The 57,671-nt window shown below is 70.7% G+C and carries 49 protein-coding genes and 1 tRNA gene (2 of these 50 running past the window's edge); 32 read left to right on the forward strand and 18 right to left on the reverse strand.

What is annotated here, in order from left to right; genetic code table 11:
- The 4 genes from G472_RS30930 to G472_RS0102975 all read left to right on the forward strand — a co-directional run.
- On the forward strand, positions 1-166 hold the final stretch of the coding sequence (locus tag G472_RS30930) for a TerB family tellurite resistance protein (RefSeq protein WP_084536396.1). It extends 293 nt beyond the left edge of the window; 166 of the gene's 459 nt are visible here — the last part of the coding sequence; the start codon falls outside the window, past its left edge; the stop codon is at positions 164-166.
- Complete coding sequence (locus tag G472_RS36710; RefSeq protein WP_051340229.1) at positions 167-484, forward strand: ATPase inhibitor subunit zeta; 318 nt, start codon at positions 167-169, stop codon at positions 482-484.
- Positions 485-559: 75 nt separating this feature from the next.
- On the forward strand, positions 560-724 hold the full coding sequence (locus G472_RS0102970) for a hypothetical protein (protein WP_156926964.1): 165 nt from the start codon (positions 560-562) through the stop codon (positions 722-724).
- Positions 725-788: 64 nt separating this feature from the next.
- Positions 789-1,124 (forward strand): DUF6968 family protein, encoded by a 336-nt coding sequence (locus tag G472_RS0102975; protein WP_029007181.1) that lies wholly within the window; start codon positions 789-791, stop codon positions 1,122-1,124.
- A gap of 218 nt (positions 1,125-1,342) precedes the next feature.
- On the opposite strand, the gene G472_RS0102980 is transcribed toward G472_RS0102975, so the two are convergent.
- The 5 genes from G472_RS0102980 to G472_RS30945 form a co-directional block, all read right to left on the reverse strand.
- Positions 1,343-1,540, reverse strand: coding sequence for a hypothetical protein (locus tag G472_RS0102980; protein WP_029007182.1), 198 nt, complete (start codon positions 1,538-1,540; stop codon positions 1,343-1,345).
- Between the two features lie 125 nt (positions 1,541-1,665).
- Positions 1,666-1,741, reverse strand: a tRNA-Lys gene (locus G472_RS0102985).
- Positions 1,742-1,860: 119 nt separating this feature from the next.
- Positions 1,861-2,406 (reverse strand): pantetheine-phosphate adenylyltransferase, encoded by a 546-nt coding sequence (gene coaD / locus G472_RS0102990; RefSeq protein ID WP_029007183.1) that lies wholly within the window; start codon positions 2,404-2,406, stop codon positions 1,861-1,863.
- A gap of 22 nt (positions 2,407-2,428) precedes the next feature.
- Positions 2,429-5,233, reverse strand: a complete 2,805-nt coding sequence (gene gyrA, locus G472_RS30940; protein WP_051340231.1) for a DNA gyrase subunit A — start codon at positions 5,231-5,233, stop codon at positions 2,429-2,431.
- A gap of 253 nt (positions 5,234-5,486) precedes the next feature.
- A complete protein-coding gene (locus tag G472_RS30945; RefSeq protein ID WP_084536397.1) occupies positions 5,487-6,872 on the reverse strand; it encodes an MATE family efflux transporter in 1,386 nt (461 codons plus the stop codon).
- A gap of 197 nt (positions 6,873-7,069) precedes the next feature.
- On the opposite strand from G472_RS30945, the gene G472_RS37865 reads away from it, so the two are divergent.
- Entirely contained in the window at positions 7,070-7,222 is a 153-nt protein-coding gene (locus G472_RS37865; protein WP_084536398.1) for an entericidin A/B family lipoprotein, read from the forward strand.
- A 325-nt stretch (positions 7,223-7,547) separates the two neighbouring features.
- A complete protein-coding gene (locus G472_RS30950; RefSeq protein ID WP_051340233.1) occupies positions 7,548-9,566 on the forward strand; it encodes a tetratricopeptide repeat protein in 2,019 nt (672 codons plus the stop codon).
- Positions 9,567-9,588: 22 nt separating this feature from the next.
- Here the strand turns inward: G472_RS30950 and G472_RS0103020 are convergent, their stop codons facing one another.
- The 3 genes from G472_RS0103020 to G472_RS0103030 all read right to left on the reverse strand — a co-directional run bounded on the left by G472_RS0103020 (position 9,589) and on the right by G472_RS0103030 (position 13,448).
- Complete coding sequence (locus G472_RS0103020; protein ID WP_029007185.1) at positions 9,589-12,390, reverse strand: KGGVGR-motif variant AAA ATPase; 2,802 nt, start codon at positions 12,388-12,390, stop codon at positions 9,589-9,591.
- The gene (locus G472_RS0103025; RefSeq protein ID WP_156926965.1) at positions 12,387-12,803 is read right to left on the reverse strand and encodes a hypothetical protein; all 417 of its coding nucleotides are present in this window, start codon (positions 12,801-12,803) and stop codon (positions 12,387-12,389) included. Before G472_RS0103025 ends, G472_RS0103020 begins: the two co-directional genes overlap by 4 nt.
- Positions 12,804-12,968: 165 nt before the next feature.
- Entirely contained in the window at positions 12,969-13,448 is a 480-nt protein-coding gene (locus G472_RS0103030; protein ID WP_029007187.1) for a single-stranded DNA-binding protein, read from the reverse strand.
- Positions 13,449-13,782: 334 nt separating this feature from the next.
- On the opposite strand from G472_RS0103030, the gene uvrA reads away from it, so the two are divergent.
- Entirely contained in the window at positions 13,783-16,632 is a 2,850-nt protein-coding gene (gene uvrA / locus G472_RS0103035) for an excinuclease ABC subunit UvrA (protein WP_029007188.1), read from the forward strand.
- A 10-nt stretch (positions 16,633-16,642) separates the two neighbouring features.
- Here uvrA and G472_RS0103040 read toward each other — a convergent pair whose 3' ends face one another.
- Positions 16,643-17,593 (reverse strand): diacylglycerol/lipid kinase family protein, encoded by a 951-nt coding sequence (locus G472_RS0103040; RefSeq protein ID WP_051340235.1) that lies wholly within the window; start codon positions 17,591-17,593, stop codon positions 16,643-16,645.
- A gap of 207 nt (positions 17,594-17,800) precedes the next feature.
- Between G472_RS0103040 and G472_RS30955 the strand changes: the two genes are divergently transcribed.
- From G472_RS30955 to mlaD, 8 genes are all read left to right on the forward strand, one after another.
- Positions 17,801-18,592 carry a UDP-2,3-diacylglucosamine diphosphatase gene (locus G472_RS30955; RefSeq protein ID WP_035690731.1) on the forward strand — a complete coding sequence of 264 codons (792 nt, stop codon included), beginning with the start codon at positions 17,801-17,803 and terminating at the stop codon, positions 18,590-18,592.
- Complete coding sequence (locus tag G472_RS0103050; protein ID WP_029007190.1) at positions 18,589-19,602, forward strand: glycosyltransferase family 4 protein; 1,014 nt, start codon at positions 18,589-18,591, stop codon at positions 19,600-19,602. Before G472_RS30955 ends, G472_RS0103050 begins: the two co-directional genes overlap by 4 nt.
- Positions 19,603-19,714: 112 nt before the next feature.
- On the forward strand, positions 19,715-21,004 hold the full coding sequence (locus G472_RS0103055) for a 3-deoxy-D-manno-octulosonic acid transferase (protein ID WP_029007191.1): 1,290 nt from the start codon (positions 19,715-19,717) through the stop codon (positions 21,002-21,004).
- Complete coding sequence (lpxK, locus tag G472_RS0103060) at positions 21,001-21,987, forward strand: tetraacyldisaccharide 4'-kinase (protein ID WP_029007192.1); 987 nt, start codon at positions 21,001-21,003, stop codon at positions 21,985-21,987. The genes G472_RS0103055 and lpxK overlap by 4 nt, the downstream gene beginning before the upstream one ends.
- Positions 21,987-22,895 carry an LpxL/LpxP family acyltransferase gene (locus G472_RS0103065; RefSeq protein WP_029007193.1) on the forward strand — a complete coding sequence of 303 codons (909 nt, stop codon included), beginning with the start codon at positions 21,987-21,989 and terminating at the stop codon, positions 22,893-22,895. Before lpxK ends, G472_RS0103065 begins: the two co-directional genes overlap by 1 nt.
- A gap of 86 nt (positions 22,896-22,981) precedes the next feature.
- Positions 22,982-23,635, forward strand: coding sequence for a LysE family transporter (locus tag G472_RS0103070; RefSeq protein WP_029007194.1), 654 nt, complete (start codon positions 22,982-22,984; stop codon positions 23,633-23,635).
- 121 nt (positions 23,636-23,756) lie between these two features.
- Positions 23,757-24,149, forward strand: a complete 393-nt coding sequence (locus G472_RS0103075; protein WP_029007195.1) for an NADH:ubiquinone oxidoreductase subunit NDUFA12 — start codon at positions 23,757-23,759, stop codon at positions 24,147-24,149.
- Positions 24,150-24,173: 24 nt separating this feature from the next.
- Positions 24,174-24,662, forward strand: a complete 489-nt coding sequence (mlaD, locus tag G472_RS0103080) for an outer membrane lipid asymmetry maintenance protein MlaD (protein WP_029007196.1) — start codon at positions 24,174-24,176, stop codon at positions 24,660-24,662.
- An 80-nt stretch (positions 24,663-24,742) separates the two neighbouring features.
- Here the strand turns inward: mlaD and G472_RS0103085 are convergent, their stop codons facing one another.
- Positions 24,743-28,051 carry a DEAD/DEAH box helicase gene (locus G472_RS0103085; RefSeq protein WP_029007197.1) on the reverse strand — a complete coding sequence of 1,103 codons (3,309 nt, stop codon included), beginning with the start codon at positions 28,049-28,051 and terminating at the stop codon, positions 24,743-24,745.
- A 151-nt stretch (positions 28,052-28,202) separates the two neighbouring features.
- On the opposite strand from G472_RS0103085, the gene G472_RS0103090 reads away from it, so the two are divergent.
- Positions 28,203-30,356, forward strand: a complete 2,154-nt coding sequence (locus tag G472_RS0103090) for a DNA topoisomerase (protein ID WP_035690956.1) — start codon at positions 28,203-28,205, stop codon at positions 30,354-30,356.
- A gap of 657 nt (positions 30,357-31,013) precedes the next feature.
- On the opposite strand, the gene G472_RS0103095 is transcribed toward G472_RS0103090, so the two are convergent.
- Complete coding sequence (locus tag G472_RS0103095) at positions 31,014-31,769, reverse strand: SDR family NAD(P)-dependent oxidoreductase (RefSeq protein WP_029007199.1); 756 nt, start codon at positions 31,767-31,769, stop codon at positions 31,014-31,016.
- A gap of 181 nt (positions 31,770-31,950) precedes the next feature.
- On the opposite strand from G472_RS0103095, the gene G472_RS0103100 reads away from it, so the two are divergent.
- Complete coding sequence (locus G472_RS0103100; protein WP_245593371.1) at positions 31,951-32,538, forward strand: TetR/AcrR family transcriptional regulator; 588 nt, start codon at positions 31,951-31,953, stop codon at positions 32,536-32,538.
- 80 nt (positions 32,539-32,618) lie between these two features.
- Positions 32,619-33,320: a glutathione binding-like protein gene (locus tag G472_RS0103105; protein WP_029007201.1), complete on the forward strand. Its 702-nt coding sequence runs from the start codon at positions 32,619-32,621 to the stop codon at positions 33,318-33,320.
- A gap of 13 nt (positions 33,321-33,333) precedes the next feature.
- Here the strand turns inward: G472_RS0103105 and G472_RS0103110 are convergent, their stop codons facing one another.
- Both G472_RS0103110 and G472_RS0103115 read right to left on the reverse strand, forming a co-directional pair.
- Positions 33,334-34,245 carry a sugar kinase gene (locus G472_RS0103110; protein ID WP_035690735.1) on the reverse strand — a complete coding sequence of 304 codons (912 nt, stop codon included), beginning with the start codon at positions 34,243-34,245 and terminating at the stop codon, positions 33,334-33,336.
- Positions 34,246-34,255: 10 nt separating this feature from the next.
- Positions 34,256-36,058 (reverse strand): IlvD/Edd family dehydratase, encoded by a 1,803-nt coding sequence (locus tag G472_RS0103115; RefSeq protein ID WP_051340237.1) that lies wholly within the window; start codon positions 36,056-36,058, stop codon positions 34,256-34,258.
- Between the two features lie 96 nt (positions 36,059-36,154).
- Here G472_RS0103115 and G472_RS30960 point away from each other — a divergent pair, with 96 nt between their 5' ends.
- Both G472_RS30960 and G472_RS0103125 read left to right on the forward strand, forming a co-directional pair.
- Positions 36,155-36,643 (forward strand): methylglyoxal synthase, encoded by a 489-nt coding sequence (locus G472_RS30960; protein ID WP_051340240.1) that lies wholly within the window; start codon positions 36,155-36,157, stop codon positions 36,641-36,643.
- Between the two features lie 284 nt (positions 36,644-36,927).
- Positions 36,928-37,284 (forward strand): hypothetical protein, encoded by a 357-nt coding sequence (locus tag G472_RS0103125; protein ID WP_029007204.1) that lies wholly within the window; start codon positions 36,928-36,930, stop codon positions 37,282-37,284.
- Between the two features lie 164 nt (positions 37,285-37,448).
- Here the strand turns inward: G472_RS0103125 and G472_RS0103130 are convergent, their stop codons facing one another.
- Together G472_RS0103130 and G472_RS0103135 are read right to left on the reverse strand one after the other, a co-directional pair.
- On the reverse strand, positions 37,449-39,263 hold the full coding sequence (locus tag G472_RS0103130; protein WP_084536400.1) for a TRAP transporter permease: 1,815 nt from the start codon (positions 39,261-39,263) through the stop codon (positions 37,449-37,451).
- Positions 39,264-39,333: 70 nt separating this feature from the next.
- Positions 39,334-40,305: a TAXI family TRAP transporter solute-binding subunit gene (locus G472_RS0103135; RefSeq protein WP_029007206.1), complete on the reverse strand. Its 972-nt coding sequence runs from the start codon at positions 40,303-40,305 to the stop codon at positions 39,334-39,336.
- Positions 40,306-40,558: 253 nt separating this feature from the next.
- Between G472_RS0103135 and G472_RS0103140 the strand changes: the two genes are divergently transcribed.
- The 9 genes from G472_RS0103140 (at position 40,559) to G472_RS30975 (ending at position 52,283) form a co-directional block, all read left to right on the forward strand.
- Positions 40,559-42,475 carry a TOL_0244 family TonB-dependent receptor gene (locus tag G472_RS0103140; protein WP_051340242.1) on the forward strand — a complete coding sequence of 639 codons (1,917 nt, stop codon included), beginning with the start codon at positions 40,559-40,561 and terminating at the stop codon, positions 42,473-42,475.
- Between the two features lie 3 nt (positions 42,476-42,478).
- Positions 42,479-43,036 carry a TOL_0243 family YfiR-like periplasmic protein gene (locus G472_RS0103145; protein WP_029007208.1) on the forward strand — a complete coding sequence of 186 codons (558 nt, stop codon included), beginning with the start codon at positions 42,479-42,481 and terminating at the stop codon, positions 43,034-43,036.
- 7 nt (positions 43,037-43,043) lie between these two features.
- Positions 43,044-45,134 (forward strand): response regulator, encoded by a 2,091-nt coding sequence (locus tag G472_RS30965; RefSeq protein ID WP_084536401.1) that lies wholly within the window; start codon positions 43,044-43,046, stop codon positions 45,132-45,134.
- Between the two features lie 116 nt (positions 45,135-45,250).
- On the forward strand, positions 45,251-46,189 hold the full coding sequence (locus tag G472_RS0103155) for a LysR family transcriptional regulator (protein WP_029007209.1): 939 nt from the start codon (positions 45,251-45,253) through the stop codon (positions 46,187-46,189).
- Positions 46,190-46,351: 162 nt separating this feature from the next.
- Entirely contained in the window at positions 46,352-46,840 is a 489-nt protein-coding gene (locus G472_RS0103160) for a formate dehydrogenase subunit gamma (protein WP_035690736.1), read from the forward strand.
- Positions 46,837-48,399 (forward strand): formate dehydrogenase beta subunit, encoded by a 1,563-nt coding sequence (locus tag G472_RS0103165; protein ID WP_029007211.1) that lies wholly within the window; start codon positions 46,837-46,839, stop codon positions 48,397-48,399. Before G472_RS0103160 ends, G472_RS0103165 begins: the two co-directional genes overlap by 4 nt.
- Positions 48,400-48,416: 17 nt before the next feature.
- Positions 48,417-51,242 (forward strand): formate dehydrogenase subunit alpha, encoded by a 2,826-nt coding sequence (fdhF, locus tag G472_RS30970; RefSeq protein ID WP_035690737.1) that lies wholly within the window; start codon positions 48,417-48,419, stop codon positions 51,240-51,242.
- 12 nt (positions 51,243-51,254) lie between these two features.
- Positions 51,255-52,049, forward strand: coding sequence for a formate dehydrogenase accessory sulfurtransferase FdhD (gene fdhD, locus G472_RS0103175; RefSeq protein ID WP_051340246.1), 795 nt, complete (start codon positions 51,255-51,257; stop codon positions 52,047-52,049).
- A 15-nt stretch (positions 52,050-52,064) separates the two neighbouring features.
- Positions 52,065-52,283, forward strand: a complete 219-nt coding sequence (locus G472_RS30975; protein WP_211100128.1) for a formate dehydrogenase subunit delta — start codon at positions 52,065-52,067, stop codon at positions 52,281-52,283.
- Here G472_RS30975 and G472_RS0103185 read toward each other — a convergent pair.
- The 3 genes from G472_RS0103185 to G472_RS0103195 all read right to left on the reverse strand — a co-directional run bounded on the left by G472_RS0103185 (position 52,226) and on the right by G472_RS0103195 (position 53,641).
- Positions 52,226-52,621 (reverse strand): hypothetical protein, encoded by a 396-nt coding sequence (locus G472_RS0103185; RefSeq protein ID WP_029007213.1) that lies wholly within the window; start codon positions 52,619-52,621, stop codon positions 52,226-52,228. The genes G472_RS30975 and G472_RS0103185 overlap by 58 nt on opposite strands.
- A 69-nt stretch (positions 52,622-52,690) precedes the next feature.
- A complete protein-coding gene (locus tag G472_RS0103190) occupies positions 52,691-53,062 on the reverse strand; it encodes a hypothetical protein (RefSeq protein ID WP_029007214.1) in 372 nt (123 codons plus the stop codon).
- A 36-nt stretch (positions 53,063-53,098) separates the two neighbouring features.
- Positions 53,099-53,641, reverse strand: coding sequence for a hypothetical protein (locus G472_RS0103195; protein ID WP_029007215.1), 543 nt, complete (start codon positions 53,639-53,641; stop codon positions 53,099-53,101).
- A 145-nt stretch (positions 53,642-53,786) separates the two neighbouring features.
- On the opposite strand from G472_RS0103195, the gene G472_RS0103200 reads away from it, so the two are divergent.
- The 3 genes from G472_RS0103200 to G472_RS36715 form a co-directional block, all read left to right on the forward strand.
- The gene (locus tag G472_RS0103200; RefSeq protein WP_029007216.1) at positions 53,787-55,319 is read left to right on the forward strand and encodes a helicase HerA domain-containing protein; all 1,533 of its coding nucleotides are present in this window, start codon (positions 53,787-53,789) and stop codon (positions 55,317-55,319) included.
- Positions 55,294-56,049 (forward strand): trypsin-like serine peptidase, encoded by a 756-nt coding sequence (locus G472_RS30980; RefSeq protein ID WP_051340248.1) that lies wholly within the window; start codon positions 55,294-55,296, stop codon positions 56,047-56,049. The genes G472_RS0103200 and G472_RS30980 overlap by 26 nt, the downstream gene beginning before the upstream one ends.
- Positions 56,050-56,171: 122 nt before the next feature.
- Positions 56,172-57,671, forward strand: partial view of an EAL domain-containing protein gene (locus G472_RS36715; RefSeq protein WP_051340250.1) — the 5' portion only. 1,236 nt of this gene lie beyond the right edge of the window; 1,500 of the gene's 2,736 nt are visible here — the first part of the coding sequence; it begins with the start codon at positions 56,172-56,174; its stop codon lies beyond the right edge, outside the window.

A 57,671-nucleotide genomic window follows, 5' to 3' on the forward strand; every position in this document is an offset into this window, starting at 1 on the left:
CCGCCTACGGGACCAGCCCCGCGAGGCGGGGCTGCTGGTTGCCGCGTGCTGCGCGGTGGCCGCCGCCGACCGCCACGTCGATGGCGAGGAGCGCGCGCTCGTCCTGCGCCTCTGCGAACTGGCCGGTGTGGATCCGGCCCGGACCGACCTGATGGCGGAGGCCTGAATGACGTTGCCCGCCGAGATCATGCCCACCACGGCCGGCTGCCTGTTCGATGCCACCGAACACAACGTCGTCGCCCGGCGGAACCTGATCCTGGGGTTGTCCGTCGGTCGCCTCCTCGGCCACGGCTCGGACGAGATGGAGGGTTTCGCGGCAGAAGTCATCGCCGCGGATCATCGCGAACCGGGGCATGACGACGTGCTCGGTCTGCTGCGCGAGGCGCTCGCCCGGCGCGGCCTGTCCGTCGCCGAGCCCGAGTTGACCGCCGCCCTGGTGGAGGCGCAGCGCACCGCCCGCCTTCACTTCACCGCCACCGACTGACCGGGACGGAGAATCACTCCCATGACCACGCCTTCCCTTCCCGCGCCGCCCGCGGCCGTCGAAACGATCGACCCCGTGACGCGAACCTGTGCCGCGTCGTGGGATTCGCTGGCCGGCATCGGCGACCTTTTGGCCTCGGGCCGCCTGGCCGACGCCTGGACCACAGCCGCGAGTGCGGCCGGCACCTGCTGGGACTCGCTGGGCGCCCTCGTCACCAGCACCCTGCCCTTCCTGGCTTGATCGGGGCGCGCGCCGGGCCCGGTCGTCCGGTAGGATCACGTGTCCCGGAAATCCTGCACAGGAGATGCGCCATGGACGACGCGCCCTTCGTCGAGCGACGTTCGAACCGGGCGACGCCGAGGTCGTCGCCCGGTTCAGCCGGCCGGAGCCGGCCCCCGGTGGCGAGTACCGCTGCCGATGGACCCTCACCTGGCCGGACCGGGAGCAGAGCCGCGATGCACCCGGCATCGACGGCGTACTGGCGTTGATGCACGCCATGCGCAGCGTCCACACCGAACTGGCCGAGAGCGACGCCCACCGTTCCGGCCGGCTCACCTTCCTCCACCGGGCCGACCTGGACCTTCCGCCGACCTGGGGATTTGGACTGCTCTATACGATGAACGTGCCGCCGTCGGAATGAGGGGGCGGCAGACCCGTGGGCCGGACCGGAGCGGCGTGACTCGCGAGTGGCCGTGCACTGAACCAACCACGAGAGCCGGCGGGGCCCCCCTCAGCGGCCCGCGGCCGGCACTATTCCCACGCAAGGTTCGGGCATGGCAGACGAAACGACCCCGTCATGATCGAGGTACCGGAGGTGGAGCGGCCGGTGGCGGCATGAGGAAGGGTGAGGGGCCGGGGCTACTCCGCCGCCGGAGGCGGGACGGCCGCGATGCGGGACGGAATGAGCGCGGCAAGGATGCGGCCCTGGTCGTCAAGGCGCTTGTCCGGGCCGTCCAGGCGGGCGCGGACTTCCGCCCGGAACCGCGCGTTCTCCGACCGCTCCGCCTCGAACGCGGACACCAGCCGGCCCGGCATCGCCTTCAGCTCGTCATCCATGGTTCGCTCCATCGCCTCCCCCGAGTCTACATCACCCGCCGGCCGAGGGCGAATCGGGGTTGCGCCGCTGCGATGAACAGCGGCGGAGCACCAAGTCTAAACCGACTGACGCCCAGTCCAAAATGTGGTGAGCGCGCTGGGATTCGAACCCAGGACCTACTGATTAAAAGTCAGTTGCTCTACCGGCTGAGCTACGCGCTCCCGAGGGGTCGGGCGGGCGGCACCATAGGTCGGTGCGGCCCTCCGGTCAACCTTTGCCGTACGGCAAGTGGCGCGGCGGCGGCCCGGCGTCAACCGGCTGCCGGGCGCCCGTGCGGCGTCTACTCCTTCAGCGTCTGCACGCGCTTGCTGGTGTCGCCGTTGCCGGCCTCGATGGCAAAGCGTTCGCGCAGGTGAGCGGCGACGAGGGGGCTGACGAAATGGGTGATGTCGCCGCCCAGCCGCCCGATCTCCTTCACGAAGCGCGAGGAGATGAACTGGTGTTTCTCCGAGGCCATGAGGAACATGGTCTCCACCTTCGGGTTCAGGCGGGCGTTCATCCCCGCCATCTGGAATTCGTACTCGAAGTCGGACACCGCCCGCAGGCCGCGGATGATAACGCAGGCGTTCATCTCCACCGCGAAATGCATCAGCAGCGTGTCGAAGGCGCGAACCTCGATGCTGGCCCCGCTGTTGAGAGCCGCCACGTCCTCCCGGACCATGGACACCCGCTCGTCGGTGGAATAGAGCGGCCCCTTGCCGGCGTTGCGGGCAACGCCGACGATGAGATGGTCGACCAAGCGCGACGCACGCCGGATGATGTCCAGGTGGCCGTTGGTGATCGGGTCGAACGTGCCGGGGTAGACCCCGATTCGGCGCTTGGCCATGGGAGGTTCCTTCCGCCTCGTGTCACGCGTTGGGGGCTTCCGGAGCGTTGTCCTCGCCGGCCCCGTTGGGTTCGGTGCCGTTGTCGTTTCGGGCGTTCCCGTTTCCGTTTCCGTTTCCGTTTCCGTTCCCATTCCCGTCGCCGTCCTCGTCCTCGATCAGGGCGACGGACACCACCCGCTCGTCCGGGTCGACGCGGAACAGGGTCACGCCCAGCGTCTTGCGGCCGGCCAGGCGGACGTCGTGGATCGGCATCCGGATGACCTGGCCGCCGTTGGTGACCATCATCACCTGATGGGCGTCGGTCACCGGGAAGGAGGCGACGATGGCGCCGTTGCGCTCGCCCATCTCCATGTTCCAGATGCCCATGCCGCCGCGCCCGGCGGTGCGGTACTCATAGGACGAGGTGCGCTTGCCGTAGCCCCGTTCCGAGACGGTGAGGACGAACTGCTCCAGCCGCTCCAGCTCGTCATAGCGCTCGGGCGGCAGCGTCATCGCACCCGTCGCCTCGCCGTCGCCTTCCGGAGCCGATTCGCCGACGATGTCCAACCCCTTCTCGCGGCGCATGCGCAGATAGGCCGCGCGCTCGTCCGGCGTCGCCTCCACGTGGCGCAGCATGGACATAGCGATGACGTCGTCCCCCTCGCCCAGACGGATGCCGCGCACACCGGTCGATGTGCGGCCGGAGAAGACGCGGACGTCCGGCACGGGGAAGCGGATGCACTTGCCCTGGCGCGTCGCCAGCAGCACGTCGTCGTCGGATTCCGAACAGGTGCGCACGGCGATCAGCCGCTCCCCCTCCTCCTCCAGCTTCATGGCGATGAGGCCGTTGGAGCGGATGTTGGCGAAGTCCGACAGGCGGTTGCGCCGCACGTTGCCCTTCGAGGTGGCGAACATCACGTGCAGGTCGCCCCAGGTCGATTCGTCCTCGGGCAAGGCCAGCACGGTGGAGATGGTCTCCCCCTCCTCCAGCGGCAGCAGGTTGACGAACGCCTTGCCGCGGCTCTGCGGGTTGCCCAGCGGCAGGCGGTAGACCTTCAGGCGGTAGACCATGCCGCGGGTCGAGAAGACCAGCAGCGGGGTGTGGGTGGACGCCACGAACAGGTCGGAGACCGCGTCCTCCGCCTTCATGCTCATGCCCGACCGTCCCTTGCCGCCGCGGCGCTGGGCCCGGTAGGTGGACAGGGGCGTGCGCTTGACGTAGCCGGACTGGCTGACGGTGACGACCATGTCCTCGCGCTGGATCAGGTCCTCGATGTCGGCTTCGAACTCGACGTCCTGGATCTCGGTGCGGCGCGGCGTGCCGAACCGCACCTTCATCTCCACCAGCTCCTCGCGCAGGATGTGCAGCAGCTTGGGGCGGTTCGACAGGGTGTCCAGATAGTCGGCGATCTGGTCGGTGACGTCCTTCAGCTCACCGGCGATGCGCTCGCGCTCCAGCCCGGTCAGGCGGTGCAGGCGCAGATCCAGGATCGCCTTGGCCTGGTCTTCCGACAGGCGGTAGGTGCCGGCGGCGCTGACGCCGCGCCCGGGCTCGTCGATCAGTTCGATGAGCGGCGCCACGTCGAGGGCCGGCCACTCGCGGGCCACCATCTCCTCGCGCGCCCAGGTCGGATCGGGCGCCGAACGGATCAGGGCGATCATGTCGTCCAGGTTGGCCACGGCCACCGCAAGGCCCACCAGGGTGTGGGCCCGTTCGCGCGCCTTGCCCAGCAGGAACTCGGTGCGCCGGGTGATGACCCGCTCGCGGAACTCCACGAAGGCGGCGATGATCGCCTTCAGCGTCATCGTCTCCGGCCGGCCGCCGTTGAGCGCCAGCATGTTGACGCCGAAGGACGTCTGAAGCTGGGTGTGGCGGTAGAGCTGGTTCAGCACCACGTCGGGCACCGCGTCGCGCTTCAGCTCGATCACCACGCGCACGCCGTCGCGATCGGATTCGTCGCGCAGGTCGGCGATGCCTTCCACCACCTTGTCGTTCACGACCTCGCCGATGCGCTCCATCAGCTTGGCCTTGTTCACCTGGTAGGGCACCTCCGACACGATGATCGCCAGGCGGTCCTTGCGGACCTCCTCGATCTCCGTCTTCGCCCGGATCACGACCGAGCCGCGGCCGGTGTGATAGGCGGAGCGGATGCCCGACCGCCCGAGGATCAGGCCGCCGGTCGGGAAGTCCGGGCCCGGCACCAGCTCGATCAACTCGTCGTCGGTGATCGCGGTGTTGTCGATGTAGGCGCAGCAGGCGTCGATCACCTCACCCAGGTTGTGGGTGGGGATGTTGGTCGCCATGCCCACGGCGATGCCGCCGGCGCCGTTGACCAGCAGGTTGGGGAAGCGCGCCGGGACGACCAGCGGCTCGCGGCTGGAATCGTCGTAGTTCGGACCGAAATCGACGGTATCCTTGTCGATGTCGTCGAGCAGCGCCTCGGCCGCCTTGGCCAGCCGCGCCTCGGTGTAGCGCATGGCCGCCGGCGGGTCGCCGTCCATCGAACCGAAATTGCCCTGCCCGTCGATCAGCGGCAGGCGCATGGAGAAGTCCTGCGCCATGCGGACCATGGCGTCGTAGATCGCGCCGTCGCCGTGCGGATGGTATTTACCCATCACGTCACCGACGATGCGCGCCGACTTCTTGTAGGGCTTGGTCGAATCGTAGCCGCCATCCTTCATCGCGTAGAGGATGCGGCGGTGCACGGGTTTCAGCCCGTCGCGCACGTCCGGCAGGGCGCGGCTCACGATCACGCTCATGGCGTAATCGAGATACGAGCGCCGCATCTCGTCTTCGATGGTGACCGGCGCGATGTCGGAAGCGGGGGGCAGCGGTGTCGTGCTCAAGAAGCCAAACTCGTCTTACGGGATCGTCAAGGCTGCGGCGCCGGGGACCCGCCCCGGATGCAAGACCTGCCCGATAATATGGGGATTTTTACCAGCTTTCGCATATGCACACAACGCTTCGAAATGGAACGGGTCTTCGGGAACGACGGGGCTCCGGGGGGGAGCGGGCGGCTCCTGACCGCGGAGATCCTGACTACGGCACCACCACTCCCCCCGATCGAGCGTTTTCCCTGCGCAGCGCGCGCGCCGCCATTCACCGGCGGCACAGCAACGCGAAGCGGAGCGAAAGGACAGTCACCGATACCACACTCGCGATCAGAATTCCCTCGAAAAGTCCGCGCTCCCCGCGGTCCAGGCCGAAGGCCAGCCAGGCGGACAGGGGGATCATGACCACGGCGTAGGAGATGAAGTGCAGTAGCGTCGGCACCCAGGCGTCGTTGCGGCCGCGCAGGGCGTTGCCCATCACCGCCTGCCCGCCATCGGCCACCAGGACCCAGGCGCTGAAGGCGATCAGCGGGGCGACGCGCGCCGCCAGCGCGGGGTCGGTGGTGTAGACGGCCGCCGCCGCCTCGGGCACCAGGGCATAGACCACGCCGATGCCTGCCAGGAACACGCTGGTGACCCCCAGCCCGGTCCAGCCCGCCAGCGCCATGCCCCGCCGGTCGTCCCGTCCGAAGGACACGCCCACCCGCACCGCGGTGGCAGCGGCCAGCCCCACCGCCGCCATGAACGGCAGGGCGATCAGGTTCAGGCCGATGGTGTAGGCGCCCAGCGCCAGCGGCGAGATCATGCCGGCGAAGAACCCCAGGGAGGCGAACGCCAGGCTTTCCACCGACAGGCTGAGACCGGCCGCGTAGCCCAGCGTGCGCTGGCGCCGGGCGTCGCGCCACCAGCCCTTCAGGCTGCCGCGCACCCCCCGGGCCTCGGCGTCGCGCATCCCCCACAGCACATAGGCCACCAGCCCCAGCCCCATGGACCAGCGCACCGCCGTGGTCGCCCAGGCCGACCCCAGCGCCCCCAGGGCGGGCAGACCGAAGGCACCCCACACCAGCGTGTAGGCAAGTGCGGCGTTGAGCACGTTGCCCGCCAGCATGGTCAGCATCACCGGCACCGGCCGCTTCAGCCCCTCCAGAAAGAAGCCGGTGGTGACGTACAGCAGCATGCCCGGCATGCCCAGGCCGAGGACCGCCGTCACCGCGGCACCGCCGGCCGCCACGTCCGGCGCCTGCCCGGCAGCGCGATAGAGCGGCTCCACCAGGAAGGACAGCGCCGCCATGATCACACCGAGCAGCAGCGCGTAGGGCACGGAGCGCCGCCACACCGCCCCGCATTCGCGCGGGTTGCCGGCCCCAACCGCATGGGCGGTCATGGCGATGGTGCCCAGCAGCAGCCCGACGCCGCACTGGATCATCATGCTGGCCGGCAGGTGGGCCAGCCCGAAATAGGCCAGCTCCTGCGCGCCGTAGCGCCCGACGATGGCGGTGTCCACCGCCAGCATGACCATCAGCCCGGCCCGCGACACGATCACCGGCGCGGCCAGGCGCACCGTCTCCACCACGTGCGTGCGCAGCCCGGACGGAGCATCGGGCGGAACGGCGGGCCGGTCGGCGGGGGTGGTGGCGTGGACGTCGGCGGTCATCGAGTTGTACCCATTGAAAAGCCGCCCATCTTTACGCCGCGGGCCGCTGCGTCAAGCCGTCGCAGCTACCGGCCGGCGCATGCCACCCCCGCATCTGTTCCGACGGAGTACCACCTTCCCGTGCAGCGGGTGCGGAACACCGCCATCGCGGCAAGCGTTGACACGGCATTCTTCCCCATGATGAGGAGTTCATCTCCATGTCTCGCAGCGTTTGGGAAATGCTCCGTCCGGCGGTTCTGATCGGCGCCCTGCTGTCCGCCACCGCGCTGCTCGGCGCGTGCAACACCATGGAAGGCTTCGGCGAGGATATGCAGGCCGGCGGCCAGGCGATCGAAGAGGAAGCGCAGTGACGGACCCGATGACCTCCGGGCCCGGCGAGGTGCCGCCCCCGCCGGGGCCCACCACGCCGGAACCGGGGACGCCGCCTCCGGCGCCGGAACCCCGCGTGCCGCCCAACCCCGAGGTCCCGCCCGAGGTCCCGCCGCCGGCGACGGACCCGATGCCGGGCGAACCGCAGCCGACCCGCGCCTGAGCACGGCGCCGTGCCGGTCCGCCCGCCCGCCCCGTCCTCTTCGGGTGAGGGTGGGCGGGACGGGCGGGCGCGGGCGCAGCGGCCATTGCGCACGACGCCGTCGCGCCCTAGCGTCCCCGGACGCGCAGCGGCGGGACGGATCCATGACGACGGTTGGTGACGCACTTCTCCGGGCCTTCGATCTCCACCAGTCCGGCCGGCTGGAGGAGGCCGATGATCTCTATGCCCGTGTCCTGGAGGTCGCACCGGACCTGTCCGACGCCCTGCACCTGCGGGGCCTGCTGGCCGCCCAGCGGGGCCGGCTGGAGGAGGCGTGTAACCTGCTGGGCCGGGCGGTTGCCGCCAACGATTCCCACCCCGACTATCACGCCAACCTCGCCAGCGTGCTGCGGGCGCTGGGCCGGCCCGCCGACGCGGCCGTGCACCTGGCCCGCTCCCTGGATCTGCACCCGGCGTCGCCGGACCGCCGCGCGGCGCTGGCCGATGTGCTGGAATCCCTCGGTCGCCATGACGGCGCCCTGGAACAGTTCACCGCCGCGGCGGACCTGGAGCCGGCCGCCGCCGCCGCCGTCCTCAACAACTACGCCGTCCGCCGCCTGCGCGCCGGCGACGCGGAGCGCGCCGTCGCGGCCCTGCGGCACGCCGCCGCCGTCCTGCCCACAGCGGCGCAGGTGCGGCTGACCCTTGCCGAGGCATTGGCCGCCGCCGGACGCCCCGGCGACGCCGCCGGCGCGCTGCGCGCCGCGCTGTGCCTCACCCCCGACGAGGCCGGCGCCGCTCTCGCCCTGGGGCGGATGCTTTACGGGGCCGGCGATCCCGCCGCCGCCGGCCGCGCGCTGGCGGCGGCGCGCCGGCTAACCCCGGCGGATGCGGACGGCTGGAACCTCGCGGGCTGTGCCGCCAAGGACAGCGGTCGCCTGGACGCCGCGGAAGCGGCGTTCCGCCGCGCCCTCGCCCTTTCCCCCGCGTCGGCGGAGGCGATGAACAATCTGGGCAACGTGCTGAAGGGCACCGGCCGCTTCGCAGCGGCGGTTGCGGTGCAGACCCGTGCTGCCGTCCTTGCCCCGGACGAAGCCGCGGTGCTCAACAACCTGGCCGATGCCCGCCTGCGCAGCGGCGACCCCGACGGCGCGGTGACGGCGGCGCAGGCGGCGCTGACCCTCGCCCCCGCCCTGGCCGATGCCCGGGTGACCCGGGCGCTGGCCCTGCTGACCGCCGGCCGCCTGGCCGAGGGGTGGGCGGCCTGGGAGGCGCGGTGGGACGCCGACCCGCGGATGGCCGCCGCCCGCTGGCGCTTCCCGCAGCCGTTCTGGAGCGGCGGGCCGCTGCCGGAGGGGCGACGGCTGCTGGTGTGGTCCGAGCAGGGGGTGGGCGACGAGGTGCAGTTCGCGACGCTGCTGCCACTGCTGGACGACAGGGGCATCCGGTGCGCGCTGGAGTGCGATCCCCGGTTGGTGCCGCTGTTCGCCCGCTCCTTCCCCGGCGTGACGGTCGCGGCGCGCGTCCACCCGCCCGACCCGCGGCTGCTGGCCCCGGACATCGCGGCGCAGGTTCCGGCGGGCAGCCTGCCGCGCCGGCTGTTGCCGGACTCCGCCGCCTTCCGGCGACTGCGCCCGGCGCTGGTCGCCGATCCTGCCCGCACCGCCACCCTGCGAGCCCGGCGGGACCCCGGTCGGCTCCATGTCGGCATCGCCTGGAACACCACGAACCCCAAATATGGCCGCGATCGCAACCTGCCGCTGGATCGGCTGACCCGGGCGCTGGCCCTGCCGGGGGTGCGGCTGGTCAGCCTGCAGTACGGCGACTGGTCCGGCCCCATTGCCGCCCTGGCCGCGTCCGGCATCGACATCGTGGCGGAGCCCGATATCGATCCCTGGAGCGACCTGGACGGGCTGGCCGCCCTGATCGCCTCGCTGGATCTGGTGGTGTCCACCGCCAACATCACCATCCATCTGGCCGGCGCGCTGGGCCGCCCGGCGTGGGCTCTGCTGCCCCACGCCCCCGACTGGCGCTGGTTCCGCGACCGCGACGACAGCCCGTGGTACGCCAACACCCGCCTGTTCCGCCAGCCCGTCCCCGGCGACTGGGACACGCCGCTGCGCCGGGTGCGGGAGGCGCTGGAGGCGCCGGGAGCCGGTCCCGGTGAGGACCGGCCGGCCTGACTGCGCCGGCCCGGTCGCTCCGCTACAGTCCGGTGCCGAGGCGCTGCCGGGCACGGCGCCGCAGGTTCAGCACGCTGTGGCGGGCACCGGCGTGCCGGAGCCGGAGGCCCATGCGAAACAGTTCCGGCACTTCAAAGGGCGCAGCGTCGCCAAAGATGATGCCGTGACGACGCAACACGGCGATATCTCCGTCATTCAACCCAAGCGTCGCAAGCCCCGACTCTTCGATCGGCGCGACCACGCTCTCGGGCTGCGCCTTGAACTTCGCGAACACGGGGCGAAGCTCAAGAATCTCTTCTTCGGTTTCCGACACCTTTTTCTCGCTCGTTGGCCGTACCGCTGCTTTCAGGGCGGCCGGAACGAGAAGCCGGCTTCCATAGAGCCCGACATCGGCCGGCGCCGTGCTGCCCGCGGCATAATGGAGGAAGCGGACCAGATCCCGTGCAACGAACCGCCCCTGCAGATCGGAGAGGACGGCGATCACCCAGCTTGCCGTATAGGCCTCTTTGATGCGCTCACCCGGCCGTTCGGTTCGCCCCAGCTTTCGACCCCACAACGGTTCAAGCGCCTCCTCCTTCTTCGCGTCCGGCCATGTGCGGAAGTCGGGTGTCCAGACATCCAGGGCGCCGGCTTTGGTCGCCAGCCAAGCGGCCAGTTCCAGCACGTCGCCTTCCGTCCAGGTCAGGGCGAAATCGGCGTAGGATGCGCGAAACTGTTCCCGGTTCTGGACGACGCCGGCCTCGACGGTGTCGCGGCGGACCAACGCGATCAGACCCATCGGACGGCCGGGTTCCCCCCGCAGCCGGATCGGAAGGTCGATCAGCAGGGATCTCAGCATGGGAAGCAGGGCGGGAGAGGCCGCCACCTCGTACAACTCTTCAACACCTTCCACGAGCGCAACCAAACGGCGGTCCGACGCGCGCAGGACGTCCAGAAACCGGCCCCCCGCTCCCTCGGCCCCCACGTCGTAGCCGGCGCTCCAGGCGATGACGTCAAGCCAGATACGGGTCCAATCGGAGTCCGGCACACCGCGCTGCACGAAATCCCTGAGCAGTTCACGGGTCCGGCCAACCCCCGGCGGCGGTGGCAAGCGGAAGCTCCCGGCGACGGTCCCCCGTTGCCGGTCGATCTCCGACAGGAACATCTCGCTGGCCTGAACCGATCCGAGGACCGGCAGCACGAGAGCATCGACGCCCGCAGCGGCACCCTGGATCGATTCCACCACCGAGCGCCAGTTGGATTGCTTGACGACGAAGCGCGCGGTCAATGTCTTGCCCGCCCCTTTTGCGCCCTCCATCACGATGATGGGAACCCGGGCCGGGGACGCCGTGGCCATGGCACGCATGGCCCCGGTGAACAAAGGCCGCGCTATCGGTTGATCGGCCGTCTCGGCAGCGACGTGCTTGCCCGCAAACTCGTGCAGACGGGCGCGGCGTTCCGACAAGCTCCGGTCCCGCAGGTCCATATCCGGCGACGTCAGGGTGGATGCGTCCGACGCACGGAACATCTCGTTGTGCATCCAGGGCTCCACGGACTCCTTGATCCGTCTCAAAAAGCCCGCGGCGTCAATTTGATCGGCGTAGCCATCCCAGCGCGCGGAGGTAATCTGAAGATCCGCGATCTCGGGAATCCGGGCCAGATAGATCGGCTTGATCTCGATTTCGTCTTCCAGCACAGGCTGATCCGCCCCCACTTCCTCGCGATGGCCGAGGAGTATGGATTCGGTGATCTTGTCCAGAACAGGCGCCAGATACGTTTCGTCCTGGCCGACCTCGCGCATCACGGTGGGGACGCGATTGACCACAAGCAGCGGTGGAGACAGCCGTGTCTTCTGCCGGCGGAGTTCGCGAGCGACGAAGCGAACAAGCGCCGCCGTTGCTTCCAGCGACTGGCCGGAAAGCGTGGTCACGAAGATCCGGAACACGTCGGGATCGAGGATCAATTGCGCCGCCAGCGGCACAAGCCCTGCCCTGGCGTCCACGACGACACCGGCGCATCCGCATCGATCGGCAATCGATGACAGCAGATCGACAAAAGCGTGCGGATGCTGCGGCGACGCCAGATGTTCGGCACGAATGGAAGAGCTTGCAAGCTCGTCGAGATCCCGGCGAAGAGGCAAGATCTTCAGATCGCCGATCTGTTGACCAGCCAGCTTTCCGGCGGCCCAGGCAACCGTATCGCCCCGTGTCTCCGGAGAGTCGGCATGAGCAACGGCCACCACATCCTCGAGAGAAACCTCGATCTCTCTTCGATGATTTCGATACATGTAACTGATGCCCGGCGCCTCAAGGTCGGCATCGACCAGCAGTATCGGGCGTCTCGCCCGCGCCGTCCATGCCATCGCGGTCGCCACCGCGGTCATGGTGCGCCCCGTGCCGCCCTTGATGCTGTGACAGACGAGGACCGGCACCGGCCGATTCGTCGCCGGCGGTTCGGGCCGCTCAGCGAAATCCAGGGTGCTTTCGACGGCGCCGAGATTGACACGCGGCCATCGATCGGGACCATCGTCGACTTCGAACTCGATCACCAATCGCGCGCTGTGGGCGGGGCCGTCCAACATGATCGCCGGCGGTTCGCCGGCATCAATGCGGTGCGGTAACAGGCGTTCCAGCCATGTCATGACCGCTTCGCGGTCGCGTTCGAGGTTCCGGACGATGAACAGGGCACCGCGCCAGTCGATCCGCGCCCCCGACAGACCGGCCGGCCGGTCGAGCCAATCGGCGGTTGCCGGTTCAATGATCGAAAGGCGCCGCGCGATATCCACCCACGTGATCGGGCTCACACTTTCCGGCAGAGCGTCGATCAAGGAATCGTGAATGGTCATCTCAGTTCCTCTCTCACGAACGACGCGACCTGACGGAGCCATGCGACCGCGTCCGCATGAACGACGATCTTTTCTCCGTAGCGCCACGCCTCGTGCAGGTCCGAAACGTGAACAGACCCGCCGCCGCGCAGTTGCAGGTGCGGCGGACGGCTCGGTATCCGGTGCATCGGAATTCTCAGGGCTGCTATCAGGTCGTCGATACGATGCCCAAAGGACCTTGCCGGAACGGCCTGTGCATTTGCCGCCGATGCCCTGGCCAACTTGTGAAGATCCATATAGAGGGCCTTCAGCCCGCACTCTATCGCATAAAACAGCAACAGCCCGCGCGAATCGTCGTCGACTTCCGCGTCGGCCGCCTCAAACAGTTCCTTTGCGCGCCGCCGCAGCGTCCGATCACTCGGGTCGATCGCCATCCCTGCCGCCAAGCTGATATGCGCAATTTGACCGATTCAATTCTTCCGGAGTCCGCCCGTGGCACGCCGGACTTCCCGGCGAGCGGATATGCAAGCACAAGGCAAATGACAAAGATCTGCCTTGTGCTCAAAACCGTTTGACCATCGGTCCGGGTTCGTCCGCCCTTAGAACGGGATCTCGTCGTCCAGGTCGTTGTGCGCCGGCGGACGGCCGCCACCGCCGCCCTGGCCACCGCCACCACCGCCATAGCCGCCGCGGCCACCGCCACCGCCGCCGTAGCCACCGCCGCCCCCCTGCGACTCGTAGCCGCCGCCACCGCCGTGGCCGCCCTCGTCGCGGCCGCCGCCGGTGAAGTCGATCTCGGCGACGCGGACCGACAGGCCGGCGCCGCGGGTGCCGTCGCGCTTCTCGTACTCGCGGATCGTGACCTCGCCGGACACCACCACGGACTTGCCCTTGGTCAGGTGCGGCGACAGCGCCTCGGCGCGGCGGCCCCAGATGGAGCAGTCGACCCACTGGGTGGTCTTGCGCTCGCCGAAGCCCACGTCGTTGGCGACGCGGAAGCCCAGCACCTTCTCACCGCTCTGGACGGTGCGCAGTTCCGCATCCGCGCCGAGCCGCCCGGTAAAGGTCCACACGTTCATGGCAAAACAACTCCTCCTGCGAGTGTCCCGGCGCCCTCGCCGGCCCGTTCGCTCACCCGTCGCCGCAACGAAGCATGGCCGCGCCAGCGGGTCAACCCGACCGGTCAACCCGACAACCGGCACCGGTCCGGGATGCTCCGCCGGACAAGAACATTAAGAGAACGACTATAGCAGATCCCGGCCCGCCGCCAAGCGGTAATCTGCGCCCGCCGCAGGGCTCCCCCGCGCCGGTGGCAATCAGGGGCGGTCCCGTCCATATCCTTGCGGCCCGGCCCATGGCCGGGCGAGTTGCTCCGGTCTTCCCTTCGGCTCGATCTTGGGCTAAGAACACTCCATGAACAAGTTCATCAGCGTCCGCGGTGCGCGCGAGCACAACCTCAAGAACGTTGACGTCGATCTGCCGCGCGACCGGCTGATCGTGATCACGGGCCTGAGCGGTTCGGGCAAGTCCTCGCTCGCCTTCGACACCATCTACGCCGAGGGGCAGCGCCGCTACGTGGAGAGCCTGTCGGCCTACGCCCGCCAGTTCCTGGAACTGATGCAGAAGCCGGACGTAGAATCGATCGAAGGGCTGTCGCCGGCCATTTCGATTGAACAGAAGACCACATCGAAGAACCCGCGTTCGACCGTTGGCACGGTGACCGAGATCTACGACTACATGCGCCTGCTGTGGGCGCGGGTCGGCATCCCCTATTCCCCCGCCACCGGCCTGCCCATCGAGAGCCAGACCGTCAGCCAGATGGTCGATCGCATCCTGGAGATGCCGGAGGGCACGCGCCTGCTGCTGCTGGCCCCCTTCGTGCGCGGCCGCAAGGGCGAGTACCGCAAGGAGATCCAGGACCTGCGCAAGCGCGGCTTCCAGCGCGTGCGAATCGACGGCACCATGCACGAGATCGACGAGGTGCCGGCCCTCAACAAGAAGCTGAAGCACGACATCGAGGTGGTGGTCGACCGCCTGGTGGTGCGCGAGGGGCTGGGCAACCGCCTGGCCGATTCGCTGGAGACGGCGCTGGCCCTGGCCGACGGGATCGTGTTCGTGGAGAACGCCGATTCGGGCGAGCAGACGGTGTTCTCGCAGAAGTTCGCCTGCCCCGTCTCCGGCTTCACCATCCCCGAGATCGAGCCGCGGCTGTTCTCCTTCAACAACCCGTTCGGCGCCTGCCCCGCCTGCGACGGGCTGGGCTCCAAGATCTACTTCGACCCGCTGCTGGTGGTCCCGGACGAGCGGCTGTCCCTGGCCAAGGGAGCGGTGGCGCCGTGGGCCGGCTCCTCGTCCAAGTACTACGACCAGACGCTGGAGAGTATCTGCCGGCACTTCGGCGTGGCGATGACGACGCCGTGGTCCGACCTGCCGGAGGCGGTGCGGCGCACCATCCTGTTCGGCTCCGACGGCGCGCCGATCACCATGACCTATGACGACGGGCTGCGCAGCTACCAGACGAACAAGGCGTTCGAGGGCATCGTCAACAACCTGGAGCGCCGCTTCCGCGAGACCGACAGCGCCTGGAGCCGGGAGGAGATGTCGAAGTATCAGTCCTCCCAGCCCTGCGAAACCTGCAAGGGCGCGCGCCTGAAGCCCGAGGCGCTGGCGGTGAAGGTGCACGGGCTGCACATTTCCGAGGCGGCGGAGATGTCGATCGCCGGAGCCGGCGCCTGGTTCGCCGGCCTGAACGACCATCTGCGCCCCAAGGACCGCGAGATCGCCCACCGCATCCTGAAGGAGATCAACGAGCGCCTGGGCTTCCTCAACGCCGTCGGACTCGAATACCTGACGCTCGCCCGCGGCTCCGGCTCGCTGTCGGGAGGCGAGAGCCAGCGCATCCGCCTGGCCTCGCAGATCGGCTCGGGCCTCACCGGTGTGCTCTACGTGCTGGACGAACCGTCCATCGGCCTGCATCAGCGCGACAACGACCGCCTTCTGGCAACGCTGAAGCGCCTGCGCGACATCGGCAACACCGTGCTGGTGGTGGAGCACGACGAGGACGCCATCCGCTCGGCCGACTACCTCGTCGACATGGGGCCGGGGGCGGGGGCCCACGGCGGCACCGTGGTGGCCCGCGGCACCCCGGCCGAGGTGCAGCAGAACCCCGCCAGCCTGACCGCCCAGTACCTCAACGGCACCCGCGCCATCGCCGTGCCGGCGGTGCGCCGCCCCGGTCATCCGGGGCAGTTCCTGGAGGTGACGGGCGCGCGCGCCAACAACCTGAAGGACGTCACGGCGCGCATCCCGCTGGGCACCTTCACCTGCGTCACCGGCGTGTCCGGCGGTGGCAAGTCGACGCTGGTGGTGGAAACCCTCTACAAGGCGGTGGCGCGTAAGCTGATGGGCGCGCGCGAACACCCGGCCGAGCACGACGATCTGCGCGGGCTGGAGCATCTGGACAAGGTCATCGACATCGACCAGTCCCCCATCGGCCGCACGCCCCGTTCCAACCCCGCCACCTACACCGGCGCCTTCACGCCGATCCGCGACTGGTTCGCCGGCCTGCCGGAATCGAAGGCGCGCGGCTACGGCCCCGGCCGCTTCTCGTTCAACGTCAAGGGCGGGCGCTGCGAGGCGTGCCAGGGCGACGGCGTCATCAAGATCGAGATGCACTTCCTGCCCGACGTCTACGTCACCTGCGACGTCTGCCACGGCAAGCGTTACAACCGCGAGACGCTGGAGGTCCTCTACCGCGACAAGACCATCGCCGACGTCCTCGACATGACCGTCGAGGAGGGCAAAGAGTTCTTCCGGGCCGTGCCCTCCATCCGCGACAAGCTGGAGACGCTGGAACGGGTCGGCCTCGGCTACATCCACGTGGGCCAGCCGGCCACCACCCTGTCGGGCGGCGAGGCGCAGCGCGTCAAGCTGTCGAAGGAGCTGAGCCGGCGCGCGACCGGTCGCACCCTCTACATCCTCGACGAGCCGACCACCGGCCTGCACTTCGCCGACGTGGAAAAGCTGCTGGAGGTTCTCCACGCCCTGGTGGACCAGGGCAACACGGTGCTGGTGATCGAGCACAATCTGGAGGTCATCAAGACCGCCGACTGGATTCTCGACCTCGGTCCCGAGGGCGGCACCGGCGGCGGCGAGATCGTCGCGCAGGGCACGCCCGAGGACGTGGCGCGGGTGGAGCGCAGCTACACCGGCCGCTATCTGGCGCCCTATCTGCAAACGCAGCGCAAGACCAAGAGGGCGTAGGGCGGGCCGCTCAGCCCGCCAGCACCGGCAGCGTCCGGGGCGACACGGCGATCTCCGCGGGCACGCGGGCGATGACGTCGCCGTCGCCCTGGATCGCCTCGCCCGGCTCCCCCTCGATGATCACCCGCTCGGCCGGGACGATGCTGTAGTCGCGGAAGTGTTTGAGCCGGCCGGCCGTGACGCCCCACACGTAGCGCACGGCGTTCCATCGCCCCATGCCGGGGAACAGGCAGACGTGCAGCCGCGGGTCGGTCAGGCACGCGTCGGGGGCGCAGACGAAGGTGCCGCCGTAGAAATGGCCGTTGGCGACGATGACCGACGCCACATCCCGCGATCGGCCGTCCACGGAGACCCGGAACCGCCGGCCGCGGGCCGACACCAGTTGGCGCACCGTCTCCAGCACGTAGGCGCCCTTGCCGATCAGGCGCTTGATGCCGGGATCGACGCGCTCCACCACCTGCGCGTCCAGCCCGGCCCCGGCCATCATGACGAAGCAGCGGCCGTTGGCGACGCCGGGGTGGATCAGCCGCTCCGCCCCCATGGCCAGCACCCCGGCGGTTCCGGCGGGATCCAGGGGCAGGCCCAGCTCGTGGGCCAGCACGTTGGCGGTACCCAGCGGCACCACGCCCAGCGGGATTACCGCCTCCTCCGGGCTGCGGGCGGCCAGGCCGTTGACCGCCTCGTTGATGGTGCCGTCGCCGCCGGCCACCGCGACCGCGTCGTAGGCGCCGGGAATGAGGCTGCGCGCCAGCGATTCGGCGTCGCCGCGGCCCGTGGTGGCCTGCACCGTCACCGAGGCGCCATAGCGCTGGGCCAGCACGTCCAGCGTGGTGCGCAGGTAACGGCCCCGCCGGGCACCGGCCACGGGATTGTGAATCACCAGAAAGCGACGGCGCGGCAGAACGGCCGGCGCCCCGGACACGGACGGCCCGGCGGCCGGGTCGGTAAGGAATGCCTTCACGCGCGAGATCCTCAGCGGCGAAACGTTGCGGTATTTGTTACAGGGCGATGACAAACAAAACAAATAATTTTGACAGTGCCACACCAGTCTCCCAAGAACCTTCGCAGGTTAAGTCGTCGATGACAGGAGTATTGTCAAGGACCACAGTTAGCGGTATAGGGAGCTTCGATTGACAATCCCTTGTCGCACCAGGGACGGAGTGCGGGTATGGACGGGACCTCCGGCGTGAAACGATACCGCAGCATCTGGATCTCCGACGTCCACCTGGGAACGCGGGGATGCAAGGCCGACATGCTTCTGGATTTCCTGAAGCACAACGAGTCGGAATACCTCTACCTCGTCGGCGACATCGTCGACGGGTGGCGGCTGCGCAAGAGCTGGTACTGGCCGCAGGCGCACAACGACGTGGTCCAGAAGATCCTTCGGCGGGCCCGCAAGGGCGCCAAGGTCTACTACGTCCCCGGCAACCACGACGAGGCGGCCCGCGAATATGTCGGCCTGCAGTTCGGCGGCGTCCATGTGGTGGAGGAGGTGATCCACACCGGGGCCGACGGCCGCCGCTTCCTCGTTACCCACGGCGACCAGTTCGACGCCGTGGTCAAATACGCCAAGTGGCTCGCGCTGATCGGCGACCATGCCTATGTGTTCCTGTTGAATGTGAACACGGCGTTCAACTGGCTGCGCCGAAAAATGGGCTTTACGTACTGGTCCGTATCCGCCTATCTCAAGCACAAGGCCAAGAGCGCGGTCGAGTACATCGGGAAGTACGAAGAGGCACTGGCCGAGGAAGCGCGGCGGCGCGACGTTGACGGCATCATCTGCGGACACATTCACAACGCAGAGATGCGGGACATGGAAGGCGTACTCTATTGCAACGACGGCGACTGGGTCGAATCCTGCACCGCCTTGGTAGAGCACGAAACCGGCGAGCTGGAAATCATCAACTGGGCGGAAGTCTTGCGGCTCCGGGAGTCGATCAGGGTCAAGGCGGCCGCGTGAACATCCTCATCATCACCGACGCCTGGCACCCCCAGGTGAACGGCGTGGTGCGGACCATCGCGACCGTGCGCGCCGAGCTGGAGAGGATGGGCCACGTGGTCGAGGTCATCGGCCCCGACCGCTTCCGCACCATTCCCATGCCCACCTATCCGGAGATCCGCCTGGCGCTGGGCGCCGGCCGGCGGCTGTCGTCGATGATCGACGCCCTGCGGCCGGACTGCATCCACGTGGCCACCGAAGGGCCGCTGGGCCACGCGGCGCGCCGCTACTGCCTGAAGCGCGACATCCCCTTCACCACAGCCTATCACACGCGCTTTCCGGAATACGTGCGCGACCGTATGCCGATTCCGCTCGCCCTCAGCTACGCCGTGGTCCGGCGTTTCCACAAGCCGGCGGCGGCGGTGATGGTGGCCACCCCGTCCATCGAGCAGGACCTGCGGGCCCGCGGCTTCACCAACATCCGCCGCTGGACCCGCGGCGTCGACACCGATCTGTTCCGCCCCGAAGGCCGCACCCTGCCCCCGCTGCTGCAGGATCTGCCGCGCCCGATCCTGATGTACGTCGGCCGTGTGGCGGTGGAGAAGAATCTCGAGGATTTCCTGAAGATCCGCGACCTGCCGGGCACCAAGGTGGTGGTCGGCGACGGGCCGGCGCGGGCCGAGCTGCAGGCGAAGTATCCCGAGGCCGTGTGGTGCGGCGCCCAGCACGGTGAGGCGCTGGCCCACCATTATGCCGCCGCCGACGTCTTTGTTTTCCCCTCGCGCACCGACACCTTCGGCCTGGTGCTGCTGGAGGCGCTGGCGTCCGGCGTGCCGGTTGCCGCCTACCCCGTCCCCGGTCCGCTCGACGTGCTGAACGGCACCCCCGTGGGCTGTCTGAACGAGGACCTGCGGCACGCCATCGAAAGCGCGCTCTCCATCCCCCGCGACCGCTGCCGGGAATACGCCCTCAGCTTCTCCTGGCGCAAATCGGCCGAACAGTTCCTCGCCAACCTCAGGCCGTTCACCTGACCGAAGGCGTCGGAACGTCCTGTTTCTGATCCGCCGGTCGGCGTGCTAAGGTCCGCCGCGCCGCCGGGGGATGCCGGCGGGGCGCGCCCCAGTTCGGATGCTCTGTAAGTCCATGCTCCACGTTCTGTACCGCGGCCTGACGACGATCGCCGGGCCGGCGGTCCGTCTGTACCTCGACCGGCGCCGGGCCGCCGGCAAGGAAGATCCCGAACGCCAGGGGGAACGGCTGGGACGGCCCGGGCGGGAGCGGCCCGCCGGACCGCTGGTGTGGGTGCACGCCGCCAGCGTGGGCGAGGCCAACTCCGTCCTTGTGCTGATCGAGCGGCTGCTGGACACGGCACCCGGCCTCACCGTGCTGATGACCACGGGGACGGTCTCGTCGGCCAACCTGATGGCGCGGCGCCTGCCGCCGGGAGCCCTGCACCAGTATGTGCCGGTGGACCTTCCCGACGCGGTGGACCGCTTCCTCGACCACTGGCGCCCGGACCTGGCGCTGTGGGTGGAATCGGAGATCTGGCCCAACCTGCTGACCGCCATCCGCCGCCGCGGCATCCCCGCCGCCCTGGTCAACGCGCGTCTGTCGGCTCGCTCCTTCGCCCGCTGGCGGCGGCTGCCGGGATTCGCCGCGTCCCTGCTGTCCACATTCCGGCTGACCCTGGCCCAGACGGACACCGATGCCGAGCGGCTGCGGGCGCTGGGGGGTGCCGAGGTGCGTTGCGTCGGCAACCTGAAGTTCTCCGCGGCCGCGCCGGCCGCCGATGCGGCGGCCCTGGCGGCGCTGCGCGATGCGGTCGCGGGACGGCCGCTGTGGCTGATGTCCAGCACCCACCCCGGCGAGGATGAACTGGCCGCCGCCGCCCACGCCGCCCTCGCCGATCGGTTGCCCGGCCTGCTGACGGTGGTGGCGCCGCGCCACCCCCACCGCGGTTCGGCCATAGCCGGCATGCTGGCGTCCCGCGGCCTGATGAGCGCGCGCCGCTCCACCGGCGCCCTGCCCGCCCCGACGGACGCCGTGTACGTGGCCGACACGCTGGGCGAGCTGGGGGTGCTCTACCGGGTGGCACCGGTGGTGTGCATGGGCGGTTCCTTCGTGCCACACGGCGGCCAGAACCCGGTGGAGCCGGCGCAGCTCGGCTGCGCCGTGCTGTACGGCCCGCACATGTGGAACTTCGCGGAGATCACCCGCAGCCTGGAAGCGGCCGGGGGCGCCGTGCCGCTGGCCGGGGCGGAGGATCTCCCCGCCGCCGTCGGCCGGCTGCTGACCGACGGCACCGCCCGCGCCGCGGTGGTCGCCGGCGCCACCCGCGTCACCACCGAGAACGCCCGCATCGTCGACCGCGCCATGGCCGCCCTGACGCCGCTCCTCGCCCCGCTGGTCGCGGCCCGCACCGGTGCGCCGTGAAGACGCCGGGCTTCTGGTACCGGCCGGACGGGCCGGCGGCACGGCTGCTCAGCCCCCTGGGAGCCCTCTACGGCCTTGCCGGACGGCTGCGCCGGGCGTGCACCACGCCCCGGCGGGCGCCGGTTCCCGTGATCTGCATCGGCAATCTGGTAGCCGGCGGCGCCGGCAAGACCCCCGTCGCCATCGCCGTCGCAGCGGCCCTGAAGGACCGCGGGCGGGCGGTGGGGTTCCTGACGCGCGGCCACGGCGGGGCGGAACGCGGGCCGCTGGCCGTGGACCTCGCCCGCCACGACACCGCGGCGGTGGGTGACGAGGCGCTGCTGCTGGCGGCGCACGCCCCCACCTGGGTGGCGCGCGACCGCGCAGCCGGGGCCCAAGCGGCGGCGGCGGCCGGCGCCGGCCTGCTGATCCTGGACGACGGTTTCCAGAACCCGCACCTGCACAAGGACCTGTCGCTGGTGGTGGTGGACGGCGCCGTGGGATTCGGCAACGGCCGCCTCGTCCCCGCCGGCCCCCTGCGGGAACCGGTGGCGGAGGGCCTGGCCCGTGCCGACGCGGTGGTGGTGATGGGGGAGGACCGGGCCGGAATCGCCGCACTCGCCGCCCCCCTCCCCGTCCTGCACGCCCGGCTGGAGCCGACGGCGGAGGCTGCGGCCCTGCGGGAGCGCCCGGTCCTGGCCTTCGCCGGCATCGGCCGTCCGGAGAAGTTCTTCGCCACCCTGCGCGACCTCGGCGCCCTCGTGGTCGAGGCGGTGCCCTTCCCCGACCATCACCCCTTCACCCCCAACGAGGTGATGCGCCTGGCGGAGCGCGCCGCGGCGCTGGGAGCCACGCCGGTCACCACCGCCAAGGACGCGGCCCGCCTGCCCGAGGCGGCGCGCGCCATGGTGCGGGTGCTGCCGGTCACCGTGGCATGGCGGGACCCGGCGGCGCTGGACCGCCTGCTCGACCGGGTCGCCCCGCCGGTCCCGGAGTCCGTGTGATGGCGCGCCCCCGCAGCCCCGTGCGCCGCTGGCTTACGGCGCAGGTGTCCCACCCGCTGGAGGCCGCGCTGGCCTATGCCTTCGTCGGCCTGTTCCGGGTGCTGCCGGTGGACGCCGCGTCGGCGCTCGGCGGCTGGATCGGCCGCACCGTCGGTCCGCTGCTGCCGGGCACGGCGCGGGCGCGGCGCAACCTGACCCGCGCCTTTCCCGACAAGGCGCCCGGCGACATCGACCGGATCATCCGCGGCATGTGGGACAACCTGGGCCGCACCATGGCGGAATACCCGCACCTGCGCACGCTCGGCACGGTCGGTCCCGGCGGGCGCACCGAGGTGGTGGGGGCCGAGCGCATCGCGGACCTGCGCGACGACGGCAAGGCCGGTCTGCTGGTCTCCGGCCACCTGGCCAACTGGGAGATCCAGCCGGTCGCCTCGCACGCCCTGGGGCTGCACCTCGCACTGGTGTACCGGGCGCCCAACAACCCCTACGTCGACCGGCTGCTGACCCGTCTGCGCGGTGCCGCCACCGCCACCCAGATACCCAAGGGCGCGGAGGGTGCCCGCACGCTGATCCGCCACCTGACAAAGGGCGGCCACGCCGGGCTGCTGATCGACCAGAAGATGAACGACGGCATCCCCATCCCCTTCTTCGGCCGCGACGCCATGACCGCCCCGGCGGCAGCGCAGCTTGCCCTGCGCCTGGGACTCCCCCTGCTGCCGACGCGCACCGAGCGTCTCGGCGGTGCGCACTTCCGCATCACCGTGCTGCCACCGCTGGACCTGCCGGCCACCGGCAACCGCACCGCCGACGTCCGCGACGCCATGGTGCGCCTGAACGCCCTGCTGGAGGCGTGGATCCGCGAGCGGCCGGAGGAATGGCTGTGGCTGCACCGCCGCTGGCCGGATTGACGGCACCCTTGCAGCCTCCGCATGGGACGGCTGCGGTCCGGCTGCTGTAGGCTGCCCTGCCCGCATGCTCCTGAAGGTTCCCGCCGATGCCGCTCGATCCGCATCTTCTCCAGCTCTACCTCGTGGCCGTCGTGCTGCTGATCCTGGCGCCGGGGCCCGATTCCCTGCTCGTCCTGTCGCGCAGCGTCACCAATGGGCGGCAGGCCGGATTCGTGGCGACCGCGGGGATCACGCTGGGCAACGTGGTGCACGCGCTGCTCGCCGCGGCGGGGGTGTCCGCCCTGATCGCCGCCTCGCCGGCGCTGTTCGACACGCTGCGCTACGTGGGCGCCGCTTACCTCGCATGGATCGGCGGCCGGGCGCTGTGGTCGCTGGCGGTGGCGCGGCGTACCGGCGCGGCGGCCGTTCCGGCGGCGGCCCCCGCACCGGCCCGCACCATCTTTGCCACGGCCCTGCTGACCAACCTGCTGAACCCCAAGGTCATCCTGTTCTATCTCGCCTTCGTGCCGCAGTTCGTGGCGCCGGACCGCGGGGCGGTGGCGCTACAGACCTTCCTTCTGGGCCTGATCCTCGCCGTCGGCGGCTGCCTGTTCCTGCTCGGCGTCGCGGCGGCGAGCGCCGGGGCGGCCCGGGCGGCGCTGACCAGTGCCCGCCTGCGCGGCGTGCTCGACGGGCTGTGCGGCGTGCTGTTCCTGGGCTTCGCGGTGCGCCTGCTGCTGACCGAGCGGCGCTTCGCCTGAGCCCGCCCCGGCGCCCGGAAAACGGTGCCGAGACAGTGGACGGACGCGACCCGCGGTGTCATAGTGCGCCCGCTTCCGACAGGCCCCCCTTTCGGGCCGGACACTCCGACGACGGCCGAAGATGAGCGAAAAAGTCTCCCTCATTTCGTGGATGGCCAACATCCACATCAATTACGTCACCTGGCGCCGGGGAGAGCTGGTCGGTACCGACCGCTTCGGCAACAAGTACTACCGTGACAAGAAGGCCAACGGCGCCCGCCGGGAACGGCGCTGGGTCGTCTACAACGGTGAGCCGGAGGCATCCAAGGTGCCGCCGGAGTGGCACCTGTGGCTGCACCACACCGTGAAGACTCCCCTGCCGGAGAAGACCAGCCCCTATCACAAGCCGTGGCAGCAGGAGCACGAGCCGAACGCCTCCGGTTCCCTGCACGCCTACCGCCCCCCGGGGCACGTGTTGGAGGGCGGCGAGCGCAGCCGCGCCACCGGCGATTACGAGCCCTGGACCCCGTCGTGAACCGGGGTTCGTGAGGAGTAGCTGATGCGCCGCAACGTTATCGAGACCGTCCTGGGCGGAGTCGTCCTGGTCGTTGCCGCCTTTTTCCTTGTCTTCGCCTACACCAGCGCCGACCTGCGCCGGATCGACGGCTACGAGGTGTCGGCGGCGTTCTCCAGCATCACCGGCCTGCAAAGCGGCGCCGACGTGCGAATCAGCGGTGTCAAGGTCGGCACGGTGACGGGCCTGACCCTCGATCCCAACACCTATCAGGCGGTGGTGCGGATGACGGTCGACCGCGACATAAAGCTGCCGGCCGACACCGCCGCGGTGATCGCCAGCGAGAGCCTGCTGGGCGGCAAGTTCCTGTCCCTGGAACCGGGCGGCGAAGACCAGATGATCGCCGCCGGTGGCCGCATCCAGTACACCCAGAGCACGCCCGGCCTGGAGCAGCTCCTGGGTCAGGTGATCTTCAGCCTGCAAAGCGGCAACAACACCAACCGCGACAACGCCGGCAGCCCGCCGCGGATGTGACGGCTTCGGCTTCGGGGCTTCGGCTTCGGGCTCCCACACAACCCTTCCCCGCTGACGCGGGGGAGGGTTTTTTCGTCGGGCTACTCGTCCTCACCGGCCTTGAACAGGAAGTCGATGTCGTCACCGGCCAGGGCACCGGCCAGGCCGGCGCCTTCGATGGTGGCGGCCGACAGGTTGCCCTTGCGCCGCTGCAGGTCGAGGATGCGTTCCTCCACCGTGTCGGCGGCGATCATCTTGTAGACGAAGACCGGCTTGTCCTGGCCGATCCGGTAGGCGCGGTCGGTCGCCTGGTCCTCGGCGGCGGGGTTCCACCAGGGGTCGTAGTGGATCACCGTGTCGGCGGCGGTGAGGTTCAGGCCGCGGCCTCCGGCCTTCAGGCTGATGAGGAACACCGGCACCTCGCCGGCCTGGAATCGCGCCACCGGCGTCGCCCGGTCCACCGTCTTGCCGGTCAGTTCCACATAGGCGATGCGGGCCTTGTCCAGCTCCCCCTTGATCAGGTCGAGCATGGACGTGAACTGGGAGAACACCAGGATGCGCCGACCCTCCGGCACCATCTCGCGCAGCATGGCGGTGACGGAGGCGAGCTTGGCGCTCTCATGCACGCTGCGCGCTGCCGGGATCTTCACCAGGCGCGGGTCGCAGCACACCTGGCGCAGCTTCAGCAGCGCGTCGATCACGGTGATGGCGCTGCGCGACAGGCCGCTGGCGGCGATGGCCGCCCGCACCTTCTCGTGCACCGACAGGCGGATCGTCTCGTAGAGGTCGCGCTGCGCGCGGTCCAGGTCGATGCGCAGCACGATCTCGGTCTTGGGCGGCAGTTCCTTGGCCACCTCCGCCTTGGTGCGGCGCAGCAGGAATGGCCGGATGCGGCGCAGCAGCAGCTTGGCGCGGGTGGCGTCGCCGCGCTTCTCGATGGGCGTGCGGAAGCGCGTCCGGAAGTCCTTGCGGTCACCCAGCAGGCCGGGCATCAGGAACGCGAACTGGCTCCACAGCTCCCCCAGGTTGTTCTCCACGGGGGTGCCGGACAGGCACAGCCGGTGGCGGGCGCGCAGCGTGCAGACCGCCCGAGTCGCCTTGCTGTCGGGATTCTTGATGGCCTGCGCCTCGTCCAGGACCACCAGGTGCCAGGTGCGCGCCTTCATCAGGTCGGAGTCGCGGGCGACGACGCCGTAGGTGGTGACGACGATGTCCGCCCCGGCCACCTCGTCGCGCCGCCCGTGGCGTTCGGTGCCGTGCAGCACCAGGACGCGCAGGTGCGGCGTGAAGCGCCGCGCCTCGTCCACCCAGTTGGGCACCAGGCTGGTGGGCACGACGATCAGGCAGGGGTCGGTCAGGCGGCCGGCCGCGTGCTCGACGGCGATGTGGGCCAGGGTCTGCGCCGTCTTGCCCAGCCCCATGTCGTCGGCCAGGATGCCGGCCACCCCGCCCGCCCGCAGGCTCTGCAACCACGCCACGCCGTCGCGCTGGTAGTCGCGCAGGGTGGCGCGGAACGTGTCGGGCACCGCCACCGGCGGCAGGGTACCGGTGTCGCGGATGCGGCGCAGATAGGCGTCGATCTGCGGCGTCTCGTCGGGGCGCCGCGCGACGAGGTCGTCGATGTCCACCAGGGCGTCGGCCTCGGCCAGCGGCAGGCGCAGGGCGCCCTCGGTCCGCCGGCCGGCGGCCAGCATCGCCTCCAGCACGCTCAGCAGCCGCTCCACCCGCTCCGCCGGCAGGGCCAGGACGGTGCCGTCGTCCAGCACCACATGGGCGCGCCCGTCGACCACCCGCACCGCATCCATGCCGCCGCGGTCCACCAGCAGCGCCAGGATAGGCAGCAGGGGCCGCCGCTCCCCGTCGATCTCCACGCCCACGTCCAGGTCGAACCAGCCGTCACCGGCGTCCCGCACCGCCACCGCCACGGCGTCGCCGGCCTCGACGACGCGGGCGCCGAAGCCGTCCTCGGCGTCCACGGTCCAGCCGTCGGCGCGCAGCGCCGGAACCTGCACCGTGAGGAAGTCGCGCCAGCGCTCCGCCGCGTCACGGCCGGTCATCCAGTGCACGCGCGTGCCGCGGGCGTTCAGCGCACCGCGCGGCGGGTCGATGCGGCCCTGGGAGAAGCCCATCCCGGCCAGCCGGTCCAGGGCCGCCCGCTCGACCGACGCGGCGCGGCGCACGAACAGCACCTCGCCGTCCGCCTCGACGCGGGCGAACTGGCGCTGGTCGTCCGCCTCCACCGGGGCCGGAGCGCCGGGGTCGCCATAGTCGAAGGTCAGGCGCAGCGCCTCCACCAGCCCTTCCGCCGGCGACACCACGCGGCCCAGCCGGACCACGATGGCCGGTTCCCGCTCCACGATGGTCGGCTCGGCCGACGCGGCCACGCGCAATGCCGCCGCAGGCGGTTCCGGCCGGCGCGGGGCGGGGGGAGGCAACCGGGGCGGCGGCTCGGCGGCCTTCGGACGGGGCGGTTCCACCACCTGGAACTCCACGCGGCACAGCCGACCGGCGCCGGGGTCGACGCACCAGGTGGCGACGCCGCGGATCAGCGCCCCGTCCTTCGGCAGACCGGTGGCGCGCAGTTTGCGCGAGCCGGGATCACGGAACGCCCGCACCGTCCGCACCGGCCCCTCCGCCAGCGGGATGCCGCCGCGCCAGTGCAGCCGCCCCGTCTCCAGCAGACGGCGCAGCAGACGGTCGATGGCTTCCCCCCGCCCCCGGGGAACCGGTGCCCGCACCACCCCGCCGCCGCCCAGCAGCCGGGCCACCGCCCGGTCGGCATCGGCGTCGGCGGCCGGGTCGCGGCCGGCGCGCTCCAGGACGTCACGCGGGGTGGCCGGCAGGGGTGGCACCCCCTCCTCCCCCTCGGCAACCAGGCCGGCGGACACGAACAGGGCGATGTCGTCGCCTCCCGGCTCCATCGTCCAGCGCACGCGGTAGACCGGCTCCCGCTTCGGTGTCGGCGGCGGGGCCGGGACGGTGGTTGGGGCCGGGGCGGGAGGCGGAGCGGAAATGGGAGCGGGCGGCGGCGGCGCCTCCCCCGTCCCCATCAGGTCCAGCAACGTCGGCTGGCGCCACGCCGGCAGGGTGTCGAGGGCCAGCAGCAGGGTGGCCGCCATATGGGCGCAGGCGGTGCGGCCGCAGGAGCACTTGCGCTCGAAGGCGACGCGGCGGCCGCGCGTCACCGGGATCGCCACCACGGCAAGGGTGCGGCCCAGATCCTCGACCCCCGCCGTGATCCGCCCGTCGGTCTCGCCGAGTCGCACCGCACCGGCCATGATCAGGGTGCGGCCGCGCCGCAGCGTCCGCGCGTCGAAGACACGCGCCAGATCATCGTGGGCGTAGGGAACGCCCGCGGCGGCCGGCTGCTCCGGCTCCTCGAACAGCGACGGGGACAGGGACTTGGACAAGGGAGGCATAGGGTCCTCGCCCCGGGTCGGGGGCGTGCTGCGTGCGGGGGCAACGGGCGCCGCTCTACCGCACCCGAGGGGGCTGCGTCAAACGTTCTTGCTCCGTTCACGCTTGTGCCGTATGGTGTTCCCAACCGTTGAGACGCACACCATGGCAACCCTGATCATCACCGAAAAAGGCAGCCAGGCCAAGGATCTGCGCGCCGCGCTCGGAACCCGCCACGGCACCATCCTACCGGCGGAGGGCCACCTGCTGCGCCTGGCCGAGCCGGAGGAGGTGGACCCCGCGTGGAAGCGCTGGGCGCCGGTGCTGTTGAAGCCCGACGGGCTCTACCCCACCCGCCCCGACACCCACGGCAACAAGCCGGCCAAGCTGAAGGCCATCGCGGCGGCGCTCAAGGGCTGCGGGGAGGTGATCCTGGCCACCGACTGCGACCGCGAAGGGCAGTTGATCGGTCAGGAGATCCTGGAGCATCTGGGCTTCCGCGGCCGGGTGCGGCGCGCCCTGTTCACCGCCCAGGACCCGAAGACCATCCGCCAGGCGTTCGAGCGGCTGAAGGCCAACGAGGAGATGCGTCCCCTCTACGAGGCGGCGGTGGCGCGCCGGCAGGCCGACCAGATCTTCAACCTGACGCTCACTCGCACGGCGACGCGGGCGCTGCTGGCACCGGGCGTCCGGGGCGTCATCGGCATCGGCCGGGTCAAGACTCCCACCCTGGCCATCGTCTGCCTGCGCGAGCGGGAGATCCGCGACTTCAAGCCGGAGGATTATTTCGAGGTGGTGGCCACCGCCACCGTCGCCGCCGGCTCCTTCCTGATGCGCCACGCCCCGCCGCCCAAGGACCGCATCCGGGACCGGGCGCGGGCGGAGGCGGTGGCCGCCGCCGCCGCCGATCACGCCGGCCCGCTGGCGGTGACGGTGGAGGAGCGGCGGCAGGCGCCGCCCAAGCTGTTCGACCTGCCCTCCCTGCAGAAGACCTGCGGCCAGCGCTGGGGCTGGAGCGCCGAGCGCACGCTGGAGGTCGCCCAGGCGCTCTACGACGGTGAGGGCAAGAAGCTCATCACCTATCCCCGCGCCGAGGCGCGCCATCTGGCGGAGAACCAGATCGCCGATGTGCCGGCCATCGTCGCGGCGCTGACGCGCCTGCGCGGTTTCGCCCATCTCGACATCGCCCGTCCGGTGATCCGCCGCGGCAAGTCCGGCCATTTCTGCGACCGCGCGCTGGAGGGCGTGTCGCACCACGCCATCGTCCCCAACGTCAACGTGATGGACGACCTGGAGCCGCGGCTGTCCCGCCTGTCGGAGGACGAGCGCAAGCTGTTCGCCCTGGTCTGCCGGTCCTACCTGGCGGCGGTGATGCCGGATTTCGAATACCGCCAGACCACCGCGGCGATGACGGTGCCGGTCCCCGGCGGCGCCCCCGCCCCGTTCCGCGCCACCGGCCGCATCCCGCTGCGGCTCGGCTGGAAGGCGGTCTACACCGCCGCCGAGCAGCAGGACGGCCCGCCGGTCCCGGAGGAGGAGCAGGACCTGCCGGCGCTGACCGACGGCGAGACGGCGACCCTGACCGACCCGAAGGTGGAGGCCAAACGCACCCAGCCGCCGCCGCGCTACAACGAGGGCACGCTGGTGGACGCCATGCAGAACGCCTGGCGCTTCGTCACCGACCCGGCCCTGCGCGACCGGCTGAAGGAGGCCAAGGGTATCGGCACCCCGGCCACCCGGGCCGAGATCATCAAGGGGCTGAAGCGCCAGAACCTGCTGGGCAACGACGGCAAGTGGCTGGTCCCGACACCGGCGGGCATGGACCTGTTCGAGGTGCTGCGGGCCGCCGCCCCGGCGCTGGTGGATCCCGGCACCACCGCGGTCTGGGAGATGCGCCTGGACGAGGTGGTGACCGGCCGGGCCGACTTCCGCGCGGTCATCGACGCCATCGCCGAGGAGGCCGGTCGCCTGATCGGCACCCTGTGCAACGGCGGCGCCCGCGCCATCGACCTCGGCGCCCCCGCCCCGAAGGTCCGCGCCGGCCGGCGCCGGGCCTCCACCGGCAAGAGCACCGGCACCGCCGGGCGCGCCCCGCGCCGCCGCAAGCCCGCTGTCGATCCGGCACCGGCACCGGCTCCGGCGCCGCCCCCCGCCTCCGCCGCGGCCGCCCGCCGCAAGGCTCCGACCGACCGCATGCTGGACTTCGCCCGAACCCTGGCCGAGCGCAAGGGCATGGCCCTTCCCGACGACGCCGCGCAGGACTTCGACGCCTGCCGGCGGTTCCTGGACACCCATGCCGGGGCCAAGCATGCGGGGTGAGGCGGTGGCGTCACCGCCCTCCCCCGCCCCCGGCCCGGCGATCCGGCAACAGCGCCCCCCATATCCAACCCGGAGCCGATCCAGCCCGTCGACGACCAGCCGTAGCCGGCGGCAATGGCCATCCCGCCCAGCCAGGGCCCGAGTGCGTTCGCGACATTGAAGGCGGAGTGATTCAGGGAGGCCGCCAGGCTTTGGGCATCACCCGCGACCTCCATCAGCCGCATCTGCAGAATGGTTCCCGGTCCGCCGCCGCAGCCGATCGCGAAGACGGCGAGCGAAATGGACCAGAGATGCGAGACGCTCAACGGGTACAGTGCGGCCGCCTCCACGCTCCGCCTGGCGACATAGGGGGCCAGGAAGTTGCCGAACGACATCCCCAACCCGAAGACCCCCGGGACGATCGCCACAGCGCCCCGGGGATGCCTTCGTCGAGATTTCGAGCGTCGAAACGAGATAGGTGTAGACGGCAAACAGGCCGCCGAACCCGACGGAGGCGATGTCCAGGGAAAGCCACACCTGCCGCCGGCGCAACGCGCCGAGTTCGCGCAATGCCGACGCACCCGCCACCGGCGCCTCTGCGCTCCTGTCGGCGGCCCCGGACAATGCCGCCGGCAGGAGGCTGCCGATCAACGCCGGGTCATCGATCGGCCGGCGGCATCAGATCTGCACGCCGCCGCCCACGTCGACCGAGGCGCCGGTGATGTATCCCCCGTGCGGGCCGGCCAGGAAGCAGATGGTGGCCGACACCTCCTCCAGCGTCGCGATGCGGCGGATGGGGTGCAGGTCCATGATGGCGGCGGGGAGGTTGTCGCGCACGTCCGCCGCCATATCGGTCGGCATGATGCCGGGCTGGACGACGTTGACCGTGATGTTGCGGCGGCCGAGGTCGCGGGCCACACCCCTGGCGTATCCCGCGATGGCCGCCTTGGTTCCCGCATAGTCGGCAACACCGGCAAACGGGACACGGCTGCCCAGGATCGACCCGATGAAGATGATCCGGCCGCCGTCCGACAGCACCGGGGCCGCCGCCCGCGTCGTCGCCACCACGCCCATGACGTTGATCTGCCACTGCCGATCGAGATTGACCGTATCCGGGCCGGGATCGTCGACCGTCCTGCCCTGCACGGCGATCGCCGCGTTGTTGACGAGGATGTCGAGCCGGCCGAATTCCGCCACCACCGCGTCGATCAGCGGCTTGGCCGCCGCCGGGTCGGCCTGGTCGCTCCGGACCGCGAGAGCCCGGACACCCTTCGCCTTCAGGGTCTCGACGACGGCCCGGGCCTTCTCCGCCGACGCGACGTAGCTGATCGCGACGTCCGCACCCTGATCGGCAAGCGCCTCCGCTGCCGCAGCACCCAGTCCGCGCGAGCCGCCGGTAACGAGGGCAACCTTGCCCTTCAGCATGTTCGACATGGGTATCCCTTCCATTCGCCACCGGCCGCCGCGTGGTCCCGGCGCCCGGTGGCATTGACTAACGTAACGGTCGTTACGATAACGATCGGTATGGAATTGGACAGCCGGACTGTCAAGTGGTTTATTAACGGTCGTTACGAAATGGGTGGGTTGGCCGATGGGGCGCCATCGCGAGTTTGACGTGGATACGGCACTCGACGCCGCCATGCGCGTGTTCTGGCGCAAGGGCTATGAGGGGGCGTCCTACGCCGACCTGACCGCGGCGACCGGGGTCGAGCGGCCGGCCCTCTACGCCGCGTTCGGCAACAAGGAGGCGCTCTTCCGCCGCGCCCTTGCCCGCTACTACGAGCGGTATCTGGATTATCTCCCGGAAGCCCTGGCACAGCCCACGGCGCGCCGGGTCGCCGCGCATCTCCTGCACGGTGCGGTCGACCTCAACACCCGCTATCCCGACCACACCGGCTGCCTCGGCATCAACGGCGTGCTGGCGGGGTCGGACGACGCGGAACCCGTGCGACAGGCGCTGATCGATGCGCGCGCGGCCGGCGAAGCGCTGCTGCGTGAACGCTTCGACCGGGCCAGGGCGGAGGGTGACCTGCCGGAAACCGCTCGAAGCGACGTCCTGGCGGCGTTCCTGACGGCGGTCCTTCACGGCATGGCGGTGCAGGCCAAAGCCGGCTTCAGCCGCGACATGCTCATGGCCGTGGCCGAGCATGCCCTGTCCACCTGGCCCACCGGCGGCTCCGCACCCTCCGACCCCGCGTCCTGACCGTCCCGCGACGGCGGAGGGTATCCTTCCGGCGGGTCCGCCCTATGTCCCTGCCCGACCATAGGTTCGGGAGTGTCCTGATGATCGATCTGCATTACTGGCCCACGCCGAACGGGCACAAGATCACCATGTTCCTGGAAGAGGCGGGGCTGGAGTACCGCATCCTGCCCGTGGACATCTCGGCGGGCGATCAGTTCAAGCCGGAGTTCCTGGCGATCGCGCCCAACAACCGCATGCCCGCCATCGTCGACCACACCCCGGCCGACGGCGGGGAGCCGGTGCCGGTGTTCGAGTCCGGCGCCATCCTCGTCTATCTCGGCGAGAAGACCGGCCGCTTCCTGCCGGCGGAGCCGCGGGCCCGCAAGACGGTGATGGAGTGGCTGTTCTGGCAGGTCGGCGGGCTCGGCCCCATGGCCGGGCAGAACCACCATTTCGTCCAGTACGCGCCGGAGCGCATCCCCTACGCCATGGACCGCTACGTCAAGGAGACGAACCGGCTCTACGGCGTGCTCGACCGCCGGCTGGAGGGACGGGCCTTCATCGCCGGCGACGCCTACACCATCGCCGACATGGCCTGCTATCCCTGGATCGTGCCGTGGAAGCGCCAGCAGCAGGACCTGGACGCCTTCCCCAATATGCGCCGCTGGTTCGACGCCGTCCGCAGCCGCCCGGCGACCGTGCGCGCTTACGAAAAGGGGGAACCGTGGACCGGCCGCGCGGCGGTGACCGAGGAGGGCAAGAAGATCCTCTTCGGCCAGACCGCCGCCGGCCCGGCGCGCTGACGCCCGCGGGGGCTCAGCGCGGCAGGATGGCGCCGCGCACCTGCACCACCCGGCCGGCGGTGGCGTGCCCCTGCGCCGCCGCTGCCGCCGGATCGAGGCCGGCCAGGCGGCCGGCCAGATAGGCGCCGTTGAAGGAGTCGCCGGCGGCGGTGGTGTCCACAACCCGCTCCACCGGCTGCGGCGCCAGCCAGGTGCGCACGCCGGGGGCGGAGATCAGCGCCGCCTCCGCCCCGCGCTTCACCACCACCTCCTCCACCCCCAGCCCGTGCAGGCGCTCCGCCGTCGCCCGGGCATCGGTGTCGCCGAACAGCAGCGCCTCGTCGTCGTGGGTCGGCAGGCCGATGGTGGCGCGGCGCAGCACGGCGGTCAAGGCCTCCTGCGCCTCCTCCGGCGACGTCCACAGGCGCGGGCGGTAGTTGCCGTCGAAGGCGACCGCCCCGCCGTTGGCCCGCACCCGGTCGAGCAGCCGGACCAGCCGCTCCCGCGCGTCGGGCGTGAGGATCGCCAGGGTGATGCCGGAGAGGTAGACGAGGTCGTGGTCGGCCAGCACCGCCAGCCGGTCCGCCGCCGCATCGTCCTCCAGCAGGTGGCGCGCGGCCGCATCGCCGCGCCAGTACCGGAAGGTGCGCTCCCCCCGCTCGTCCAGGATGATGACGTAGAGGCCGGGTTGCCGGCCGGGCAGGCGCTCGATCAGGCCGGTGTCCAGCCCCTCCGCCGCGAACCACGCGACCATGCGGTCGCTGAACGCGTCGTCGCCCAGGGCCGTGACGTAGCGGACGCGGCCCATCCCCTCCGGCAGGGCGCGGTGCAGGTAGATGGCGGCGTTCAGCGTGTCGCCGCTGAACGCCTGGCGGTACAGGGCGCTGCCGGTCTCGGTCTCCTGCAACTCCACCATGCATTCGCCGATCGAGGCGATTCGTTTCATCGTCGGGTCCTCAATGGGAATGGCGGGGCGGACCGTGGCGGTCCAACACCTGGAGGTACGCGGTGGCCGGCTCCAGGCAGCCGCCGGTGGCGAGCTGGCCGGCCATGCCGCGGTAGATCGCCTGCCACGGCGTGCGGCTCTCCGGCTGCGCCGGGGTGAGGGCGGCGCGGCGGCGCGCCAGCTCCCCGTCGTCCGCCAGCAGGTCGACGCGGTTGCGCACGAGGTCGATGCGCACGGTGTCGCCGGTCTTCAGCAGCGCCAGCCCGCCGCCGACAACGGATTCCGGAGAGGCGTTGAGGATCGACGGGCTGGCCGAGGTGCCGCTCTGGCGCCCGTCGCCCATGGTGGGCAACTCGGCGATGCCGGCCCGGATGAGGGCATCGGGCGGCTGCATGTTCACCACCTCGGCCGAGCCGGGATAGCCGATGACGCCGCAGCCGCGGATGACCAGGATGCAGTCGGCGTCGATGGCGAGCGCCGGGTCGTTGATGCGGGCCCGGTAGTCCTCGGGACCCTCGAAGACGATGGCGCGCAGGTCCACCACGTTCTCGTGCCCCGGGCGCGCCAGGTAGCGGGCCCGGAAAGCATCGGAGATGACGGAGACCTTCATGACGGCGGAATCGAACAGGTTGCCGGTCAGCACGACGAACCCGGCCTTCTCCTTCAGCGGCCGGTCAAAGGGGCGGATGACCCGCCGGTCCGGTTCCGGCACTCCCTCCAGGTTCCGCGCCACGCTGCGCCCCGATACGGTAAGGCAGTCCCCGTGGAGCACGCCCGCCGCCAGCAGTTCGGCCATGACCGCCGGCACGCCGCCGGCGCGGTGGAAGGCTTCCCCCAGGAACTCCCCGGCGGGCTGGCAGTTGACCAGCAGCGGCAGGTCGGCGCCGACCCGCTGCCAGTCCTCCAGCGACAGTTCCACCCCCATGTGGCGGGCGATGGCGATGAGGTGGGGCGGGCAGTTGCTCGACGCGCCGATGGCCGAGGCCACGGCGATGGCGTTCTCGAACGCCGACTTCGTCAGCACGTCGCCGGGGCGCAGGTTCCCGTGCACCATTTCCACGATCCGCCGGCCGGTGGCAAAGGCCATCTGAGCCCGCTCCCGGTACGGTGCGGGAATGGCGGCGCAGCCGGGCAGCGACATCCCCAGCGCTTCGGCCAGGCTGTTCATGGACAGGGCCGTGCCCATGGTGTTGCAGTGACCGACCGAGGGCGCCGAGTCCGCGGCGATCTCCATGAACTCCTCATAGTCGATCTCGCCGGCGGCATGGCGCCGCCGCCCGTCCCAGATCGCCTTGCCCGCCCCCACCAGTTGCCCCTTGTGGTGGCCGTCCAGCATCGGGCCGCCGGACAGGACGATGGCCGGAAGGTTGACGGTGGCGGCGGCCATCAGGCAGGCCGGGGTGGTCTTGTCGCAGCCGGTGGTCAGCACCACCCCGTCCAGCGGGTAGCCGTACAGCGTCTCCACCAGCCCGAGATAGGCGAGATTGCGGTCCAGCGCCGCGGTCGGCCGGCGCCCGGTCTCCTGGATCGGGTGGACGGGAAACTCCAGCGGAATCCCGCCGGCGTCGCGCACCCCGTCCTTCACCCGCTGCGCCAGATCCAGGTGGTGGCGATTGCACGGCGCCAGGTCGCTGCCGGTCTGGGCGATCCCGATGATCGGCCGCCCGGACTGCAACTCCGCCCGTGTCAGCCCGTAGTTCAGATAGCGCTCCAGGTAGAGCGCGGTCATGTCGGGGTCGTGGGTGTCGTCGAACCATTGCCGGCTGCGCAGACGTGCGCTGCCCCCCGCGCGTGAATCCCCGGGGTCCCCCATCGGCTCCTCCTCCCGTATGCTGTCGTTCCAACAGATATGGATGCAAAAGCGCGCGGATCACGGCGGACACCCGCCGGCCGCCGGCAGGAGAGGATCATGGAGGACGGAGCGTTGAACAAGGCCATCGGCGTGGTGGCCCACGACGAGCGCAAGGCGGATCTCGTTGACTGGATCGCCACCAACATCGACCGGTTGCGGCACCACCGCCTGTTCGCCACCGGCACCACCGGCCGGGCGATCCTGGCGCGCTGCCCCGACCTGGACGTCACCCGGCTGAAGAGCGGGCCGCTGGGCGGCGACCAGCAGCTCGGTGCGATGATCGCGGAGGGGCGGCTGGACGCGCTGTTCTTCTTCATCGACCCGATGACGCCCATGCCCCACGACGTGGACGTCAAGGCGCTGACCCGCCTGTGCACCCTCTACGACCTGCCGGTGGCCTACAACCGGGCCACCGCCGACCATCTGGTCACCAGCCCCCTGTTCGAGACGGCGTACGAGCGCCGTCCCGCCGACGTCACCGGCTATCTCGACCGCATCGTGGAGCGCACGCGGCCGTCGGAGAAGACATCATCGGGCAACTCCTGACGGGGCCGCCCGAAGACGGCCCGCGCCGCCACCGCCGGCCACGGTGCCGCACACCGGATGGCGCACGGCAGCGCGTACCGGAATTGGACCACGTGCCCGTGCCGTTCCGGCAGGCCCCGCTCCGGCCGAATGTTTCCTCCTTGTATAATGAAAACACTCGCCGACACCCCTCGAGAAGACGCTTGCCGGCCGGGAGTTGCTTATTCAGTTTGGTAGCGCTGCCTTCACGTTTCGGCAGATCAATCCCAAGCTCAGGAGCGCGCATCGCCATGATACGTACACTAATGCTGTCGACTCTGGTGGTTTCCGGCCTTGCGTCCTCCGCCCTGGCCCAGTCCGTTCCGAATATTGCCGGGACCTATTCCTACAATGGCACGGACACCGATGGCTCTCCCTATTCGGATTCCGGCACGCTCGTGGTAACGCCGGAGAAGTCGGGCGCCATCGGCGTCAAGTGGGACGGCGGCGATTACGTCGGCGTGGGCCAGATCACCGGCAACATCTTTGCCGTCGCAGCGGTCGCCGACGGCAAGAACACGATCATGCTGATGACCATCAATCCCGACGGCTCTCTCAAGGGGCAGTGGTGGCGGCGGACCGACCCGGGCAGCAAGGGCACCGAGGTCTGGACGAAAAAGTAAAGGTCGAGCGCGGGCAAATCGAAACGGCGTTGCCGGTATCCCGGTAGCGCCGGCCTTCTCCACCGCAATGCCGCCGGCGTCCCGCACCCCGTCCGTCTCCGCTGCGCCGGGGCCGGGCCGTGGCGGCTCGACGGACGGCCCCTGGCCCGGGCCGCCCGAGGACGCTACACCCCGAACAGGAACAGCACCGCCATGCCGGCGGCGAAGGCAGCGGCGCCGGTCAGCGGGTGGCGGGCACCGCCGATGGTGGCGTAGCTCACCAGCACCATGCCGGCCAGCACCTTGGCCGCCGCCAGCAGGGCCGCCGCCGGCTCCGCGCCGAGCAGCAGCAGCGACGGATTGGCGACCATCGCCAGCGGGATGATGTAGAGGCCGATGCCGATGCGCATGGCCTGCACCGCCACCGCCAGCCACGGCGCCCCGGCGATGCCGGCCGCCACGAACACCGTGCCGCACACCGGCGGCGTGATGGTGCACAGCAGCGCGTACCAGAACACGAACATGTGTCCGTGCAGCTCCGGCAGACCAAGCTCGGTCAGCGCCGGTCCGGCCACGGCGATGCAGATCAGGTAGGCGGCGGTGGTCGGCAGCTCCATGCCCAGCACCATGCAGGCTGCCGCCGTCAGCAGCAGCGCCACCCACAGCCGGTCGCCCGACAGGCTGACGATCAAGGAGGTGATCTTCACCCCCAACCCGGTGGCGTTGAACACGCCGACGATCAGGCCGGCGCAGATGAGGATGGCGGCGATGAAGGCGATCTGGCGTGCCGCGTCGATCAGCCCGGATTGCAGGCGCCCCCACCAGCGCCCGGCGGCGAAGCGCAGGCGGCCGTCGAACCCCAGCAGCACCACCGTGGCGAAGGCGGCGGAGATGGCCGAATAGGCCGGGGAGTAGGTCAGCACCATCATCATGACGATGAGGATGACCAGCGGCAGCAGGAAGAAGGGCGCTGCCGCGGCGACCGCCGCCCAGCCCGGCATCTCCTCGCGCGGGACGCCGGCCAGGTTGTAGCGGATGGCGAAGAAATGGATGCCGACCCAGGAGGCCGCAAAGAACAGCACCGCCGGCAGCACCGCCGCCACCGCGATGTCGGTGTACTGGACGCGCAGCAGCTCCGCCATGATGAAGGCGCCCGCCCCCATCACCGGCGGCATGATCTGCCCGCCGGTGGAGGCCACCGCCTCGGTCGCCGCGGCGAAGGGGGGCGGATAGCCCATGCGCTTCATGGCGGGGATGGTGATCGTCCCGACCGACGCCACATTGGCCGAGGCCGAGCCCGAGATCGTTCCGTAGAGGGCGGAGCCCAGCACCGCCACCTTGGCCGCTCCCGCCTTGAAGCGGCCGGCAAGCTGGGTCGCCAGCGCCATGAAGCCGGTCCCCGCCTCGCCCGCCGAAACGAAGGCGCCCAGGATGAGGAACGGCACGATCAGGTCGATGGACGTCCCCGTCATCAGGCCCCACAGGCCACCCTCCGCCACCACGAGGTTGCCGAGGAAATAATCCAGCGGGATGCCGCCGTGGCCGAGCGTTCCCGGCAGCCACTGGCCGAACAGGCCATACGCCAGCACCGCCAGCGCCACCGCGGGCAGCACCGGCTGCACGGCGCGCCGGGCCATCTCCAGCACCACCAGGATCAGCACGATGGCCAGCCCGTACTGGAACAGGCTGCCGTCGAGGGAGCCGTACTGCTCGACGATGGCCTCCCGGTTCAGCATGAGGAAGGCCGTCCCCGCCATGCCCAGCCCGCAGGCCGCGTAGCCGAGGAGCCGGGAGACCCGCCCGCCCGACGCCGCGAAGACGAAGATCCAGGGCAGCGTCACCAGCAGGTGAAGCGGCCGGCTGATCAGGTTGGGCACCAGCCCGGTGAAGATCAGCCAGACGTGGACGCCCACGGTGACGGCGGCGGCCGCCACCAGGAATGGCCGTTCCAGCGACGCACGGCGCGGCGGCGCTACGGCCGCGGCGGTGGTTTCGGTCATGATGCCTGTTTCTGCAATGCGTGTGCGCAAAGCCCCTCCCCCGCCATGCGGAGCGGGAGAGGGTCTCGCCTTACTGAAGCGCCTCGCCGATGGTGACGCCCGCTTCCTTGTAGTAGCGCAGGGCGCCGGGGTGGACCGCGGTGCCCAGCAGATTGACCTGGTCGGGCGCAATCGCCTTCCACCACGGGTTCTTGCCCGCCATCTCGTCACGCTTGGACCAGAAGATCTTCGTGATCTGATAGGCGGTCTCGTCGTCCATGGCGGTGGTGGTGAAGCCGCCGACCGGAACGCCAACGGTCTGCACGTCGCCGTCCATGCCCTTGTACGTGTCGCCGGCGATCGTCACCGGACCCGAAGCCGGGTCGAGGCTCAGCACCGTCTCGAGCTGCTGGGGCGTGAAGGACAGGATGCGCAGCGGCGTGTGGGTGGCCAGTTCGGTCACGCCCGGCGTGGGATGGGAGGAGCAGGTGGCGTACCCCACGACCTTGCGGTTGCGCACGGCGTTGTCGGCGGACGCCAGTTCCACATCGACGGTGTTGACCTTGCCCTCCAGGTCCAGCGCCTTGAGGATCGCCCTGGTGCGCCCCTCGCAGAACGTGCCCTTGCCGCCGCCGATGAAGTCCTTGCCTTCCAGTTGGGCGATGTCGGTGATGCCGGAATCGGCGCGCACCACGAAGTGCACGGTGATCGGCGGCATGACGAACAGGGTGCGGATGCGATCGTAACCGCTCTCCCCCTCGAAGGGCTTCTTGCCGGAGCGCGCGTCGGCCAGCAGGTTGGGCGGCGAGGTGAAGACGAAATTGCCGGGCCGCTTGCCCGCTTCCTTCACGTTCTGGACGGAGCCCTGGCTCTCTTCCACCGTCGGCTGGATCTTGCCGTCGGAGGCGGCCTTCAGCGCCTCTCCGATCTGCACGATCATCACGTAATAGGACGAGGAGGACGCCGCCGACTTCAGCGTCACGCGCTCCTGCGCGGCGGCCGGAAGGGAGAGCGTCAGGGTCAGGGCCAGCGCCGCCGCGGCGGCCGAATGGTGCTTCTTCATGGGGTCTCCATCCTCCCGGATCGTTGGGTGATTTGCTTGGTTGCTCCGGACGATAGGGGCGGGCAGCGGTGCTGTCAATTTTGCGGGTCCGCGTCCGGCCGGCGGACCGGCACCCGCCCCGGCCGTCGTCTGTGTCGACTCCGACCAAAGCGCTAAGTTGTCTGACCATGCGCCTAAAGGGCGGGGCCGCGCATGGCTGCTATAACGAGGTGACACAAATGCCGGGGATCGGGCGGTGGGGGCATGGAGGCCGATGCGGGGGAAGCAGCGTGATCCGGGATACCCGGTACGCAGGGGGGCCGGCCGCCGTGCGGCGTTCCTGGCTCCGGCCGCCCTGGTCCTGGCCGCGGCCGCCGCCGGTGCCCAGTCCGTGGAGGACCTGTCGCGCCTGTCGATCGAAGAGCTGACGCAGGTGCGGGTGACGTCGGTGTCCAAGCGGTCGGAGCCGTTGAGCACGGCGGCGGCCTCGGTCTACGTGATCACCGCCGAGGACATCCGCCGGTCCGGCGCCATCAGCATCCCGCAGGCACTGCGCCTTGCCCCGAACCTCGACGTGGCGCAGCTCAACGCCTACAACCACGCGATTGCCGCCCGCGGCTTCAACTCGCCGGAGTCGTCCAACAAGCTGCTGGTCCTGGTCGACGGGCGCAGCGTCTATTCGCCGTTCGCCGCGACGGTGTTCTGGGAAGGCGTCGACGTTCCCGTGGCCGACATCGAACGGATCGAGGTGATCAGCGGCCCCGGCGGTACCCTATGGGGTGCCAACGCCGTTAATGGCGTGATCAACATCATCACACGCTCCGCCGACCGCAGTCAGGGCACGCTGGTGGAGACCGCCATCGGCAACGCGGACCGCGGCGGCACGGTGCGTTACGGCGGACGCATCGGCGAGACCGGAGCGATGCGCGTCTACGCCGGCGGCTTCGACCGGTCGCGCACCGACCCGGTGCTGCCCGGCGACGCCGCCGAGGACGGGTTTCGCGGCGGACAGGTCGGATTCCGGGGGGATTTCGCCGTCGGGGACGACGCCTACACCGTCCAGGGCGATCTTTACCGCCGCCGCACGGAGTTCCTGGACCAGTCGTTGTACGGCGGCAACCTGCTGGGCCGCTGGACCCGCAGCTTCGCCGATGGCGCGTCACTGGACGTCAGGACCTACTACGACCGCAAGACCCGCGACTACGCCGTGGCCACCGACGTGCTGCAAACCTGGGACGTCCAGGTCCAGCACAACCGCCGGGTGGGAACGCGGCACGAACTGGTGGTGGGTGCCGGATACCGCCGGTGGCGGTCGGAGTTCACCTCCCTGGTGGCGTTCGGCTTCGCCGACCCGACGGCGACCCTGACGGTCGCCAACGTCTTCGCCCAGGACACGATCGCCCTGGCGCCCGACCTCCACCTGACCCTGGGGCTCAAGGTGGAACACAACAGCTACACCGGCACCGACGCCTTGCCCAACGTCCGCCTTGGTTGGCGGGTAGCGGACGATCACATGCTGTGGACCGCCGCGTCACGGGCCGTGCGCACCCCGTCCCGCATCGACCGGGAACTGGAGGCGCCCGGCATCCTGGTTCCCGCGCGGGACTTCCGGAACGAGACGCTGACGGCGTTCGAGATCGGCTATCGCGGCCAGCCGACCGGCGATTCGACACTCTCCGTCACCGGGTTCTACCACGTTTACGACGATCTCCGCTCCCTCGGCACGACACCGGGAGGACGGTTGTCGTTCATGAACGGGCTGGAGGGGCGAACGTACGGGGTCGAAGCCTGGGGCAGCTATGACGTGACGCCCGGCTGGCGCCTGCGCGCCGGCGGAACCTGGCTGCACAAGGAACTGTCGGCGAAAGACGGCATGACCGACCTCTCTGATCTCCAGGCCGCCGGCCAGGACCCGAACCACCACGCCCAGATCCGTTCCGAGATGGACCTGGCATCGGATCTGTCCCTGGACGTCGCCCTGCGCCGGGTCGGGCGGGTGTCGCCGTCCGGGGTGCCGGCCTATACGGAGCTGGACGCCCACCTGCTGTGGCAGGTCTCGCCGTCGCTGACGGTGTCCCTGCACGGCTTGAACCTGCTTCAGGCGCAGCACCAGGAGGTGATCGCCCCCGGGACCAGCCCGCCGCGCGGCATCGGTCGGTCGGTCTACGCCCGCCTGCGCGCGGAATTCTGAACGATGGCGCCGGGGATACTGTGGCGAGCGATCCGGGCCGGTGTCGCGCTCGTGCTGGCTTCGGTACCGGCGGCGGCGGCAACCCACGAGGCGTCCCTGGAGATCGCGGTGAAGGCGACGTTCCTGTACAAGTTCGCCCCTTTCGTCGAATGGCCCGACGCCGCCCGCGGCGGCCCCGCGGCTTCCGTCCGCCTCTGCATCGTCGGCGACGATCCGTTCGGCAGCGTCCTCGACCGTGCGGTCGCTGGCCAGCGCATGGGCGAGCGGCCTTTCACCGTCCACCGGCTGTCAGCCTCCGAAGACGGCAGGGATTGCCATATCCTGTACCTTGCGCCCGCGCCACCGGCCGACGTGGTGCGGACCCTGCGGGTGCTCGATGGCCTGCCGGTGCTGACGGTGACCGACCGCGCCGCGGCTGCGGAGACGAAGGGAGTGATCAACTTCGTGCTGGTTGACGGACGGGTCCGCTTCGAGATCGACGGCGCCGCCGCCACCCGCAACGGCCTGGCCATCAGCTCCAAGCTGCTGAGCCTGGCGGTGAACGGCGGCAGCCGGGGATAGGGATGGAATGGCACAGGTACCCGAAACGCCCGGGATGTGGGGACGGATACCGCTGGCGGCGCTCGCCGCGGCGGTGTGCCTGCTGCTGGCGGGGCTCGTCATGGCCGTCGTCAACGAGCGGTCGTACGAGGCCCGGAAGCTGGAGGAGGCCCGGGTCCAGGCGCGCATCCTGGCGGCGACCATGACGGCGGCCCTGGCCTTCCACGACCGCACCGCCGGACAGGAGTACGTCGACGCCCTGAAGGCGAACCCGCTGGTGCGCTCCGCCGCCGTGTTCGACGAGAACGGGCAGCCCTTCGTGGCCTACGCCGGCGGTGCCGCGGCGGCCCGCGTCGGCGAGGCGGTGGTGGAGGTCAGCGTTCCCGTGGTGCAGGGCGACCTACCGCTCGGCCGGGTGTTCCTGCGCACCGTGCGCGAACCGCTGGACAGCCGCCTGAACCGCTACGTCGGCGTCGGGTTGCTCGTCGTCATGGCGTCGCTCGTCGTCGTCGTTCTGGGCGTCGCGCACGCTGCCGTGGCGCACGCCAACATCGAGCTGAAGCGTCGGGCCGTGGCCCTCGGCGAGGCTTACGACCGGCTCCGCGCCGAGACGTCCGAGCGCGAGAAGGCCGAGGACGCCCTGCGCCAGAGCCAGAAGATGGAGGCGGTCGGCCAGCTCACCGGCGGCGTCGCGCACGACTTCAACAATCTCCTCCAGGTGATCGGCGGCTCCCTGGAACTGCTGCGCCCGGCGCTCGCCGGAAACGCCCCGGCGGCGGAGCGCCTTGCCGGTGCCCTGGCCGCGGTGGCGCGGGGCGCCAAGCTCACCGGCCAGCTCCTCGCCTTCGCACGGCGCCAGCCGCTGGAGCCGGGCGTCGTCAACCTCGGCCGTTTCGTCCGCGGGATGGACGACATGCTGCGCCGGGTCCTCGGCGAGGACATCGTGCTCGAAACGGTGGTGGGGAGCGGGCTGTGGAACACCCTGGTGGACCCCGCCCAGGTGCAGAACGTCATTCTCAACCTTGCCATCAATGCCCGTGACGCCATGCCGGAGGGCGGCCGCCTGACCATCGAGGTGGCCAACGTCACCCTGGACGAGCACGACGCGGCCCGCCGGTCCGGGGTCGAGCCCGGCCGGTACGTGATGCTGACCGTTACGGACAGCGGCTGCGGCATGCCCCCAGAGGTCCGCCAACGGGTGTTCGAGCCCTTCTTCACCACCAAGTCCGAAGGCAAGGGAACCGGCCTCGGGCTCAGCATGGTCTACGGCGTCGTAAAGCAATCGGGTGGCCATGTGACGATCAGCAGCGAGGTCGGGGCGGGCACGACGATCCGAATCTATCTGCCGCCCACGCACCGATCGGAGACGGTCGACGCGGAGCCGGCGGCCGAACCGTCCCGGGGCGGCGGGGAAACCATCCTGGTGGTGGAGGATGACGCCGAGGTGCGGGCCACCGCGGTGGCCATGCTCACCGACCTCGGCTACCGGGTCCTGCAAGCCGCGGACGGCGAAGCGGGCCTGGCGGTGCTTGCCTCCGGCGAACCCGTGGACCTCCTCTTCACCGACGTGGTCATGCCCGGCCCGGTGCGCAGCACCGACCTGGCATCCCGCGCACGCCGGCAACGCCCCGGCATCGCGGTGCTCTTCACGTCCGGCTATGCGCAGGACGCGATCGTCCATGGCGGCCGCCTGGACGAGGGCGTCAACCTGTTGAGCAAGCCCTACGGCCGCGACGCCCTGGCCGCCAAGATCCGCCAGACCCTGGGTGCCCGGCCGCCGGCGCGGCCGCTGCGCGTCCTGCTGGTGGAGGACGACGCCCTGATCCGCATGACCACGGGTGCCATGCTGGAAGCCATGGGCTGCTCCGTCACGGAGGCCGGTGATGCGGACGGCGCCCTGGCCGTGATGGAACGGGAAGAGGTCGACGTGCTGCTGACGGATGTCACGCTGCCCCGGATGTCGGGAACAGAACTGGCGGTCCACGCCCTCAACACCCGTGCGGGATTGCGCGTCGTGTTCGCCACCGGCCGGCACCTTGCCCTGGAAGGCCCTCTGGCCGACGCCGCCGTGCTGACAAAACCCTACACCGAACAGGACCTGCGCCGCGTCCTGCAATGAACCGCTTCCGGGACCGGGGGTGGGGACGACGGGATAGCGCCGCAATCCCTTGCCGCTTTTCTGCATGATCCTGCATAGAGTCCGGAACCCCGTCCCGCCCGCCGCCGGAGGAGCCGTTGTTCCGCAAATTCGTCTATCTCCTGGCGCTGGCGCGCGAAGGGCATTTCGGGCGGGCGGCCGAGGCGTGCCACGTCTCGCAGCCGACCCTGTCCAACGCCATCCGCCAGCTTGAGGAGGAGTTGCAGGTCCCCATCGTGGAGCGCGGGCAGAAGTTCGCCGGCTTCACGCCGGAGGGCCGCAAGGTGCTGGAGTACGCCCGGCGCATCGTGGCCGAACGGGACGGGCTGCGGCAGGAGTTGGCGGCGCTGGCCGGCGGCGTGTCGGGCAGCCTGCGAATCGCCGCCATCCCCACAGCGCTCCCCGCCGTGCCGCACCTGCTGGCGACCTTCGGTGAGCGGTATCCCGCCATCCGCTCCTGCATCCGCTCGACAAGCTCGCGCGAGATCCAGCGCGACCTCGATGAATTCGAGTTGGACGCGGCCGTCACCTACCTGGACAACGAGCCGCTGAATCGCGTGCGCACGGTGCCGCTCTACTCGGAGCGCTACCTGCTGCTGACCCGCCGCACCGACGTGGCGCCGGGCACCACCGCCCTGCCCTGGGCCCGGGCCGCGGAACGGCGGCTGTGCCTGCTGACCCCCGACATGCAGAACCGCCGGATCGCCGACGCCGCCTTCCGCATGGCCGACTGCGCGGTGACGCCGATGGTGGAAACCAACTCCATCAGCACGCTCTACACCCTGGCCCTGGTGGGCGTCGGGGCCAGCGTGGTGCCCGGCCAGCTCCTGACCCAGATGCCGATCCATCCGGACCTGGTGGCTCTGCCCCTGACCGAACCGGACCTCACCTACGCCGTCGGCCTCGTCTACGCCGACCGCGACCCGCCCGCCCCCCTGGCCAGGGCGCTGGCGGCGGTGGCCGCAGACAGCGCCGTCTCCGGCCGCATCGCCAATGCCATGGCCGACACGCTGGCCGCTTGGCGGGGTGGGCAATAGGGAAACCCTATCAGGTCATGGAACAATCAAATTTGCGCGTCTCCTCCATCATCCTCCATCCTGACTGACATCAGGCAAGATGAATGGGCACGCCCGCTGTGCCCGTCACAGATCAGTTCAGGATAACGGCCGCTCCCCGCCGCGCGGCCGGAGGGAGGAATCGTGACCGGACGAGCCGCCCGGGACGCCGAACGCGCCCGCACCATTGTCGATGAGCACCGCCACCTGCGCGGTGCCTTGCTGCCCATCCTGCACGCGCTCCAGGAAGAGTTCGGCTGCATCGACGACGCCGCCATCCCGCTGCTGGCCCGCGAACTGAACCTGTCGCGCGCCGACGTGCATGGTGTGGTGTCGTTCTATCACGAGTTCCGCCGCACCCGGCCGGGCCGTCACGTGATCAAGGTCTGCCGCGCGGAAGCCTGCCAGTCCATGGGCTGCGACAGCCTGGTGGAGCATGCGAAGCGCCGCCTGGCCATCGACGTCCACGGCACCACCGCCGATGACGCTTTCACCCTGGAGCCGGTGTTCTGCCTGGGCAACTGCGCCCTGGCCCCGGCCGTGATGATCGACGACCGCCTGTACGGCCGCGTCGACCCCCGCCGGTTCGACGCCCTGACCGATGCGGTGCGGACGAAGGAGTGTGCGCCATGACCGGCACGGTCTACGTCCCCCGCGACGCCGCCGCCCTGTCGGTGGGCGCCGACGAGACCGCCGCCGCCATCGCCGCCGAGGCCGACCGCCGCGGTGCGGACGTGCGCATCGTGCGCAACGGCTCGCGCGGGATGCTGTACCTGGAGCCGCTGGTCGAGGTGACGACGCCGGACGGCCGCATCGCCTACGGCCCGGTGAGTGCCGACGACGTGCCCGGCCTGTTCGATGCCGGCTTCCTCACCGGCGCCGATCACCCGCTGGGCCACGGCCCGACGGAGGAGATCCCCTACCTGAAGAACCAGGAGCGGCTGACCTTCGCCCGCTGCGGCGTCATCGATCCGCTGTCGGTGGAGGACTACCGTGCCCACGGCGGCTTCCGCGGGCTGGAGCGGGCGCTGGCCATGACGCCGGCGGAAATCGTCGGCGAGGTGACGGAGTCCGGCCTGCGCGGCCGCGGAGGCGCCGGATTCCCCACGGGCATCAAATGGAACACGGTGCTGAACGCCCGGGCGGACCGGAAGTACGTCTGCTGCAACGCCGACGAGGGCGACAGCGGCACCTTCGCCGACCGCATGATCATGGAAGGCGACCCGTTCTGCCTGATCGAGGGCATGACGATCGCGGCGTTGGCCGTCGGAGCCACCCACGGCATGATCTACATCCGCTCCGAATACCCGCACGCCGTCGCCACCATGCGGGCGGCGATCGCCGCCGCCTACGCGCAGGACTGGCTGGGCGACGCCATCCACGGCACCGGCCACACCTTCCACCTGGAGGTCCGGGTCGGCGCCGGCGCCTACATCTGCGGCGAGGAAACGTCCATGCTGGAAAGCCTGGAGGGCAAGCGCGGCATGGTCCGCGCCAAGCCGCCGCTGCCGGCGCTGGAAGGGCTGTTCGGCAAGCCCACCGTCGTCAACAACGTGCTGTCGCTCACCTCGGTGCCGGTGATCCTCGACAGGGGCGGCGCCTATTACCGCGACTTCGGCGTCGGCCGATCGCGCGGCACGCTGGCCTTCCAGCTCGCCGGCAACATCCGCCGCGGCGGCATCGTGGAAAAGGCGTTCGGTGTGTCCCTGCGCACCCTGCTGGAGGAGTTCGGCGGCGGCACCATCACCGGCCGGCCGATCCGCGCGGTGCAGGCCGGCGGGCCGCTGGGCGCCTATCTGCCCGACCATCTCTTCGACCTGCCCAAGGACTATGAGGCGTTCGCGGCGGTGGAGGCCATGGTCGGCCACGGCGGCATCGTGGTCTTCGACGACACCGTGGACATGGCCCGCCAGGCGCGCTTCGCGTTTGCCTTCTGCGTCGCCGAGTCCTGCGGCAAGTGCACGCCCTGCCGCATCGGCTCCGTCCGCGGGATGGAGACCATGGACCGGATCATCGCGGGCGAGAACGTGGCCCGCAATCTGGCCGTTCTGGAAGACCTCTGCGAGGTCATGACCGACGGCTCGCTGTGCGCCATGGGCGGCATGACGCCGATCCCCGTGCGCAGCGCCATCAGGCATTTCCCCGAAGACTTCGCCCGCGGCCCCGCCGCCGTCCCGGCCGCAGCCGAGTGATCGAAGAGGACCGACCCATGACCATGATCCGCGAGATCGACTACGGCACCTCCGCCCGCACCTCCGGCACGCCGGTCACGCTGGAGATCGACGGGCGCTCCGTGACCGTGCCGGAAGGCACCTCCGTCATGCGCGCCGCCGCCGAAGCCGGCATCATGGTGCCCAAGCTGTGCGCCACCGACCATCTGGAATCCTTCGGCTCCTGCCGGCTGTGCATGGTGGAGATCGAGGGGCGCCGCGGCACGCCGGCGTCGTGCACCACGCCGGTGGCGCCGGGCATGAAGGTGGCGACGCAAAACGACCGCCTCGCCCGCCTGCGCAAGGGGGTGATGGAGCTGTACATCTCCGACCATCCGCTGGACTGCCTGACCTGCCCGGCGAACGGGAATTGCGAACTGCAGGACATGGCCGGCACGGTCGGGCTGCGCGAGGTGCGCTACGGCTTCGACGGCGCCAACCACCTGAAACAGCCGAAGGACGAGAGCAACCCGTACTTCACCTTCGACCCGTCGAAGTGCATCGTCTGCTCGCGCTGCGTGCGCGCCTGTTCCGAGGTGCAGGGGACCTTCGCCCTGACCATCGACAGCCGCGGCTTCGCCTCCATGGTGTCGCCGGGCGCCGGGGAGTCCTTCATGGACTCAGAATGCGTGTCCTGCGGCGCCTGCGTCCAGGCATGTCCGACCGCAACCCTGATGGAAAAGTCGGTCATCGCGCACGGCCAGGCCGAGCACAGCGTCATCACCACCTGCGCCTATTGCGGCGTCGGCTGCTCCTTCAAGGCGGAGATGCAGGGCACCACGGTGGTCCGCATGGTTCCCCATAAGGACGGCGGTGCGAACGAGGGTCATTCCTGCGTCAAGGGCCGCTTCGCGTGGGGCTATGCCACCCACAAGGACCGTGTCCTGCACCCGATGGTCCGCGAGAGCACCGCGGATCCGTGGCGTGTCGTGTCGTGGGAGGAGGCGATCGCCACCGCCGCACGCCGCCTGAAGGCCGTGCAGGAAACGTACGGCCGGCACGCCATCGGTGGCATCACCTCGTCCCGGTGCACCAATGAAGAGGTGTACGTCGTCCAGAAGATGATCCGCGCCGCCTTCGGCACCAACAACGTCGACACCTGCGCCCGCGTCTGCCACTCCCCCACCGGCTACGGCCTGAAGCAGACCTTCGGCACGTCGGCGGGCACCCAGGATTTCCGCTCGATCGACAGGACGGACGTCATCCTGGTGATCGGCGCCAACCCCACCGACGGGCACCCCGTCTTCGGGTCGCGTATGAAGAAGCGCATCCGCGCGGGTGCCAGGCTGATCGTCGCCGACCCGCGGCGCATCGACCTGGTGCGCAGCCCGCACGTGGAGGCGGCGCACCACCTGCAGCTCCGCCCCGGCAGCAACGTCGCCCTGCTCAACGCCATGGCGCACGTCATCGTGACCGAGGGGTTGGTCGACCGCGCTTTCGTGGCCGAGCGGTGCGAAGCCGACGCCTTCGCCCGGTGGGAGTCCTTCATCGCCGAACCGCGCAACAGCCCGGAGGTGGCGGAGAGGTCCACCGGCGTCCCGGCGGCCGGGATCCGCGCCGCCGCCCGCCTCTACGCCACCGGCGGCAACGCCGCCATCTACTACGGGCTGGGCGTCACCGAGCACACCCAGGGCTCCACCACCGTCATGGCCATGGCGAACCTGGCCATGGCGACCGGCAACATCGGCCGCGACGGGGTCGGGGTGAACCCGCTGCGCGGGCAGAACAACGTCCAGGGCTCGTGCGACATGGGGTCGTTCCCGCACGAGCTGCCGGGCTACCGCCACGTCTCCGACACCGCCGTGCGGACCCTGTTCGAGCAGGCGTGGGGCGCGCCCCTCGACCCCGAACCGGGGCTTCGCATCCCCAACATGTTCGATGCCGCCATCGGCGGCACCTTCAAGGGCCTGTTCGTCCAGGGCGAAGACATCGCCCAGTCCGATCCCAACACCGCGCACGTCACGGCCGCGCTGGGCGCGCTGGATTGCCTGATCGTGCAGGACCTGTTCCTCAACGAGACGGCGGCCTTCGCCCACGTGTTCTTCCCCGGCACCTCGTTCCTGGAGAAGGACGGCACCTTCACCAACGCCGAGCGGCGCATCAACCGCGTGCGGCCGGTGATACCGGAGAAGACCGGCAAGGCGGAATGGCGGATCGTCAGCGAGCTGGCGACGGCGCTGGGCTATCCCATGCACTACGACACCACCGCGCAGATCATGGACGAGATCGCCCGCCTGACGCCCAGCTTTGCCGGGGTCAGCTTCCGCCGGCTGGACGAGGCGGGCAGCCTGCAATGGCCGGTGACGGAGGCCGCCCCGCAGGGCACGCCGATCATGCACGCCGACGGCTTCATGCGCGGCCGCGGCCGCTTCATGATCACCGAGTACATCGCGACCGAAGAGCGGCCGTCACGCGACTTTCCGCTGATCCTGACCACCGGGCGTATCCTCAGCCACTACAACGTCGGTGCCCAGACCCGGCGCACCGCCAACGTCGCCTGGCACCCCGAGGACATCCTGGAGATCAACGCCCACGACGCCGAACAGCGGGGCATCCGCGACGGCGATCTCGTCTCGGTGGGCAGCCGGGTCGGCGCCACGACCTTGCGGGCACGGATCTCCGACCGCATGCCGCCGGGGGTCGTCTACACCACCTTCCACCACCCGGTCACCGGCGCCAACGTGGTGACCACCGACGCCTCCGACTGGGCGACCAACTGCCCGGAATACAAGGTGACGGCGGTGCAGATCCGCCTCAGCAACCAGCCCGCCGACCGGGCGCGGCGCCACGCCCCCATCGTGCGGGTGGGCACGGCGGCGGAGTAGGAGGAGACGACGATGCCCACACCCGGCGCGATCACTCCGACGGCGGCGGCGGCCGGATCGGTCGCCGTCACCGGAACCGGGCTCGGCGGCGCGGTCACCTGGCTGATCGCCGAGGAGACGCCGGTGGCCTTCGAGTACAACGGCCGGTCCCACGCGGTGATGATGGCGACCCCGGCCGACCTGGAGGATTTCGCGCTGGGCTTCTCGCTGTGCGAGGGAATCGTCGCCGAACCCGCGGACATCGAGCGGGTGACGGTGCGCCGCGCCCCCGGCGGCATCGTGCTGGACATCCGCGCCGACGCCATGCGGCTGGTCAGCGGATCGCTGCGCACCCGCTCCATGGAAGGGCGCAGCGGCTGCGGCCTGTGCGGGGTCGACAGCCTCGCCAACGCGATGCGGCAGCCGCGGCCGGTCAGCGCAACGGTACGCCCCCCGGCCGGAGCGGTGGCGGCCGCCTTCGCCGGCTTGGCCGACCACCAGCCGATGACGCGGGCCAACCGCTCGGTCCACGCCGCCGCCTGGTGCGACCCCGGCGGGCGCATCGTCCTCGCCCGGGAGGACGTCGGCCGCCACAACGCGCTGGACAAGCTGGCCGGCGCGCTGGCCACCGCCGGCATCGAGCCGGCGGCCGGCTTCGTAGTCATGTCCAGCCGGTGCAGTTTCGAACTGGTGCAGAAGGCGGCGACGCTCGGCGTGCCGCTGCTCGCCACCCTGTCCGCACCCACCGCGCTCGCCCTGGACCTGGCGCGCGCGGCGGGTATGACGCTGGCCGCCCGTGCGCCGGGCGACGGCGTGATCCTGTTCTGACCTGACGGAGACCGAATGATGCACGCCAAGGACCTGATCCGCATGGCCAACCAGATCGCCGCCCATTTCGCCTGCTTCCCCCGCGACGAGGCGGTCACCGAAACGATCGGCCACATCCGCGACTTCTGGGAACCGCGCATGCGCCGCGCTCTGCTGGACCACATCGATGCCGGCGGTCACGGCCTGCACGAACTGGTGCTGCACGGGGCGGAGGCGCTGCGGGCGGAGGCGTGATACGGACAGCAGTCGTACGCGTACACCGCGGCGACCAGGAAGGGCAGAAAGGCCGCGACGGCGTGGCGTTCGTACGCGAAGCCGACGACGTACGGCGCCGCGTACAGCGCCGCGAAGCCGGCGCCGAGTGCGGCGGCCGCCACCGCGGCGGGCGGGCAGTGCCGCCGGGTCATCACGACCCACAGCAGAAAGCCGGCCGCCCCCCAGGTCAGCACGCGCATCCAGGCCATCCAGACCACCCCCGCCCGGCCGATGGCACCGCGCACCCGCGGTTCGCCGCTCTCCAGCGGCGTGTTGCGCACCTCGACCAGCAACACCCCGGCCTTGCGGGCCGTCATCTCGACGGCCCGCAGGGGGTTCTCCCGGATCCATGCCAGGGCCAGGGCGACGAACCGGTCGTTGCGGGCTCATTCGGCGGCACCGGCGAGGGGCGCCGGCGGCGGCGGAAGCGGGACGGGATGCGCCTGCCCCGGCACCACCATCTCCGGGGTGCCGCGGAGCAGTTCGTCGAGGTTCATCGGCGGGTAGATCGCATACGCTCCATCGTTGAAGCCCCGCCACAGGTTGGCCCCGTCCAGCGAGGTGCCGAAACGCAGCGTACCGGTTGTCGCGTGGACATAGGCACCCCACAGCGCCAGCGGTGCGAAGGCCAGCACCAGCGCCAGGGCGCCGCGCCGCACGCCGCACCTGCGGTCCGGCGCGCGCAGCACCGCCGCGACGGCAAGGATGATGCCCATGCCGATCCCGACCGGCAGGAGCGCCGACTTGGTGATCAGCACCAGGCCGGCCAGCCCGGCGGCGGCGGCGATACGCCATCATGGCGGCGGCTCCGGCCCCCACAGCGTCAGCGTGAGCGCCATGGCCGCCGTGAGCAGCGGAATGGCAAATCCTTCCTCGTACGCTACCGACCGGGCGTGGAGCATGAACTGCGGCCCGGCCACGCAGGACAGCAGAACGACAGCGCCGGCGACCGATATCCCGCCGGCGAAGACGACCGCCAGGGCACCGAGGACAAGCGTATCAAGCAGCACCCCCTTGGCGAGCGCCACGGCGCCGCTGTCGTCCCCCGCAACGAGGCGCAGCCCGGCCAGGCTGAGGATTGGCAGCGGCATGCGCGTGGCGTGAGAGCAGTGGCCGCTCCGTCCGCAGGCGGCAAAGGTGCCGGTCTCGACGAGCGTGTGCGCCCGCAGGCCGTAGCCGAACGGCAATTCCGCCAGGGGACGCGGCGGATCGACGAAGGGCACCACCAGGTGGCGCGCCACGAACAGGACCATGTATCCGGCAAGAAGCAACCGCAAGCCGAGCCGACGATCGCGCAGGACCGCCGCTGTGCGCCCGATCACCAAGGCTATCGACACCCACGACTCCTTGCATGGTCCCGCATCCACGCGCCGCAGTGTAGCCGTGCACGCCCGCCGTGCAAGGAACCGGGACCCCATCCGACTCCCCCTCCCCGCCCCACCTGCGTTATAGGGATGGGCGCCCGGGGCGACGGAGAGGTGGATGAAGGTCGGCATCGACATGGGGACGACGGGGGCCGGCACGCCGGCGGCCCTCGATCTGGAGGAGTTGCTGGCGACGCGCCTGCTGGTCCAGGGCAACTCGGGGTCCGGCAAGTCGCATCTGCTGCGCCGCCTGATCGAACAGAGCGCCAACTGGGTGCAGCAGGCGATCCTCGACCCCGAAGGCGACTTCGTCACGCTGGCCGACCGCTACGGCCACGTGGTCGTGGAGGCCGCCGACCAATCCGAAGGGGCGTTGCAGCGCATCGCCGCCCGGGTGCGCCAGCACCGGGTGTCGGTGGTGCTCAATCTGGAAGGTCTGGACGCCGAGGGACAGATGCGCCACGCCGCCGCCTTCCTCGGCGGCCTGTTCGACGCCGACCGCGACCATTGGTATCCCATGCTGGTGGTGGTGGACGAGGCACAGCTCTTCGCCCCCGCCGCCGCCGGCGAGGTGTCGGACGAGGCGCGCAAGGTGTCGCTGGGCGCCATGACCAACCTGATGTGCCGCGGCCGCAAGCGCGGGCTCGCCGGCATCATCGCCACCCAGCGGCTCGCCAAGCTGGCCAAGAACGTCGCGGCGGAGGCGTCCAACTTCCTGATGGGACGCACCTTCCTCGACATCGACATGGCCCGCGCCGCCGATCTCCTGGGCATGGAGCGCCGGCAGGCGGAGATGTTCCGCGACCTGGAGCGGGGCCATTTCGTGGCGCTCGGCCCGGCCCTGTCGCGCCGACCGCTGCCGATTCGCATCGGCGAGGTCGAAACCGCCGGGCGCACCGGCAGCCCGCGCCTGATGCCGCTGCCCGACACGCCGCCCGAAGACGCGCACGGGTTGATCTTCGCCCCCGGCGAGGCGGAACCGCCGCCTTTCCAGCCCCCGCCGCGCCGCCCGCCGCCTCCCCCGCCGCCGTCCACCGCCGAACTCCTGGCGCAACTCGCCGCCGCCCGCCCCGCCGCCGCCACGCCCGAGGTGGAAGCGGAGAGCGAGGAGCGGGCGGCAGAGCGGGACGCGGCGCTGGACGCCATCCTGCGCGAGGTCCTGGCCGACCCGGAAGCCGCGTACCGGTCCGTCGCCGTGCTGTACCAGGATTTCCTGGTGCGCTGCCGCATCCGCGCGGTGGGCGGGCGGCCGCCGGACCTGCCGGCCTTCCGCCGCCGCCTCGCCGCCGCCCGCGCCGGGGTCGAGGCCGATGCCGCCGCGGCGCCGGAGTGGGACCGGGCGCTGGCCGTCGCCGCCGACCTGCCGGAGGACCTGCACGGACTCTACCTGCTGCTCGCCCGCGCCGCGCTGGAGGGGGCGCCCTGTCCGTCCGATGCGGAGGTGGCGCGGGTCTGCGGCAGCCGGTCGCCGGGGCGGGCGCGCCGGCTGCTGGGCTATCTGGAGCAGCGCGACGTCATCGTGCTGCGCACCGAACGCGGCGGCGGGCGCATCATCGCCCTGCCCGGCCTTGGCCGGGAAACCGCCCCCGGCGATCCGGCGGCACCCGATCGGGACGAGCCCGGCGATGACGACCTGTTCGCCGTGGCATAGCGCCGTCGCGGGTGCCGCCCTGGCGCTCGCCACCCTGGCGGCGATGCCGGCCGGTGCCGGCACCGCCAACCCGCTGCTGCCCGGCGTCGCCGCGGGCGACCGCCGGTCGGTGGTGGACGTGGAGACGCCGCCCTGGACGGCCGTGGTGCGGGTGCAGACCAACCTCGGCGGGCGCTGCACCGGCGTTCTGGCGGCGCCCGACCGGGTGGTGACGGCCGCCCACTGCCTGTTCAACGGGCGCACCCGCCGGCTCTTCGCCGCGCAGTCGCTGCACGTCCTGTTCGGATACGCCCGGGGTGACCATCGCGTGCACCGGCGGGTTGCCCACTATACCGTGGGGGCCGGTTACGACGGCACGCGACCGGTGGAATCGCTTCCCGCCGACTGGGCCGTCCTGACGCTGGTGCCCGGCCCCGATCCCGGCGTGGCGCCGCTGGCGGTGACCGCCCGACCGCCGCCGCCGGATACGCCCGTTGCGCTGGCGGGCTTCAGCCAGGACCGTGCTCATCTGCTGATGGCAGACCGTGACTGCCGGTTGCTGGATACGAACGCCGGGGGATTGCTGCTGCACGACTGTTCCGGATCCCGCGGCGTCAGCGGGGGGCCGCTGCTGCACCTGGACGGGAGCACCTGGACGATCGTCGGGCTCGGCGTGGCCGTGTCCGGCCTGCCGGACGGCGCCAACTTCGCCGTCCCGGCCCGGGCGTTCCACCCCGCTCTCACCCAATGAGACAAGCCATCGTACAACCGGTCTATATCTATCGTTGAACCGGCAGCGAGCCCGTGCTTTTCTTCGATAAGAAACCGCACACTCGCTGGGCATATTGCTCGTCCGACCCGGAACCGGCGGCCATGATACGAACGCTCCTCGTCCGGACCCTGGGCGCCCTGCTGATCCTGGTCGCCCTGACCGCGCCGGGCCGGACGGAGGATGCGGACACCGAAACCGCCGTGCGCATCGGCGTTCTCGCCTACCGCGGCATCGATGCGGCGCTGGCCCAGTGGCTGCCCCACGCCGCCTATTTCTCGCAGCGCATCCCCGGCACACGATTCACCATCGTGCCGCTCGGCTATGACGAGCTGTCCGCCGCCGTGCGCGAGCGGTCGGTCCAGTTCGTCATCACCAACACGGGCCACTACGCGGCGCTGGAACTGGGGGGCCACGCCACCCGCATCGCCACCCGGCTGATGGACACGCCGGGCGGCCTGATCGACCGCATGGGCGGCGTGGTGATTACCCGGGCCCGGCGCACGGACCTGAACACCTACGCCGATCTGCGCAACACCATGATCCTCTACCCCGACCGAATGAGTCTGGGCGGCTGGCAGGCCCACGAGGGCGAGGCGCGGGCGCAGGGCGTCGATCTGCCGCGCGAGGCCATCCTGCTGCCGGAAACGCGCAACCACGAGACGGTGGTCTACGGCGTCCTGGCCGACCGCGCGGACGCCGGATTCGTCCGGGCCGATCTGGTGGAGCAGATGGCCCGCGAGGGCAAGATCCGCCTGGAGGATCTGCGCGTCGTCAACCCGCGTGACGAGCCGGGCTTCCCCTTCCGCCTGAGCACGCGGCTGTACCCCGAATGGCCACTGGCCAAGGTCTCCGGGACGCCGGAAGCCCTGGCGCGCGAGGTGCTGATCGCCGCACTGCGCCTGCCGTCCGACAGCGAGGCGGCGCGCGCCGCGGGCATCCACGGCTGGGTGGTGCCCGGCTCGTACAAGGTGGTGGACGAGCTGTTCCGCGACCTGCGCGTCGGCCCCTACGCCACCATCTCCTTCGCCCTCACCGACGTGCTGTCCCGCTATGCCCCGTGGATCGCCGGCGGCGGCGGGGCGGTGATCCTGCTGCTGGTCGGCGCCATCCTGCGCATCGCTCAGTCCCGCCGCCGGCTGCGCAACGAGATCGGGCGGCGTGCGGAGGCGGAGCGCTCGCTGCGCATCCTGAACTCCGCCGTGGAGCAGAGCCCGTCGTCCCTGGTGATCACCGACGCGGATCGCGGGATCCTGTATGTGAACGACACCTTCTGCCGCGTCACCGGCTATCGCCGCGAAGAGGTGATCGGAGCCAATGTCGGGATGCTGGCATCGGGCCAGACACCGGCCAGCGTGTACCGGGAGATGTGGAGCCGCATCGGCACCGGCCAGGTGTGGACCGGCGACCTCTGCAACCGCCGCAAGGACGGGTCACTGTTCTGGGAGCGGGTGACCATCTCCCCGGTGTTCGACGACACCGGAGCGGTCATCAACTATCTGGCGGCCAAGCAGGACATCACCCTACAGCGCAGCTACGAGCAGGCGCTGGAGCGGGCGGCCAACTACGACGCGCTCACCGGCCTGCCCAACCGCACCCTGGCC

This window comes from Azospirillum halopraeferens DSM 3675, from assembly GCF_000429625.1.
Taxonomy (GTDB): Bacteria; Pseudomonadota; Alphaproteobacteria; order Azospirillales; family Azospirillaceae; genus Azospirillum; species Azospirillum halopraeferens.

Bases quoted from the DNA above. Each gene is read 5' to 3' on its own strand.
- G472_RS36710 (WP_051340229.1), top strand. From the start codon at position 167: ATGACGTTGCCCGCCGAGATCATGCCCACCACGGCCGGCTGCCTGTTC.
- G472_RS0102975 (WP_029007181.1), top strand. From the start codon at position 789: ATGCGCCATGGACGACGCGCCCTTCGTCGAGCGACGTTCGAACCGGGC.
- G472_RS0102980 (WP_029007182.1), bottom strand. From the start codon at position 1,540: ATGGATGACGAGCTGAAGGCGATGCCGGGCCGGCTGGTGTCCGCGTTC.
- coaD (WP_029007183.1), bottom strand. From the start codon at position 2,406: ATGGCCAAGCGCCGAATCGGGGTCTACCCCGGCACGTTCGACCCGATC.
- G472_RS30945 (WP_084536397.1), bottom strand. From the start codon at position 6,872: ATGACCGCCGACGTCCACGCCACCACCCCCGCCGACCGGCCCGCCGTT.
- G472_RS37865 (WP_084536398.1), top strand. From the start codon at position 7,070: ATGTCTCGCAGCGTTTGGGAAATGCTCCGTCCGGCGGTTCTGATCGGC.
- G472_RS30950 (WP_051340233.1), top strand. From the start codon at position 7,548: ATGACGACGGTTGGTGACGCACTTCTCCGGGCCTTCGATCTCCACCAG.
- G472_RS0103020 (WP_029007185.1), bottom strand. From the start codon at position 12,390: ATGACCATTCACGATTCCTTGATCGACGCTCTGCCGGAAAGTGTGAGC.
- G472_RS0103025 (WP_156926965.1), bottom strand. From the start codon at position 12,803: ATGGCGATCGACCCGAGTGATCGGACGCTGCGGCGGCGCGCAAAGGAA.
- G472_RS0103030 (WP_029007187.1), bottom strand. From the start codon at position 13,448: ATGAACGTGTGGACCTTTACCGGGCGGCTCGGCGCGGATGCGGAACTG.
- uvrA (WP_029007188.1), top strand. From the start codon at position 13,783: ATGAACAAGTTCATCAGCGTCCGCGGTGCGCGCGAGCACAACCTCAAG.
- G472_RS30955 (WP_035690731.1), top strand. From the start codon at position 17,801: ATGGACGGGACCTCCGGCGTGAAACGATACCGCAGCATCTGGATCTCC.
- G472_RS0103055 (WP_029007191.1), top strand. From the start codon at position 19,715: ATGCTCCACGTTCTGTACCGCGGCCTGACGACGATCGCCGGGCCGGCG.
- G472_RS0103065 (WP_029007193.1), top strand. From the start codon at position 21,987: ATGGCGCGCCCCCGCAGCCCCGTGCGCCGCTGGCTTACGGCGCAGGTG.
- G472_RS0103070 (WP_029007194.1), top strand. From the start codon at position 22,982: ATGCCGCTCGATCCGCATCTTCTCCAGCTCTACCTCGTGGCCGTCGTG.
- G472_RS0103075 (WP_029007195.1), top strand. From the start codon at position 23,757: ATGAGCGAAAAAGTCTCCCTCATTTCGTGGATGGCCAACATCCACATC.
- mlaD (WP_029007196.1), top strand. From the start codon at position 24,174: ATGCGCCGCAACGTTATCGAGACCGTCCTGGGCGGAGTCGTCCTGGTC.
- G472_RS0103090 (WP_035690956.1), top strand. From the start codon at position 28,203: ATGGCAACCCTGATCATCACCGAAAAAGGCAGCCAGGCCAAGGATCTG.
- G472_RS0103095 (WP_029007199.1), bottom strand. From the start codon at position 31,769: ATGTCGAACATGCTGAAGGGCAAGGTTGCCCTCGTTACCGGCGGCTCG.
- G472_RS0103105 (WP_029007201.1), top strand. From the start codon at position 32,619: ATGATCGATCTGCATTACTGGCCCACGCCGAACGGGCACAAGATCACC.
- G472_RS0103110 (WP_035690735.1), bottom strand. From the start codon at position 34,245: ATGAAACGAATCGCCTCGATCGGCGAATGCATGGTGGAGTTGCAGGAG.
- G472_RS0103115 (WP_051340237.1), bottom strand. From the start codon at position 36,058: ATGGGGGACCCCGGGGATTCACGCGCGGGGGGCAGCGCACGTCTGCGC.
- G472_RS30960 (WP_051340240.1), top strand. From the start codon at position 36,155: ATGGAGGACGGAGCGTTGAACAAGGCCATCGGCGTGGTGGCCCACGAC.
- G472_RS0103125 (WP_029007204.1), top strand. From the start codon at position 36,928: ATGCTGTCGACTCTGGTGGTTTCCGGCCTTGCGTCCTCCGCCCTGGCC.
- G472_RS0103130 (WP_084536400.1), bottom strand. From the start codon at position 39,263: ATGACCGAAACCACCGCCGCGGCCGTAGCGCCGCCGCGCCGTGCGTCG.
- G472_RS0103135 (WP_029007206.1), bottom strand. From the start codon at position 40,305: ATGAAGAAGCACCATTCGGCCGCCGCGGCGGCGCTGGCCCTGACCCTG.
- G472_RS0103140 (WP_051340242.1), top strand. From the start codon at position 40,559: ATGCGGGGGAAGCAGCGTGATCCGGGATACCCGGTACGCAGGGGGGCC.
- G472_RS0103145 (WP_029007208.1), top strand. From the start codon at position 42,479: ATGGCGCCGGGGATACTGTGGCGAGCGATCCGGGCCGGTGTCGCGCTC.
- G472_RS30965 (WP_084536401.1), top strand. From the start codon at position 43,044: ATGGCACAGGTACCCGAAACGCCCGGGATGTGGGGACGGATACCGCTG.
- G472_RS0103165 (WP_029007211.1), top strand. From the start codon at position 46,837: ATGACCGGCACGGTCTACGTCCCCCGCGACGCCGCCGCCCTGTCGGTG.
- fdhF (WP_035690737.1), top strand. From the start codon at position 48,417: ATGACCATGATCCGCGAGATCGACTACGGCACCTCCGCCCGCACCTCC.
- fdhD (WP_051340246.1), top strand. From the start codon at position 51,255: ATGCCCACACCCGGCGCGATCACTCCGACGGCGGCGGCGGCCGGATCG.
- G472_RS30975 (WP_211100128.1), top strand. From the start codon at position 52,065: ATGATGCACGCCAAGGACCTGATCCGCATGGCCAACCAGATCGCCGCC.
- G472_RS0103185 (WP_029007213.1), bottom strand. From the start codon at position 52,621: ATGACGGCCCGCAAGGCCGGGGTGTTGCTGGTCGAGGTGCGCAACACG.
- G472_RS0103200 (WP_029007216.1), top strand. From the start codon at position 53,787: ATGAAGGTCGGCATCGACATGGGGACGACGGGGGCCGGCACGCCGGCG.
- G472_RS30980 (WP_051340248.1), top strand. From the start codon at position 55,294: ATGACGACCTGTTCGCCGTGGCATAGCGCCGTCGCGGGTGCCGCCCTG.